46 protein-coding genes and 4 pseudogenes (1 of these 50 running past the window's edge) are annotated in these 56623 nt (G+C 74.8%); 22 read left to right on the top strand and 28 right to left on the bottom strand.

The window, feature by feature from the left end; translation table 11 throughout:
* Together EAO77_RS19135 and EAO77_RS19130 are read left to right on the top strand one after the other, a co-directional pair.
* Positions 1 to 597 (top strand): annotated as a pseudogene (locus tag EAO77_RS19135) (SpoIIE family protein phosphatase); its annotated part reaches 381 nt to the left of the window's first position; the annotation flags it as partial.
* Positions 598 to 715: 118 nt separating this feature from the next.
* A complete protein-coding gene (locus tag EAO77_RS19130) occupies positions 716 to 3196 on the top strand; it encodes a SpoIIE family protein phosphatase (RefSeq protein WP_147989503.1) in 2481 nt (826 codons plus the stop codon).
* Positions 3197 to 3244: 48 nt separating this feature from the next.
* On the opposite strand, the gene EAO77_RS19125 is transcribed toward EAO77_RS19130, so the two are convergent.
* On the bottom strand, positions 3245 to 4567 hold the full coding sequence (locus EAO77_RS19125; RefSeq protein WP_187283305.1) for a serine/threonine-protein kinase: 1323 nt from the start codon (positions 4565 to 4567) through the stop codon (positions 3245 to 3247).
* A gap of 426 nt (positions 4568 to 4993) precedes the next feature.
* Here EAO77_RS19125 and EAO77_RS19120 point away from each other — a divergent pair, with 426 nt between their 5' ends.
* Complete coding sequence (locus EAO77_RS19120; protein ID WP_147989502.1) at positions 4994 to 5227, top strand: hypothetical protein; 234 nt, start codon at positions 4994 to 4996, stop codon at positions 5225 to 5227.
* 121 nt (positions 5228 to 5348) lie between these two features.
* Here EAO77_RS19120 and EAO77_RS19115 read toward each other — a convergent pair whose 3' ends face one another.
* Together EAO77_RS19115 and EAO77_RS19110 are read right to left on the bottom strand one after the other, a co-directional pair.
* The gene (locus tag EAO77_RS19115) at positions 5349 to 5912 is read right to left on the bottom strand and encodes a hemerythrin domain-containing protein (RefSeq protein ID WP_147989501.1); all 564 of its coding nucleotides are present in this window, start codon (positions 5910 to 5912) and stop codon (positions 5349 to 5351) included.
* 195 nt (positions 5913 to 6107) lie between these two features.
* Complete coding sequence (locus EAO77_RS19110) at positions 6108 to 6902, bottom strand: VOC family protein (protein WP_147989500.1); 795 nt, start codon at positions 6900 to 6902, stop codon at positions 6108 to 6110.
* Between the two features lie 226 nt (positions 6903 to 7128).
* On the opposite strand from EAO77_RS19110, the gene EAO77_RS19105 reads away from it, so the two are divergent.
* Positions 7129 to 7719, top strand: coding sequence for an RBBP9/YdeN family alpha/beta hydrolase (locus tag EAO77_RS19105; RefSeq protein ID WP_147989499.1), 591 nt, complete (start codon positions 7129 to 7131; stop codon positions 7717 to 7719).
* A gap of 144 nt (positions 7720 to 7863) precedes the next feature.
* On the opposite strand, the gene EAO77_RS19100 is transcribed toward EAO77_RS19105, so the two are convergent.
* The 3 genes from EAO77_RS19100 to EAO77_RS19090 form a co-directional block, all read right to left on the bottom strand.
* The gene (locus tag EAO77_RS19100) at positions 7864 to 8631 is read right to left on the bottom strand and encodes an SDR family NAD(P)-dependent oxidoreductase (RefSeq protein ID WP_147989498.1); all 768 of its coding nucleotides are present in this window, start codon (positions 8629 to 8631) and stop codon (positions 7864 to 7866) included.
* 179 nt (positions 8632 to 8810) lie between these two features.
* Positions 8811 to 10322, bottom strand: coding sequence for an MFS transporter (locus EAO77_RS19095; RefSeq protein WP_261994022.1), 1512 nt, complete (start codon positions 10320 to 10322; stop codon positions 8811 to 8813).
* A gap of 167 nt (positions 10323 to 10489) precedes the next feature.
* On the bottom strand, positions 10490 to 11416 hold the full coding sequence (locus tag EAO77_RS19090) for a PfkB family carbohydrate kinase (RefSeq protein WP_147989497.1): 927 nt from the start codon (positions 11414 to 11416) through the stop codon (positions 10490 to 10492).
* 279 nt (positions 11417 to 11695) lie between these two features.
* Here EAO77_RS19090 and EAO77_RS19085 point away from each other — a divergent pair, with 279 nt between their 5' ends.
* The 4 genes from EAO77_RS19085 to EAO77_RS19070 all read left to right on the top strand — a co-directional run bounded on the left by EAO77_RS19085 (position 11696) and on the right by EAO77_RS19070 (position 18122).
* Positions 11696 to 12544 carry a class I SAM-dependent methyltransferase gene (locus EAO77_RS19085; protein ID WP_147989496.1) on the top strand — a complete coding sequence of 283 codons (849 nt, stop codon included), beginning with the start codon at positions 11696 to 11698 and terminating at the stop codon, positions 12542 to 12544.
* 279 nt (positions 12545 to 12823) lie between these two features.
* The gene (locus EAO77_RS19080; protein ID WP_147989495.1) at positions 12824 to 16198 is read left to right on the top strand and encodes a pyruvate carboxylase; all 3375 of its coding nucleotides are present in this window, start codon (positions 12824 to 12826) and stop codon (positions 16196 to 16198) included.
* A 169-nt stretch (positions 16199 to 16367) separates the two neighbouring features.
* Entirely contained in the window at positions 16368 to 16733 is a 366-nt protein-coding gene (locus EAO77_RS19075) for a transglycosylase family protein (RefSeq protein ID WP_147989494.1), read from the top strand.
* A gap of 390 nt (positions 16734 to 17123) precedes the next feature.
* Positions 17124 to 18122 (top strand): NAD-dependent epimerase/dehydratase family protein, encoded by a 999-nt coding sequence (locus EAO77_RS19070; protein ID WP_147989493.1) that lies wholly within the window; start codon positions 17124 to 17126, stop codon positions 18120 to 18122.
* 61 nt (positions 18123 to 18183) lie between these two features.
* Here the strand turns inward: EAO77_RS19070 and EAO77_RS19065 are convergent, their stop codons facing one another.
* Complete coding sequence (locus tag EAO77_RS19065) at positions 18184 to 18441, bottom strand: hypothetical protein (RefSeq protein ID WP_147989492.1); 258 nt, start codon at positions 18439 to 18441, stop codon at positions 18184 to 18186.
* Between the two features lie 211 nt (positions 18442 to 18652).
* The gene (locus EAO77_RS19060; protein ID WP_147989491.1) at positions 18653 to 19216 is read right to left on the bottom strand and encodes a PadR family transcriptional regulator; all 564 of its coding nucleotides are present in this window, start codon (positions 19214 to 19216) and stop codon (positions 18653 to 18655) included.
* Positions 19217 to 19373: 157 nt separating this feature from the next.
* Between EAO77_RS19060 and EAO77_RS19055 the strand changes: the two genes are divergently transcribed.
* The 3 genes from EAO77_RS19055 (at position 19374) to EAO77_RS19045 (ending at position 21733) form a co-directional block, all read left to right on the top strand.
* Entirely contained in the window at positions 19374 to 19802 is a 429-nt protein-coding gene (locus tag EAO77_RS19055; protein ID WP_147989490.1) for a nuclear transport factor 2 family protein, read from the top strand.
* 55 nt (positions 19803 to 19857) lie between these two features.
* Complete coding sequence (locus EAO77_RS19050; protein ID WP_147989489.1) at positions 19858 to 20865, top strand: NAD(P)/FAD-dependent oxidoreductase; 1008 nt, start codon at positions 19858 to 19860, stop codon at positions 20863 to 20865.
* A 196-nt stretch (positions 20866 to 21061) separates the two neighbouring features.
* Positions 21062 to 21733, top strand: a complete 672-nt coding sequence (locus tag EAO77_RS19045) for an enoyl-CoA hydratase-related protein (protein WP_147989488.1) — start codon at positions 21062 to 21064, stop codon at positions 21731 to 21733.
* Between the two features lie 60 nt (positions 21734 to 21793).
* Here the strand turns inward: EAO77_RS19045 and EAO77_RS19040 are convergent, their stop codons facing one another.
* Positions 21794 to 22309, bottom strand: coding sequence for a hypothetical protein (locus EAO77_RS19040; RefSeq protein ID WP_147989487.1), 516 nt, complete (start codon positions 22307 to 22309; stop codon positions 21794 to 21796).
* Positions 22310 to 22796: 487 nt separating this feature from the next.
* Here EAO77_RS19040 and ctaD point away from each other — a divergent pair, with 487 nt between their 5' ends.
* Positions 22797 to 24638: a cytochrome c oxidase subunit I gene (gene ctaD / locus EAO77_RS19035; protein WP_410088598.1), complete on the top strand. Its 1842-nt coding sequence runs from the start codon at positions 22797 to 22799 to the stop codon at positions 24636 to 24638.
* A gap of 10 nt (positions 24639 to 24648) precedes the next feature.
* On the top strand, positions 24649 to 25002 hold the full coding sequence (locus EAO77_RS19030; RefSeq protein ID WP_187283304.1) for a hypothetical protein: 354 nt from the start codon (positions 24649 to 24651) through the stop codon (positions 25000 to 25002).
* Positions 25003 to 25098: 96 nt separating this feature from the next.
* Here EAO77_RS19030 and EAO77_RS19025 read toward each other — a convergent pair whose 3' ends face one another.
* Complete coding sequence (locus tag EAO77_RS19025; protein ID WP_147989486.1) at positions 25099 to 25509, bottom strand: DUF5997 family protein; 411 nt, start codon at positions 25507 to 25509, stop codon at positions 25099 to 25101.
* A gap of 61 nt (positions 25510 to 25570) precedes the next feature.
* Between EAO77_RS19025 and EAO77_RS19020 the strand changes: the two genes are divergently transcribed.
* Complete coding sequence (locus EAO77_RS19020) at positions 25571 to 26425, top strand: LysR family substrate-binding domain-containing protein (RefSeq protein WP_147989485.1); 855 nt, start codon at positions 25571 to 25573, stop codon at positions 26423 to 26425.
* 28 nt (positions 26426 to 26453) lie between these two features.
* Here the strand turns inward: EAO77_RS19020 and EAO77_RS19015 are convergent, their stop codons facing one another.
* On the bottom strand, positions 26454 to 27353 hold the full coding sequence (locus tag EAO77_RS19015; RefSeq protein ID WP_147989484.1) for an oxygenase MpaB family protein: 900 nt from the start codon (positions 27351 to 27353) through the stop codon (positions 26454 to 26456).
* Here EAO77_RS19015 and EAO77_RS40115 point away from each other — a divergent pair.
* Positions 27250 to 28464: pseudogene (locus EAO77_RS40115) on the top strand (iron-containing alcohol dehydrogenase); the annotation flags it as partial. The gene EAO77_RS19015 and the pseudogene EAO77_RS40115 sit on opposite strands and share 104 nt — an antisense overlap.
* Positions 28465 to 28575: 111 nt before the next feature.
* Here EAO77_RS40115 and EAO77_RS40105 read toward each other — a convergent pair.
* Positions 28576 to 29571, bottom strand: a pseudogene (locus tag EAO77_RS40105) (AI-2E family transporter); the annotation flags it as partial.
* A gap of 179 nt (positions 29572 to 29750) precedes the next feature.
* Positions 29751 to 30497, bottom strand: a complete 747-nt coding sequence (locus EAO77_RS19005) for a MerR family transcriptional regulator (protein ID WP_147989482.1) — start codon at positions 30495 to 30497, stop codon at positions 29751 to 29753.
* A 231-nt stretch (positions 30498 to 30728) separates the two neighbouring features.
* On the opposite strand from EAO77_RS19005, the gene EAO77_RS19000 reads away from it, so the two are divergent.
* Positions 30729 to 31553, top strand: coding sequence for an endonuclease I family protein (locus EAO77_RS19000; RefSeq protein WP_147989481.1), 825 nt, complete (start codon positions 30729 to 30731; stop codon positions 31551 to 31553).
* Positions 31554 to 31613: 60 nt separating this feature from the next.
* Here the strand turns inward: EAO77_RS19000 and EAO77_RS18995 are convergent, their stop codons facing one another.
* Positions 31614 to 32324 (bottom strand): hypothetical protein, encoded by a 711-nt coding sequence (locus tag EAO77_RS18995; protein WP_147989480.1) that lies wholly within the window; start codon positions 32322 to 32324, stop codon positions 31614 to 31616.
* A 218-nt stretch (positions 32325 to 32542) separates the two neighbouring features.
* Between EAO77_RS18995 and EAO77_RS18990 the strand changes: the two genes are divergently transcribed.
* Positions 32543 to 34717: an FUSC family protein gene (locus tag EAO77_RS18990; RefSeq protein ID WP_147989479.1), complete on the top strand. Its 2175-nt coding sequence runs from the start codon at positions 32543 to 32545 to the stop codon at positions 34715 to 34717.
* Between the two features lie 58 nt (positions 34718 to 34775).
* On the opposite strand, the pseudogene EAO77_RS18985 reads toward EAO77_RS18990, so the two are convergent.
* The 6 genes and pseudogenes from EAO77_RS18985 to EAO77_RS18960 form a co-directional block, all read right to left on the bottom strand.
* A pseudogene (locus tag EAO77_RS18985) lies at positions 34776 to 35117 on the bottom strand (hypothetical protein); the annotation flags it as partial.
* Between the two features lie 10 nt (positions 35118 to 35127).
* Entirely contained in the window at positions 35128 to 36003 is an 876-nt protein-coding gene (locus tag EAO77_RS18980) for an STM4011 family radical SAM protein (protein WP_147989525.1), read from the bottom strand.
* Between the two features lie 11 nt (positions 36004 to 36014).
* Complete coding sequence (locus EAO77_RS18975; RefSeq protein WP_410088593.1) at positions 36015 to 37403, bottom strand: STM4012 family radical SAM protein; 1389 nt, start codon at positions 37401 to 37403, stop codon at positions 36015 to 36017.
* The gene (locus tag EAO77_RS18970; RefSeq protein WP_187283309.1) at positions 37400 to 38242 is read right to left on the bottom strand and encodes an STM4013/SEN3800 family hydrolase; all 843 of its coding nucleotides are present in this window, start codon (positions 38240 to 38242) and stop codon (positions 37400 to 37402) included. The genes EAO77_RS18975 and EAO77_RS18970 overlap by 4 nt, the downstream gene beginning before the upstream one ends.
* An 86-nt stretch (positions 38243 to 38328) precedes the next feature.
* Complete coding sequence (locus tag EAO77_RS18965; RefSeq protein ID WP_147989477.1) at positions 38329 to 39462, bottom strand: STM4014 family protein; 1134 nt, start codon at positions 39460 to 39462, stop codon at positions 38329 to 38331.
* Positions 39459 to 40409 carry an STM4015 family protein gene (locus EAO77_RS18960; protein WP_147989476.1) on the bottom strand — a complete coding sequence of 317 codons (951 nt, stop codon included), beginning with the start codon at positions 40407 to 40409 and terminating at the stop codon, positions 39459 to 39461. Before EAO77_RS18960 ends, EAO77_RS18965 begins: the two co-directional genes overlap by 4 nt.
* A 187-nt stretch (positions 40410 to 40596) precedes the next feature.
* Here EAO77_RS18960 and EAO77_RS18955 point away from each other — a divergent pair, with 187 nt between their 5' ends.
* Both EAO77_RS18955 and EAO77_RS18950 read left to right on the top strand, forming a co-directional pair.
* Positions 40597 to 40923 (top strand): hypothetical protein, encoded by a 327-nt coding sequence (locus tag EAO77_RS18955; protein WP_147989475.1) that lies wholly within the window; start codon positions 40597 to 40599, stop codon positions 40921 to 40923.
* Between the two features lie 286 nt (positions 40924 to 41209).
* Positions 41210 to 42241, top strand: a complete 1032-nt coding sequence (locus tag EAO77_RS18950; protein ID WP_147989474.1) for a DUF6745 domain-containing protein — start codon at positions 41210 to 41212, stop codon at positions 42239 to 42241.
* Positions 42242 to 42291: 50 nt separating this feature from the next.
* On the opposite strand, the gene EAO77_RS18945 is transcribed toward EAO77_RS18950, so the two are convergent.
* Entirely contained in the window at positions 42292 to 42711 is a 420-nt protein-coding gene (locus tag EAO77_RS18945; protein ID WP_147989473.1) for a Fur family transcriptional regulator, read from the bottom strand.
* A gap of 240 nt (positions 42712 to 42951) precedes the next feature.
* Between EAO77_RS18945 and katG the strand changes: the two genes are divergently transcribed.
* The gene (katG, locus tag EAO77_RS18940; protein WP_147989472.1) at positions 42952 to 45180 is read left to right on the top strand and encodes a catalase/peroxidase HPI; all 2229 of its coding nucleotides are present in this window, start codon (positions 42952 to 42954) and stop codon (positions 45178 to 45180) included.
* Positions 45181 to 45304: 124 nt separating this feature from the next.
* Here katG and EAO77_RS18935 read toward each other — a convergent pair whose 3' ends face one another.
* The 4 genes from EAO77_RS18935 to EAO77_RS18915 form a co-directional block, all read right to left on the bottom strand.
* Positions 45305 to 45493 (bottom strand): ferredoxin, encoded by a 189-nt coding sequence (locus EAO77_RS18935; protein WP_147989523.1) that lies wholly within the window; start codon positions 45491 to 45493, stop codon positions 45305 to 45307.
* Between the two features lie 34 nt (positions 45494 to 45527).
* Positions 45528 to 46721 carry a cytochrome P450 gene (locus EAO77_RS18930; RefSeq protein WP_147989471.1) on the bottom strand — a complete coding sequence of 398 codons (1194 nt, stop codon included), beginning with the start codon at positions 46719 to 46721 and terminating at the stop codon, positions 45528 to 45530.
* 391 nt (positions 46722 to 47112) lie between these two features.
* Positions 47113 to 48405 (bottom strand): hypothetical protein, encoded by a 1293-nt coding sequence (locus tag EAO77_RS18920; protein ID WP_147989469.1) that lies wholly within the window; start codon positions 48403 to 48405, stop codon positions 47113 to 47115.
* Between the two features lie 42 nt (positions 48406 to 48447).
* Positions 48448 to 49548, bottom strand: coding sequence for a hypothetical protein (locus tag EAO77_RS18915; RefSeq protein ID WP_147989522.1), 1101 nt, complete (start codon positions 49546 to 49548; stop codon positions 48448 to 48450).
* Positions 49549 to 49969: 421 nt separating this feature from the next.
* Here EAO77_RS18915 and EAO77_RS18910 point away from each other — a divergent pair, with 421 nt between their 5' ends.
* Both EAO77_RS18910 and EAO77_RS18905 read left to right on the top strand, forming a co-directional pair.
* A complete protein-coding gene (locus EAO77_RS18910; protein WP_147989468.1) occupies positions 49970 to 50770 on the top strand; it encodes a peptidoglycan DD-metalloendopeptidase family protein in 801 nt (266 codons plus the stop codon).
* A 184-nt stretch (positions 50771 to 50954) separates the two neighbouring features.
* Positions 50955 to 51944, top strand: a complete 990-nt coding sequence (locus EAO77_RS18905; protein ID WP_261994020.1) for an ArsR/SmtB family transcription factor — start codon at positions 50955 to 50957, stop codon at positions 51942 to 51944.
* A gap of 82 nt (positions 51945 to 52026) precedes the next feature.
* Here EAO77_RS18905 and EAO77_RS18900 read toward each other — a convergent pair whose 3' ends face one another.
* From EAO77_RS18900 to EAO77_RS18890, 3 genes are all read right to left on the bottom strand, one after another.
* Positions 52027 to 52737, bottom strand: coding sequence for a hypothetical protein (locus EAO77_RS18900; protein WP_147989466.1), 711 nt, complete (start codon positions 52735 to 52737; stop codon positions 52027 to 52029).
* Between the two features lie 83 nt (positions 52738 to 52820).
* Positions 52821 to 54812 (bottom strand): SpoIIE family protein phosphatase, encoded by a 1992-nt coding sequence (locus EAO77_RS18895; protein WP_147989521.1) that lies wholly within the window; start codon positions 54810 to 54812, stop codon positions 52821 to 52823.
* Positions 54813 to 55110: 298 nt separating this feature from the next.
* Complete coding sequence (locus EAO77_RS18890) at positions 55111 to 56331, bottom strand: MFS transporter (RefSeq protein ID WP_147989465.1); 1221 nt, start codon at positions 56329 to 56331, stop codon at positions 55111 to 55113.
* Between the last annotated feature and the right edge of the window lie 292 nt (positions 56332 to 56623).

Genomic DNA, 56623 nt, shown 5'->3' with positions numbered 1-56623 from the left:
TTCGAGGTGCCGGAGCGCAGCATCCTGGCCCTCTACACGGACGGCCTGATCGAGACCCCGGGCCGGGACATCGACGCGGCCCTCGCCGTGCTGCGGGAGACCCTCGCCCGTCCGTCCGGTTCGCTGGAGGACACCTGCGACGCCGTGATGGCGGCCCTGCTCCCCGAGCGTCCGGACGACGACATCGCGCTGCTGCTCGCCCGCGCCGGACGCCTCGACTCGGTGCACCACGCGTCCTGGGAGCTGCCCGCCGACCCGTCCGTCGTCGCGCAGGCCCGCAAGCACGTCGCCGCGCAGCTGGTGCAGTGGGGACTGGACGACGCCGTGTTCACCACGGAGCTGGTGGTCAGCGAACTCGTCACCAACGCCATCCGCTACGGCGGCGCCCCCATCCGGCTGCGCCTCATCCGCGACTCCGCCCTGATCTGCGAGGTGTCCGACGGCAGCAGCACCGCCCCCCACCTGCGCCGCGCACGGATCTTCGACGAGGGCGGCCGCGGACTGCTCCTGGTCGCCAGTCTCACCGAGTGCTGGGGCACCCGGTACGGCCCCACGGGCAAGACGATCTGGGCGGAACAGGCCCTTCCGGGCACCTGACCGGCCCGCCCCCCGGCCCTCGCGACGAGCCCCGCGCACCCCCGCGACCTGCGGCAGGGGCCGGGTGCGCCACGGCCCGGCTTGTGCGGGGCGGCCCGGCGGGCGGATTCTTGAGGGGATGAACCGTGCCGTGCCGGCCGCCGTGAACCCGTGGGCGCCGGCGAAGACGAGGCGGACCGCGTGGACAGCGCCGGACGGCGCCGACCTGCGCGGCCCGTTCGACATCGCCGTGGCGGCCACGGCGGTCCTCGCCGCGCCCGATGTCGTGATCGGCTGGAGCCCGGCCGCGGAGGCGCTCCTCGGCCACCGGGCCGAGGACGTCACCGGGCGCCCCGCCGGCACCTTCCTGGAGGCTCCCGCGGACGCCGCCGACGCCGCGGGCGGCCCGGACGCCGGTGTCACCCGGTTCGCCCGCCATGCCGACGGCCGGCGGATCCCCGTCGTCGTCCTGGAGTGCCCCCTGACCGGCGGCGGCCGGGCGACCAGGATCCTGGTCATGGAGGAGGCGCAGCGCGCGCGGGAGGCCCGGTCGCGGCAGGCGATGCTGCACGGGCTGGCCACCCAGTCCCCGCTCGGGCTGGCGATCTACGACACCGACCTCCGGCTGACCTGGGCCAACGCCGCCCACGACCACGAGGTCGGACGCCCCCTCGCCGAGTACCGGGGCAGACCCGCCGAACAGCTGTACCCCGACGGTGTCTTCCGGACGGTGGGCGGGCCGCGCACCCTCAACGAGGTCATGCGCCGGGTCATCGACTCCGGGGAGGCCTTCCTCGACCTGCACTTCCTCGCCAAACTGCCCAGCGACCCCCGGCGCGACCACCTGTGGTCCTGCTCCTACTACCGCCTCCAGGACGACGACGGCACCGTCCTCGGCGTCTGCGAGGACGCCTTCGACATCACCGACCGGCACGAGGCGCAGAACAGGCTCGCCCTGCTCGCCGAGGCCGGCCGGCGGATCGGCGTCACCCTGGACGTCCCCGCCACCGCGCAGGCCATCGCGGACGTCGCCGTGCCGGACTTCGCCGACTCGGTCACGGTCGACGTGGTGCGCGCCGCCGTCGAGGGCGGCGAGCCCCTCCACGGCCCCTCGGCGGCCCAGGACCTGATCCGCGTCGCCGCCCGCTCCGAGAGGTCCGCGGAGCACCCCGGACCGGGGGCGGGGAAACGCGCCGGGCACGGGCAGGCCGTGGTGTACCCCGACGGCTCGCCGCAGCTGCGCAGCCTCTCCTCCGGCGGCCGGGTCCTCGACGACACCACCCTCGTGGTGCCCCTGCGCAGCGGTGGCACCACGATGGGCCTCGTCAGCTACCGCCGCGCCGCCGGCCCCCGGACCTTCGACGGCGACGAGGTCGCGCTCGCCGACGAACTGACCGCCCGCGCCGCCCTGGGCATCGACAACGCCCGCCGCTACACCGGGGAGCGCACCGCCGCGCTCACCCTCCAGCGGGAGCTGCTGCCCCAGTACCTCCCGCCCCAGTCGGCGGTCGACGTCGCCCACCGGTACCTTCCCGCGGACGACCTCACCGGAGTGGGCGGCGACTGGTTCGACGTCATCCCGCTCTCCGGTGCCCGGGTCGGGCTCGTCGTCGGCGACGTCGTCGGGCACGGACTCGCCGCGGCGGCCACCATGGGACGGCTGCGCACGACCGTGGAGGCCCTCGCGACGCTCGACATGGCGCCCGACGAGCTGCTGACCCGCCTCGACGACCTGGTCGGCCGCACCCCCGACACCCATCCGCAACCCGTGCCGCCCGGCGGGGCCGCCGCGGGGACGGGCGGGGCCGCCGGGCCCCACCCCGAGGTCACCACGGGCGCTACCTGCCTCTACGCCGTCTACGACCCGGTCTCGCGGCACTGCACCATGGCACGGGCCGGCCATCTGCCGCCCGCGATCGTGCACCCCGACGGCAGCCGCACCTTCCCGGAACTGCCCCCGGGGCCGCCGCTGGGGCTCGGGGGACTGCCGTTCGAGGCGATGGAGTTCGACCTCCCGGTCGGCAGTCTGCTGGCCCTGTTCACGGACGGGCTGGTCGAGTCCCGTTCCCGCGACATCGATCAGGGCCTCGACACCCTCGGCTGCGTGCTCGGCGGCCGGGCGACGGCGGACCTGGAGGAACTCTGCGACCGCGCGGTGGCCGAACTGCGGCCCCCGGGCACCACCCCGGACGACACCGCGCTGCTGCTGGTCCGCACGAAGGCGCTGGACGCGGAACGGGTCGCCGCATGGGACCTGCCCGCCGAACCGGCCTCCGCGGGCCGGGCCCGCGAACTCGTCACCGGCCGGCTCGACGCCTGGGGTCTGCCCGATCTCGCGTTCAGCTGCGAACTCGTCGTCAGCGAACTCGTCACCAATGCCGTGCGGTACGCGGAGGGCCCCCTCCAACTGCGCCTGATTCGCGACCGCACGCTGCTGTGCGAGGTCGCCGACGCGGGCCACACCTCGCCGCACCTTCGGCACAGCACCGTCGACGACGAGGGCGGACGCGGGCTGTTCATCGTCGCCCAGTTGGTGAACCGGTGGGGCACCCGCTACACGCCGTCCGGAAAAACCATCTGGACGGAGCAGGCGTTCCCCCCGGGGACGTCCGCGGCCTGAGGCCCCGGCCGGACGGCGCGCGAGGGCGGCGGTCGGCCCGACGGGACGTCAGTCGTCCTCGTCGTCGTCCTTGTTCCGTTCCTTGTGCCCGTCCTTGTGCGCGCCGCCGTCGTCCCGCGTCCCGCCGTCGTCCGTGACGCCCTGCGCGGGGGCGTCCGTGGCGCCCGTGCCGGGCGGCGCCGACTGCGCATCCTGCGGGGGAGTGGCCCCGGCCCCGCCTCCGGGCTCCTGCGCCGCCCCCGACGGGGCGGGATCGGTCAGCGGCGTGCCCGCGGCGGTCTCGTCGGGGGAGAAGAGCGCCATGCCGATGAGCACGGCCGCGGTGAACGCCACGGCCCCCGCCACGGCGGTCGCCACACGCGGGCGGCGCCGGAAGGCGGCGCGCACGTCCGGCCGCGAGCCGCCCGGCGAGCGGTGCCCGCGGCCGGGGGGCCGGGAGCCCGGCAGCATGTACGTGGTCGCCGGCCCCGCCCCGGCACCGGGCGGAACGGGCGCCGCCGGCGGAGCGGCGGGCGCCGCCGCCGCGGGCCGGGGGGCCGGCATCGGGCGGGAGCGGCCCTGCCAGGCGTCGGACGCGAAATAGGCGGCGACCTCGTCGGCGCCCGGCCGGTCCTCCGGCTGCTTCGCGAGCATGCCGAGCAGGAAGTTCTGGAACGCGGGGGAGAGCCCGGAGCCCCGCTCGGCCGGCGGCACGGGGACCGCGTCGATGTGCTGATAGAGGGTGGCGGTCGGGGTGTCCGCACGGAACGGCGGCTGCCCGGTCAGCAGTTGGTAGAGCACACAGCCGAGCGCGTACACGTCCGACGCGGGCTCCGCCGTCCGCCCGAGCGCGCGTTCCGGGGCGAGATACAGACTGGTGCCGACGATCTGACCGGTGGTGGTGAGCGCGGCCGACGGGTCGTTCACGAAACGGGCGATGCCGAAGTCGGCGATCTTCACGGTGCCTTCGGAGTCCGACAGCAGGTTCCCCGGCTTGATGTCCCGGTGGACGATGCCCTGCCGGTGCGCCGAGGCCAGGCCGGCCGCCGTGTGCGCCGCGACGGCGGCGACGCGCTCGGGGCCGAGCATGCGGCCCCCGGCGGCGTCGAGTTCCTCGGCCAGGCTCCGGCCGGGGATCAGCTCCATCACCAGGTAGAAGCGGCCGTCCCAGGTGCCGAAGTCGAACACCGCGACCACATGCGGGTGGTTGAGCCGGGCGGCGGTCTGCGCCTCCAGCCGGAACCGGGCCGCGGCCTGCGCGTCGGCATGCTCCCCGAGCAGCAGCTTGAGGGCGACGGGCCGGCCGAGCACCTCGTCCGCGGCCTGCCAGACCTCGCCCATGCCGCCCTGCCCGATGCGTCTGTCCAGTCGGTAACGACCGGCAACGAGCACCTGTTGCACCACACCTCACCCCGGTTCCACGCACGAGCCGCCCGCCGGTTGTGCGGACTCGGTGCGGGAGCCGCCGCCGGCCGTGCCGGGTGCGGGACACCGGCACGTGCGAGCCGGGCCGCCGCGCCGGACCGGCACAAGCGCGATCACCGCCAGTCGTGTGCCGGTGATCCACGCGAGTCTAACCGACCGTCACGACAGGTCAGGAGCCGGTCACAGCCCCTGCCGGGGCGCGTGGTGCGGGGCCCGCACGGTACCCGGGGAGCGGTCGCCGGGCCCGCTCGGGCGGCGCCGCCCCGCCCACCGGATCGGGCGGCCGGTCCTGCCGCACCGGCGTGCCACCGCGCGCCGCGCCGCCCGTCCGGAGATCATTCCCGCAGCGTCGAGGACCCGACTCGGCCGCACCGAGGACCACGAGGAGGCAACGTGTCCGGATTCCTGGACCGCGCGAAGGAACAGGCCCAGTCGGCACTGAACCAGGGCAAGCAGAAGGTGGACGAGGTCCAGCAGCAGCGGGCCGGCAACGACCTGCTGAAGAGGCTGGGGGCGGCCTACTACGCGGAACGCCGCGGCACCGGGACGCCCGAGGGGACCCAGGCGGCGCTGACCGCGCTGGAGAGCCACATCACGGCCCACGGCGACGGCTTCCTGCGCGGCTGAGCCCGCCGCCCCCACGACGCTCACGTCCCCCGCGGCGGCCCGCCGCGGGGGCTTCGGCGCGCCGGGGCGCGCAGCGGGGTACGTATCCGCGCCGCCCCGGGCGGCGAGGCGGGCCGGGCCGTCACCTGCGGGCGCCGCCGCGGCCGGCGAGCATGTCGCGGACGCGGTCGACCATGCCGGCTCCCGGGGCGAGCGGGCCGGACGCCTCGCCCGCCGGGGCCGACGGGTGCGGGTGCACCGGCGCCTTCGCCCTGGCCGCGCGGACGCGTTCGCCGAGCTCCTCCAGGATGCGCGCCGGGCACGACTCCACCACCAGCGGGAACAGCCGCTTCTCCTCGTCGGAGACGTGCGTGGTCACCGAGGTCCGCACCATGCCCATCAGCGTCTCGAAGCGGCTGTCCTCGGCGGGGCAGTCCTCCAGGTCCTTCAGCATCCGCTCGACCTCGGCATGGTCGGCCAGCTCCTTGTCCGCCATGTCGTCGCCGTCGTCCACGAAACGGCGGACAGCCGGGTAGAAGTGCTCCTCCTCGGCCACCGAGTGCCGGACCAGTTCCCTGGTGAGCTCGTCGGCGAGGCCGCGCAGCGCGGGATCGCCGGGGGCGAGGCCCGCGATCCGCTCGAAGAGATCCTCGACCGCGCGGTGATCGGCGGTCAGCTCGTCGATGACATTGCCACCCTGGCCCATGGAAGCTCCTTCTGTGTCTCACGACCTCACGGGCGCGGAAGCGCGCCCGGTGCATGACTCCCACCGCCGTGCCACCGGTTCACCTCGCGCGCCGGGTGCCACCCGAACAGGGCCGCCTTTCGGACGAAGCAGGGACGCAGCAGCGGCGAAGCAGGGAGGAACACCGGCGGCGCGCCGGCCGCCGCACGGCACCGCTCAGGCGAAGGAGGGCATCTCGCCCTCGGTCGTCGTGACGTCGATGACGGCGAACGCCGCGCCCTGCGGGTCGACGACCGCCGCGAACCGCCCGAACGGGCTGTTCATCGGCCCGAAGGCCAGCTGTCCGCCCATCTCCTGAGCCATGGCCACGGCACGGTCGCAGTCCGGCACGGCGAAGTACACCTGGATGTACGAAGGGACCTCGGGCGGGAAGTCCCCGGCCGCCATCGCCATACGCCCGAGGGCCGGCCGGTCCCCGTCGAAGCCGTAGACGGCGAAGTCCATCTGCTCGTCCGCCATCGTCTGCACCCCGTAGCCGAACACCGCGGGGAAGAAGGCGTCCGACGCGGCCGGCTCGCGGGTGAAGACCTCGGCCCAGCAGTAGGCGCCGGGCTCGTCCGTCGCCTCGAACCCCTTGTGGCGGCCGGCCTGCCACACGCCGAAGGTGACACCGCCGGGGTCCTGCGCCAGACACATCGTGCCGAAGTCACCGACCCGCATCGGCTCCATGAGCACGGTGCCGCCGTGCCGCCGGATGCGCTCGGCCGCCGCGGAGGCGTCGGGCGACGCCAGGTACAGGCACCACTGGGCCATGCCGTCCTGCCCCGGCATGGGCGGTACGACGGCGGCCACGGCCTTCCCGCCGGCGTACGCCTGGGTGTAGTGGCCGTACTCCGGGGCCGACTCGCCGAACGTCCAGCCGAGGACGCCCGCGTAGAACGTCTTCGCGGCCTCGACGTCCGCGAACATCGCGTCCGCCCAGACCGGCGTGCCCTCGCGCGCTTCCGCCATGGTGTGTCTCTCCTCCGTGCCGTCGGTACCGCGCCCGGGCCGCCCGCGCGGCGGGTGCGCGCCGGGACCGGGCGCCGGGAAGCGGTGGTCTCCCCATGGTTCGGCGGCGGGCGGCCGGCCCTTGAGGCGGGTCAGTCGCCTGGCCGATCCCCTCTTCCCGGAGGGCGCGTGTCCACGGGGCGGACACGTGTTCGCGCCGGTGACAGCGGTTTGTAGAGTGCGCCCCATGGGGATGCGCAGCTTTCTGATCCTCCACGGCGTGGAGAACCGGCGGCCCGCCGAGCACTGGCAGCACGATCTGGCGCAGCGTCTGCGCGGGCGCGGCGAGCACGTGCTCTACCCCCAGCTGCCCGACCCGGACCGCCCCTCGCTCGCGGCGTGGACCGCCGCCGTCGAGGAGGGGCTCGCGGCGATGCGCGGGGAGCGGATCGTGATCTGCCACAGCCTCGCCTGCGTCACCTGGCTCCATCTCGCGGCGCGTGCGCGGGGCGCGACACTCGCCGACCGGCTGCTGCTGGTCGCCCCGCCGGGGCCCGGTGCCTTCTCCTGGGACGTGATCGCCCCGTTCACACCGGCCCCCCTCGACCTGGACGCCCTCTCCCTCGCCGCCGGGACAGCCCGGCTGGTCTGCTCCGACGACGACCCGTACTGCCCCGAGGGCGCCGACAAGGCCTACGGCCTGCCCCTCGGCTGCGACACCGACGTGCTGCCCGGGACGGGGCATCTGGCGATCCCCGACGGCTACGGGCCCTGGCCGTCCGTCCTCGACTGGTGCCTCGACGGGGCGACCCGGCTCACCGCCCGCACCGCTGCCTGAGAAGCCGGCGTCCGCCGGAGGAGCCGTCCCGCCCGGAGCCGTCCCGCCCGGAGCCGTCCCGCCCGGAGGCGTCCCGCCCGGAGGCGGTCCGACCGAGCGTCCGTCCACCGCGGAGCCCCGGCCCGGAACACCTCGCCGGGCACATCAGGTGCGCAGGTGGGACGCGCCGTTCAGGTCGAGCACCGTCCCCGACGCCCATTCGGCCGCCGGGGACGCCAGCCACAGCACGGCGTCCGCGATCTCTCCGGCCGTGCCCACCCTGCCGAACGGGCTCTGGGCCGCGATGGCCTCGCCCTCGGCGCCCCGCAGCCGGTGGGCCACCCGTTCGGTGGCGAAGAAGCCGGGGGCGACGGACGCCACCCCGATCCCGTGGGGGGCGAGGGAGACGGCGAGCGACTGGCCCAGCGCGTGCAGCGCCGCCTTGGTCGCCCCGTACGCCGGATGGTCGGGCTCGCCGCGGAACGCCCCGCGCGAACCGATGTTGACGATCCGCCCGCCGGTGCCCGCCTCGATCATGCCCCGGGCCGCCAGATGACTGAGGCAGGCGGCGGCCAGCACGTTCACCGACAGGTGCCGCTGCCAGGTCTCGGCCCAGACGTCGTACGGGGTATGGGCGAGCGGGTGCCGCTCGTTGACCGCCGCGTTGTTCACGAGGACGTCGATGCCGCCCAGCCCCGCCGTCGCCAGCGCGGCCACCGCGGCGGCGCCCGCCGGGTCCGAGAGGTCCCCGCCGGCGAGGACGTGCCCGTCGCCCGGCAGCGACCGGAGGGTGGCGCGCGCCTCCTCCTCACGGCTCCCGAAGTGGACGGCGACCCGGTCGCCGTTCGCGGCGAACACGTGGGCCAGGGCCCTGCCGAGACCTCGTGCGGCACCGGTGACCAGGACGCGGCGACCAGTGGGAGGCAGGTTCATGACGCGGGGACCTTTCGCTGGGCGGCGGCCCGGGCGGCCGCCGGCGGGGCGGCACCGCACGTGTCCGCCGGCGGGAGGGTGCGGCGCCCGGCACCCCGCGAGGATGTCACGGCCCGCCCCGCACCCGCCGGGGAGGGCGGGGGCGCCGGATCCCCGCTCTCCCCGGCGCCGCCGGGGGATCAGGCGCGCCGGGAGGAGGTGCCCGGCCTCTCCGTCCGCCGGGAGGCGTCGCGGCCGGGCCGCCGGCCGCCGAGGACGTCCGTGAGGGCGATGACCAGCGCCGCGACGACGAAGGCCACCGAGACGATCAGCCCGGCGTCGTAGGCGTCGGCCCACCGGTCGGGCCCGAGGTGCGCGAAGAACACCGCGCCGACCGCGGCGATCCCGATCGCCGAGCCGACCCGCTGCGACGTCTGGAGCGTCCCGCCCGCACTGCCCGCCCGGCCCACGGGCACCTCCGCCAGGGTGAGCGTCTGGTTCGGCGAGATCACCAGCCCGCTGCCGAGACCGGCGACGAGCAGGGGCGCGGCCATGGCCCAGCCCACCGCCTTCCCGGGGACGAAGTGGACGGCGAGTGCCGTGCCCGCGAGACCGACGGCGACCAGGGCCAGCCCGGTGGCGATCATCGGCCGCCCGAAGCGGCCGACCAGCCGCCCGCCCACGGTCGACGACACACCCGACGCCACGGCGAACGGGGTGAGCGCCGCACCCGCGAGCAGGGCGCTGAAGCCGAGGCCGTTCTGGAGGTACAGCGTGCTGATGAAGAAGATGGACGTGAACCCGGCGAAGTAGAACGTGATCAGCAGGCATCCCAGCCAGTAGCCGCGCACCCGGAACAGCGTCAGGTCGATCACCGGCTCCTCGCCCCGGTGCGCCCAGCGGCGCTCCCAGCGGGCGAAGGCCCCGAGCAGGACTCCCGCCACGAGCAGCAGCAGCCACTTGCGGGATCCTGGCCACTGCTGGGCCTGGACGAACGGCAGCAGCAGGGCCAGCAGGCCGGCTCCGAGGAGGACCACCCCCACCGGGTCGAGGCGGCGCAGGGTCAGCCGCCCCGCCGACGGGGTGTCCGGCAGCAGCCGTGCGGCGAGCACCAGACAGACCGCCCCGAGCGGGAGGTTGACGTAGAAGACCCAGCGCCAGCCGTGCTCGGCCCCGGCGAACTGGATGAGGAGTCCGCCGAGCAGCGGCCCGACGGCCGTGGAGACGGCCACCACGGTGCCGAACATGCCGAAGGCGCGCCCGCGTTCGGCCCCGGTGAACATCTGCTGGATCAGCGCCGAGATCTGCGGTGTCACCAGACCGCCGGCGAACCCCTGGGCCACCCGGGCGACGACCAGCCAGGTCCCGGACTGTGCCGCTCCGCAGGCCGCCGAGGCGAGCGTGAACAGCACCAGCCCCACCATGAACACCGCCCGGCGGCCCCGCGCGTCGCCCAGCCGCCCGGCGGGCACGAGGACCAGGCCGAAGGCCAGCGCGTAGCCGGACAGCACCCACTGGAGCACCGACTCCGAGGCGTCGAGACCCTCGCGGATGGACGGCAGCGCGACATTGACGATCGACACGTCCAGCAGGGTCATGAAACCGGCGATCAGGCACACCGCGAGTGCCTTCCAGCGCTGGTCGCGCCCCGGGGTGCCGTCCCCCGCCGTCGTTCCTGCCCCGTTCGCCGAGGGCCCGCTGGGGGACGTCACGCCTGCCACCTTTCGCCGATCGGCCGCCGCCACCGGTCCGAACCCGTCCGTACCGGCCGGAACCGCGCATGCGCCACTGTGGCAGCTTCCCGCTCCGGGGCCGGGCAACCGGTCGTCCCGTCCTGCGGCGCGTCGTCCCGGGCCGGCGGGCGCCGGATCCGGTCCGGTCAGCCGGCCGGCCGGACGGCGGGGACCCGCGCCGCGCCGCGCAGCAGGTCGTCCCGGCCGATGCACTGCGCGCGCGTCGCCGGAACCGTGCAGGCGTACGCCCCGGCGACGGCGCCGTAGCGCGCGCACAGGGACAGCGGCTCGCCCGCCAGCAGGCCGAAGAGGAAGGCGGCGGCGAAGGCGTCCCCGGCACCGTTGGAGTCGACCACGGGCGCGTGCGGTGCGACGGCGGGGACGTGGGTCAGCACCCCGCCGGCGAGCAGACGGGCGCCCTGTGCCCCCGCCGTCGCGACGACGGCACGTGCCCTGCCGTGCTCCGCGATCCGGCGCATCGTCGCCTCGGGGTCGCTCAGCGCCGTCGTGGACAGGAAGACGACGTCGGCGTCGAAGGCGAACGCCTCGTGATAGGCGTCGGTGCCGTCCCAGTCGTGCAGGTCGGTGGAGACCATGGCCCCGGACTCCCGCAGCAGGGGGAGGGCGGACGCCCACGGCTGGGTGATGGAGACGTGGACGTGCCGGCTCGCCCCGGCGAGCGTCCGGACCGTCGCCTCCGGCACCCGGCCGTCCGCGTCCGCGCGGGTGCCGTCGTACAGCGACAGCCGGCGGCCGTCGGGCCCGACCAGGTTCACCGCGCGCTTGGTGCCCGCCGCGACGGGGACCTCGGTCAGGGCGATGCCGTGCTCCCGGTGGAACGCCCGGACCAGTTCGCCCGGCCCGTCGTCGCCGACCATGTCCAGGTGGTGGGTCCGCAGCCCCAGCGAGCTCAGGCCGAGGGCGACGAAGTCGCCGGTCTGGCCGGCGCGGGTCTCGATTCCGGAGCCGATCATGTAGCTGTCCGCGTAGGGGAGCGGCAGCTGCGGGACGTAGACGATCGTGTCGACCCCCGCGCCGCCCAGGACGAGGACGTCGTGCTCTTCGCTGCTCACCGCTGTTCCTCCCCGACGGCTTCGCGGGGGCGGCGTCCGGCCGCCCCGCGTGACGGTGAGTCAAGCAGGGCCCCACCCCGCTGGCAAGATCGTGCAGATTCTTTCCGCAAGACTTTGCGCGATCCGCGGTGTCCTGCCCGTGTCGCCGGCGGGTGCGGGCGCGTTGGCCCCTGGGGAGTGACGTCGGCGTGCCGTGGCCGGTGGGGCGTCCGGCGGCTCTCTAGGGTCGTTTTCTGGAGAAATGTTCCAGAAGGACAGTCCAGTGAAGCAGGGTGAGCCGTGGGTACCGTCGTCAACCGTCAGCAGGCCGAGGCATGGAACGACTGGGAGGGCGTGCACTGGGCCGAGCATCCGGAGCGCTACGACGGGATGATGGGCTCGTTCAACGCCCCCCTGTTCGAGGCGGCGGGCATCCGCCCCGCCGACCGGGTCCTCGACATCGGCTGCGGCACCGGCCAGACCACCCGGCTCGCGGCACGGCACGCCCCGCGCGGGCACGTCGTCGGCATCGACATCTCCGCCCCGATGCTGGAACGCGCCCGCCGCGACGCCGCGTCCGAGGGGCTCGGCAACGTCACCTTCGAACAGGGCGACGCCCAGGTGCACCCCTTCCCCGGGGACGGCTACGACGTCCTCATCAGCCGGGGCGGGGTGATGTTCTTCGGGGACCTCGTGGCGGCCTTCACCCACCTGGGCGGCGCCCTCGTGCCCGGTGGCCGCCTCGCCTTCCTCGGTCCCCAGCCCGGCGGCCCGGACAGTGCCTGGAGCAGGGCGACCGCCGCCCTCGGCCCCTTCATGCGCGAGGCGTCACCCGCCGCCCGGGGCATGGGCTCGCTGCTGGAGCCCGTGCGCATCCGCGAGATCCTGACGCAGGCCGGGTTCGCGGACATCGGGATCGCGCCGTGCTCCGGCCCCATGACCCTCGGCGCCGACGCCGACGACGCCGCCGCCTTCGTCTTCGCGATGGGGCCGACGCGCCACAACCTGCGCGACGTGGACGCGGACACCGTCGCCCGGGTGCGCGCGGAGGTGCGCGAGGCGCTCCGGGAGTTCGAGACCCCGGACGGCGTCCACGTCCCCGGTGCCGTCTGGATCGTCACGGCGACCCGCCCCCGGCGGGACGCCTGACCCTCCGCCGCGACCGCGCACGGGCGTCAGCCGCCCGGGGCCCCGCCTCACCCGTCCCGGGCCCTTCACACCTGCCCGTCGGCGTGCTCATGGTCACATACAGGCCGCGGCGGGGAACCTCTACTCTGCCAGCACCGGAACCGGGGCCGCTCCGCGGACCGGGACGGCGCCGGCGACATCGGTGGTCACGGACCGGCCGCCGTGCCCGGGCGGCGTGCCGTCGCCGCAGCGCGCCGCCCCCGCGGCGCGGTCGCAGAGGGCAGACAGAAGGGATCGCGCATGTTCCGCAAGGTACTCGTCGCCAACCGCGGGGAGATCGCCATCCGCGCGTTCCGCGCCGGCTTTGAGCTGGGCGCGCGGACGGTCGCCGTGTTCCCGCACGAGGACCGCAACTCCCTGCACCGGCTGAAGGCCGACGAGGCCTACGAGATCGGCGAACCCGGCCACCCGGTCCGGGCCTACCTCTCGGTGGAGCAGATCGTGGACGCCGCCCGCCGGGCGGGCGCGGACGCGGTCTACCCGGGCTACGGCTTCCTGTCCGAGAACCCGGACCTGGCCCGCGCCTGCGAGCGCGCGGGCATCACCTTCGTCGGCCCGGACGCCGAGACGCTCGAACTCACCGGCAACAAGGCGCGCGCCGTGGCAGCCGCCCGGGCCGCGGGCGTGCCCGTGCTCGGCTCGTCCCAGCCCTCGACCGACGTCGACGAGCTCGTCCGGGCCGCCGACGACCTCGGCTTCCCGGTCTTCGTCAAGGCCGTCGCCGGCGGCGGCGGACGCGGCATGCGGCGCGTGGAGGACGCGTCGGCGCTCCGCGAGTCGATCGAGGCGGCCGCGCGCGAGGCCGAGTCCGCGTTCGGCGACCCCACCGTCTTCCTGGAGAAGGCCGTGGTCGAACCCCGCCACATCGAGGTGCAGATCCTCGCCGACGGCGAGGGCAACGTCATCCACCTCTTCGAGCGCGACTGCTCGCTGCAGCGCCGTCACCAGAAGGTGATCGAACTCGCCCCCGCCCCCAACCTCGACCCGGAGCTGCGGGAGCGGATCTGCGCCGACGCGGTCAACTTCGCCCGCGAGATCGGCTACCGCAACGCCGGCACCGTGGAGTTCCTGCTCGACCGGTCGGGCCGGCACGTGTTCATCGAGATGAACCCCCGCATCCAGGTGGAGCACACGGTCACCGAGGAGGTCACCGACGTCGACCTCGTCCAGGCCCAGATGCGCATCGCGGCCGGGGAGACCCTTGCCGACCTCGGACTGACCCAGGACTCGATCCAGCTGCGCGGCGCCGCTCTCCAGTGCCGGATCACCACCGAGGACCCGGCCAACGGCTTCCGCCCGGACACCGGCATGATCAGCGCCTACCGCTCGCCCGGCGGCTCCGGCATCCGGCTCGACGGCGGAACCGCCCACGCCGGCACCGAGATCAGCGCGCACTTCGACTCGATGCTGGTCAAGCTGACCTGCCGGGGCCGGGACTTCACGTCCGCGGTGGGCCGCGCCCGGCGGGCGGTCGCCGAGTTCCGCATCCGCGGCGTGTCCACCAACATCCCCTTCCTGCAGGCGGTGCTCGACGACCCCGACTTCCAGGCCGGCGACATCACCACCTCCTTCATCGAGCAGCGCCCCCACCTGCTGACCTCGCGGCACTCCGCCGACCGCGGCTCGAAGCTGCTCACCTACCTCGCCGACGTCACCGTCAACAAGCCGCACGGGGAGCGCCCCCGGCTCATCGACGCGACGACGAAGCTGCCGGCCCTGCCGGCGGGCGAGCCTCCCGCCGGCTCCCGCCAGAAGCTCACCGAGCTCGGTCCCGAGGGCTTCGCCGGGTGGCTGCGCGCGTCGCCCACGATCGGCGTCACCGACACCACCTTCCGCGATGCCCACCAGTCGCTGCTGGCCACCCGGGTGCGCACCCGGGACCTCCTCGCCGTGGCGCCGGTGGTGGCCCGCACCACCCCCCAGCTGCTGTCCCTGGAATGCTGGGGCGGCGCCACCTACGACGTCGCCCTGCGCTTCCTCGCCGAGGACCCCTGGGAGCGCCTCGCCCGGCTGCGCGAGGCGGTGCCCAACATCTGCCTCCAGATGCTGCTGCGCGGCCGCAACACCGTGGGCTACACGCCCTACCCGACCGAGGTGACGTCCGCCTTCGTCGAGGAGGCCACCGCCACCGGCATCGACATCTTCCGCATCTTCGACGCCCTCAACGACGTGGGCCAGATGCGCCCCGCCATCGACGCGGTGCGCGAGACCGGGTCGGCCGTCGCCGAAGTGGCGCTCTGCTACACGTCCGACCTCTCCGATCCCGCGGAGACGCTGTACACCCTCGACTACTACCTGCGCCTCGCCGAGGAGATCGTCGCCGCCGGCGCCCATGTGCTGGCCGTCAAGGACATGGCGGGACTGCTGCGCGCGCCCGCCGCCGCGAAGCTGGTCTCCGCGCTGCGCAGGGAGTTCGACCTGCCGGTGCACATCCACACCCACGACACCGCAGGCGGCCAGCTGGCCACCTACCTCGCCGCGATCCAGGCGGGCGCGGACGCCGTCGACGGCGCGGTGGCGTCCATGGCCGGCACCACCTCGCAGCCGTCGCTCTCGGCGATCGTCGCCGCCACCGACCACTCCGACCGGCCGACCGGGCTCGACCTCCAGGCCGTCGGCGACCTGGAGCCGTACTGGGAGGCCGTGCGCCGCGTCTACGCGCCCTTCGAGGCGGGCCTCGCGTCCCCGACCGGACGGGTCTACCACCACGAGATCCCGGGCGGCCAGCTCTCCAACCTGCGCACCCAGGCCGTCGCCCTCGGGCTCGGCGACCGCTTCGAGGACATCGAGGCGATGTACGCGGCCGCCGACCGGATCCTCGGCCGGCTGGTGAAGGTGACCCCCTCGTCGAAGGTGGTCGGCGACCTCGCGCTGCACCTGGTGGGCGCGGGCGTGTCGCCGAAGGACTTCGAGGCGGATCCCGGCACCTTCGACCTGCCCGACTCGGTCATCGGCTTCCTGCACGGCGAGCTCGGCAGCCCGCCCGGCGGCTGGCCCGAGCCGTTCCGCACCAGGGCCCTCAAGGGCCGGCCGGGCCCCAAGCCCGTCCAGGAGCTGTCCGCCGCCGACCGCGGAGGGCTGGAGAAGGACCGGCGCGCGACGCTGAACCGGCTGCTGTTCCCCGGCCCGGCCAAGGAGTTCGGCACGCACCGTCAGGCGTTCGGCGACACCAGCGTGCTCGACAGCAGGGACTTCTTCTACGGTCTGCGCCCGGGCAAGGAGTACACCGTCGACCTGGAACCGGGCGTGCGGCTGCTCATCGAGCTGGAGGCCATCGGCGAGGCGGACGAGCGGGGCATGCGCACCGTGATGTCCACGCTCAACGGCCAGCTGCGCCCCATCCAGGTGCGGGACAGGGCGGCCGCGTCCGACGTCCCGGCGACCGAGAAGGCCGACCGGGGCAACCCCGGCCACGTCGCGGCCCCGTTCGCGGGGGTGGTGACCCTCGCGGTCGCGGAGGGCGACACCGTCGAGGCCGGCGCCACGGTGGCCACCATCGAGGCGATGAAGATGGAGGCCTCGATCACCGCCCCCGGCGGCGGCACGGTGCGCCGCCTCGCCATCAACCCGATCCAGCAGGTGGAGGGCGGCGACCTCCTGGTCGAACTCGGCTGACCTGCCGGGGCGCCGTCCGGCGGGCGGCGCCCCCGGCCGCATGCAGGACGCGGCGGGGGGAGGGGCCTCCCCGATGGGCGCAACAGCACGTGCCGTGGCGGGAACCCGACCCTAGGGTCGGGGGCACCGCCCGGTCCCGGGCGGGAACCGTTGCAGGGAAAGGCATCTGATGTTCCGTCAGCAGTCCCTCGTCCGGCCCTCCGTCCGCCGGGCCCGCCTCCTCGGTCCCCTCGCCGCCGTCGCACTCGCCCTGGCCGGGGCCGCCGGTGGCGCCCCCGCGCACGCCGCGGCCCCCCGCGCCGCCGCCACGGACTGGGACGCCATCGCCGCGTGCGAGTCCGGCGGCGACTGGCGCGCCAACACCGGCAACGGGCATTACGGCGGGCTCCAGTTCACCCAGTCGAGCTGGGTCGCCGCCGGCGGGCGCCGGTACGCGCCCCGGGCGGACCTCGCCACCCGGTCGGAGCAGATCGCGACGGCCAGGAGACTCGCGGCCATCCAGGGCATGGGCGCCTGGTCCTGCGCCCGTCGCTGACCCCGCAGGTGCCCGGCCGTCCCCGTCGGGGCGTGTCCGCAGGGGCCCGGGCGGGTCTGTCCGGGTGGGCCCCTGCACGGGCGGCTCCGGCCCGGCCGTGTCCGGCGGCGAGGCGCCCGGTCCTTTCCCGTCCGCCCGGCGCCCCGGACGGCCGTCTCCGCGCCGCCCGGTCGTCCGTCCCGGCCGGACGGCTCCGGCCCGGCCGTGTCCGGGGGCGTGGGGCCCGGGCGGGTCCGTCCGGGTGGGCCCCCTGCGGACGGCTCCGCCCCGGACGTCTCCGGCGGTGCGGAGCCCGGTCGTTCCGTCCGCGTCCCGCCCCCGGGTGACCCGCTCCTCCGCTCTCGGTGAACCCGCTTGGAGACGCGCTCGGGCGGGTGCTTGAGTGCGGACATGGAGATTCTCGTACTGGGCGGCACGGCATGGGTGGGCCGCGAGGTGTCACGACTGGCCCTGGAGCGGGGGCACCGGGTGACCTGCCTCGCGCGGGGCGAGAGCGGCGCCGTGGCGGACGGCGCGGAGCTCGTCGCCGCCGACCGGCGTGAACCCGGCGCGTACGCGCCGCTGCTGGACCGGACGTGGGACGCCGTCGTCGAGGTGTCCTGGCAGCCCGCGTTCGTGCGCGACGCCCTCGCCCAGCTCGGTCCGCGCGCCCGTCACTGGAGCTATGTGTCCTCCGGCAACGTCTACGCCTCGCACGCCGAGACCGGCACGGACGAGTCCGCGCCGCTGCTGCCGCCGACCGACCGGCCCGAGGTGGGGCGCGAGGAGTACGGCGAGGCGAAGTCCGCGTGCGAGCAGGCGTCGGTCGCCGCCGTGGGGGACCGGCTGCTCATCGCGCGCGCCGGTCTCATCGGCGGCCCGGGCGACCACTCGTGCCGCACCGGCTACTGGGCGGCCCGCGCCGCGCGCGCCCCGCGGGACCCCCTGCTGGTGCCGGACACCCCCAGCCTGCCCACCCAGGTGATCGACGTCAGGGACCTGGCCGCCTGGCTGCTCGACTCGGCCGCCCGCGGCACCACCGGTGCCTACAACGCGGTCGGCCCGGTCATGCCCTTCGAGGAGTGGATCGCCCTGTCCCGGGCGGCCGGCGGGCACACCGGCCCGGTCGTGCCGGCGGACTCGACGTGGCTCCACGACCAGGGCGTCGCCGAGTTCATGGGGGAGGAGTCGCTGCCCCTGTGGATCGTCGCACCGGGCTGGGAGGGCTTCTGCGCCCGTGACGGCTCCGCGGCGGTCGCGGCGGGGCTGACCCACCGCCCCCGCTCCGAACTGGTGGCGGACACCCTGCGCTGGGAGCGCGAGGAGGGGCTCGACCGGCCCCGCCGCGCCGGCCTCAGCGCCGGCCGTGAGCGCGAACTCCTCGCCGCGCTCGGATCCCCGGTGGCCTGACCGGCCGGCGCCCGGGCACGGGCGCCGGCCGGCCGCGTACCGGACGGTCCGGCCACCGGCGTCAGGCCTCCGGTGCGGCGGGCTTGCGGCGCAGATGGGCGAACAGGCCCGCGAAGCCGGCGAGGAAGCCGCTCACGAGCCCGGAGACGGCGTGGTTGACGGCGTTGACCGTCTCGCTGTCCGGCATGCCGATGACCAGGAGGTTGACGAGGGCGCTCATCACGGCCCCGATCCCGCCGCCGACGGCTCCGCTGATCAGCGAGGCGCGGACGGCGGGCGGGAGTCCGGGTCTGCGAGCCGGTGTGCTGGGTGCGGTCATGGCGGGCCTCCAGGCGTGGGACGGCGGGAGCGCCCGGGCGCCGGGCGCGGTCTGCACGGCGACACTGTGGCAGACGACGCGACGCGCCCGACGGCCGCCCCACGCCTCGGCGCACCGTGCGGCGTCCGCGAAGTGCGGTGCGACGCACCGCAGTTGACGGACCATCGGCTGCGTCGCCCCCTGACGTGTCCCGGCCCGGGCGCCGTACGCGTCACTCGGGCCGGGGCGGCCGCTCGCGCAGGACCGCGACGGTGCGCTCGCACCAGTCGAGATTGCCCCGCTCGAAGGCCAGCCCCCGCAGGCACGTCAGATAGGGCCCCACGCGGGTGCCCGTGCGCAGGAACTCGGCCTCGGAACGGTCACCGCGCATGGCGTGCAGCAGCCGGTCGAACAGGTCGATCTTGGCCCGCGCGAAGACGGCGCGTTCGGTGAGCTGGCGGATGAGCTCGTCCGGGTCGACATGGTCGGCGGCCTGGACCATCACCACGAGGTCGTCGCGGATGAAGGAGGGCTTGGGGGCGGTGGCCGTGAAGCGCTCCAGCTCGGCGAGGCCCGCGTCCGTGACCCGGAAGAGCCGCTTGTTGGGCCGGTTGTCCTGCACCACCTCACGGCCCGTGATCAGTCCCTCCTTCTCCAGCCGGGCCAGCTCGACGTACAGCTGCTGCGGCTGGGCGTGCCAGAAGTTCGCCACGCCGAGGTCGAACGCCTTCGCCAGCTGATAGCCGCTCAGCTCCTCGTCGAGCAGTGCCGCCAGGACGGCATGTCGCAACGCCACCGGTCCGCTTCCTCTCCGTCCCGGGGCTGTCCCGGGCCACGGCCCCCATGGTACTCATATCCATGAGTACTCTGAATGATGAGTAGCGACGCGCGGGATTCCCGTGCCGATGCCCGGCGGCCGCCCGCCGGTGCCCGCCCGCTGGTGAGGAGACGCCATGACCACCACCGCCCACCGCTTCCGCGCGGCCGTCGAGAGCCGCGATCTCGCGGCGCTGGAGGACCTGTTCACCGAGGACATCCGCCTCTTCAGCCCGGTGAAGTTCACCCCGTTCGAGGGTCGGCCCATGGTGCTGGGCCTCTTCGGTGTGCTGCTGCGCACGTTCGAGGACTTCCGGTACGTGGGGGAGTTCACCGGCGCGGCGGAGACGGGGACCGACGGGGCGGCCGCCCCCGCCGAGGTCCTGGTGTTCCGGGCCGCCGTCGGCGGCAGGGAGATCCACGGCATCGACCTCCTGCACTTCGCCGACGACGGGCGGATCAAGGAGTTCACCGTGATGGTCCGCCCGCAGTCCGCCGTGCACGCCCTCGGTGAGGCCGTGCTCACCGGGCTGGTGGCGGACGGACTGGTCCCGGCCGCGCCGTAGACCCCGGGTTTGCCGGAACCGCAACTCTGTTTGCCGGACGGCGGCCGTTGTCCGCATGCTCGTCGCGGAGGTGGTCACAGTGACCGATCGGCTGACGAACAGCTATGACGTGATGGTGCTCGGTGGCGGCGCGGCCGGGCTGAGCGGAGCCCTGATGCTGGCACGGGCCAGGCGGTCGGTGGCGGTCGTCGACTCGGGCGCCCCGCGCAACGCGCCCGCCGGCGGCGTGCACGGTCTGCTGGCCCGGGAGGGCGTCACGCCGGCCGAGCTGCTGGCGCGGGGGCGGGACGAGGTCCGCGGCTACGGCGGGCACGTGGTGGACGGCGAGGTCGCCTCGGTGCAGCGGGACGGCGAGGGCTTCGCCGTCCGGCTCGCCGACGGCCGGGCCGCGCGGGCGCGGCGCCTGCTGGTGGCCAGCGGCCTGGTCGACCGGCTGCCGGACGTACCCGGCGTGCGCGAGCGCTGGGGCCGCGATGTGCTCCACTGCCCGTACTGCCACGGCTGGGAGGTGCGGGACCGGGCCATCGGCGTGCTGGCGTCCGGGCCGATGTCGGTGCACCAGGCGCTGCTCTTCCGGCAGTGGAGCGACGACGTCACGTACTTCGCGCACACCGTGGAACCGCCGACGGCCGAGGAGGCGGAGCAGCTCGCGGCGCGGGGGATCCGGGTGGTCGAGGGCGAGGTCGCCGCACTGGAGGCGGCCGGTGACCGGCTCACGGGTGTGCGGCTCGCCGACGGGACGACGGTGGCCGCCGGGGCGGTGGTGGTCGCGCCGCGGATGATGGCGCGCGCCGGATTCCTCGCCGAGCTCGGCCTCCGGGCGGTGGAGCACCCCTCGGGTGCGGGCGAGCACGTCCCCGCCGACGCGACCGGACGCACGGAGGTCCCGGGTGTCTGGGCCGCGGGCAACGTCACGGATCCGGTCGCGCAGGTGGGGGGCGCCGCGGCGGCGGGCGCGGCGGCGGCGGCCCGGATCAACGCCGACCTGATCGCCGAGGAGACCGCCGACGCGGTGACCGCCCACCGTCGGCGCCTCGCCGCCGAGGCCCTGGCGCGAGGCTGACCGCGGGTGCCCGTGCCGGGGCCCGGTCGCGGCCGGGGGTCGGTCCGGGACCGCCGGGGCTCTTGCGCGGGGTGGGGCGGGCGGCATAAGTTACCGACTGGTAGGTTCGTCGTCCGCGCCGTCCCGGAGGGGGCCGCAGGCGGTCCCCGGGCCTGCCGGCACACCGATCGCCGCCGCCCAGCCCGAGGGAGCCGCCATGCCCGTGCTCGACCGCCAGGACACCGTCTACCTGCTCGACCTGGGGGACGGCGAGAACCGCTTCCACCCCGACTGGATCGCCGCGGTCGATGCCGCGCTCGACGAGGTGGAGAAGGCCGAGGGGCCCCGGGCCCTCGTCACCACCGCCACCGGCAAGTTCTGGTCCAACGGGCTCGACCTGGAGTGGCTCTTCGCCCACGCCGACCAGCACCAGGACTACGTCGTCTCCGTCCACGAGCTCCTCGCCAGGATGCTCTCCCTGCCGGTGATCACGGTGGCCGCCCTCCAGGGCCACACCTTCGCCGCCGGGGCCATGCTCTCCCTGGCGCACGACTTCCGCGTGATGCGCGCGGACCGGGGCTACTGGTGCCTGCCCGAGGCGGACATCGACATCCCGTTCACCCCCGGCATGTCCGCGCTCATCCAGGCCAGGCTCACGCCGCAGACCGCGCACGAGGCCATGACGACCGCGCGCCGCTTCGGAGGCCACGACGCCCTCGCCGCGGCCGTCGTGGACCGGGCGGTGGAGGAGGCGGCCGTCCGCGACACCGCGGTGGAGCTCGCCTCGGCACTGGTCGCCAAGGCAGGGGCCACCCTCGGCACCATCAAGTCCCGGATGTACGCCCCCGCGCTCATGGCCCTGCGCGACCGCGTCGCCCCGCTCGGCTGACACGGCCCGGCGCGCCGCCGCCCTCCGCCGCCGGTCCCGGCGGGCGGCGGGGGAGAGGCGTCAGCAGGCCAGGGCGGGGCCCCGGCCCAGCCGGCCGTCGAGGCCACCGCGGTGCAAAGCGGCCACCGGCCCGACGAGGTCGGGGTGGCGCAGCAGCGCCGCCGCGGCCAGATCGCGCGCCGCAGGTGCCGTCAGACGCCGGAATCCGGCCCGCGCGTCGTCGCCGAGGGCGTCGACCGCGGCTCCGGCCAGGGCGGGCGAGCTCAGCAGGCAGGCCGCCCAGCTGGCGACCACCTCGTCCACCCAGCTGCGCCAGGCCTGGACCCCGACGGCAGCGGCCCCGTGCGCCCCCGCGACCGTGTCGAGCCGGGCGGAGCCGCCGGGCCCTGCCATGGCGACCAGGGCGGCGTCGACGGACGTCGGGTAGCGCAGGCGAGCCGCGACGGTCACCGCCTGGCGGGCCTGGACCTCGCACAGCGCCCGCGACGCGGCGCCGCCCGGCGAGGGGTAGGCGCCGGTGAGCCACCGTGTGGTCGCCGCTATCAGCGGGGAGAGGTCTGTGTGCACCGCAGGCATCCGAGGTCGCTTCCGTACGTGTCCCGGCACGCGACGCTACGGCGACGGCCGCCCCGGGACCATGACGTGCGACACGTCCGCGGAGTGGCGTCCGCCACGGCGGCGGACCCCGCCGGACGGGCCCGGCGCGGCCACACCGGATGCGCGGTCGGCTGCGCGTCCCGGTGCGCGTCGCCACGTCCGGCGAGGCGGACCGGCGCCGGTTCCGGGCCGACGGGGGCACCGGCGCCGCGCCGCTCGGCTTCCGCGCCACGTCAGCGGCAGCCGTCGCCGCCATGACCGCGAGGGCCGCCCGCGACGGCGGGGTCCCCGGCCGGGGCGGCCGTCGGCCCACCCCGCTGTCCACAGGGGCCGGGGCGCGGTGATCTCATCGGAAATGCGACAGCGATACGTTTCTCCCGAGGAAATGCGGACGGTTTCCCGTCGATACACGTCCCTGGATGTCACCCGAATGCGTGGTACTGGTTTTTCGTCCCTCCGACGGCCGATGTTGGGAGCCTGTTCGCGGGGCGCGGCCGATAGATTGCCGCTGTATCTGTGCGAAGCCAGACGGCCCACTCTTGTGCGGGGAGTTCACGTGGTATCCGAGTCGCCTTCACCGATCAACACAGTCGCGGACGAGGATGCGTACGAGAACGAGCTGCCCGTCAAACGGCGGGAGCCGGGCAATGTGGTGATCCGGTGGCTGACGACCACCGACCACAAGACCATCGGCACGCTGTACATGTCGACCTCCTTCCTGATGTTCCTGCTGGGCGGCGCGATGGCGCTGGTGATGCGCGCCGAACTGGCCCGCCCCGGCACGCAGATCATGTCGAACGAGCAGTACAACCAGGCGTTCACGATGCACGGCACCGTCATGCTGCTGATGTTCGCGACGCCGCTGTTCGCCGGATTCGCGAACTGGATCATGCCGCTGCAGATCGGCGCTCCCGACGTGGCGTTCCCGCGGCTGAACATGTTCGCCTACTGGCTCTACCTCTTCGGCTCCCTGATCGCCCTCGCCGGCTTCCTCACGCCACAGGGTGCGGCCGACTTCGGCTGGTTCGCCTATTCCCCGCTCAACGACCAGGAGCACACCCCGGGCGTCGGCGCCGACATGTGGATCATGGGGCTGGCCTTCTCCGGCTTCGGCACGATCCTCGGCGCGGTCAACTTCATCACCACGATCATCTGCATGCGGGCACCCGGTATGACGATGTTCCGGATGCCGATGTTCACCTGGACCGTCCTGCTGACCGGTGTGCTGGTCCTGCTGGCCTTCCCGGTGCTGGCCGCCGCGCTCTTCACCCTGGAGGTCGACCGGAAATTCGGCGCCCATGTCTTCGACGCGGGCAACGGCGGCGCGCTGCTGTGGCAGCACCTCTTCTGGTTCTTCGGCCATCCGGAGGTGTACATCATCGCGCTGCCGTTCTTCGGCATCATCTCCGAGGTCATCCCGGTCTTCTCCCGCAAGCCCCTGTTCGGCTACATCGGCCTGATCGGCGCGACCATCGCGATCGCCGGCCTCTCGGTGACGGTGTGGGCGCACCACATGTATGTGACGGGCGGCGTACTCCTGCCGTTCTTCTCCTTCATGACCTTCCTCATCGCGGTGCCGACCGGTGTGAAGTTCTTCAACTGGATCGGCACGATGTGGAAGGGGTCGCTGTCCTTCGAGACACCGATGCTGTGGGCCATCGGCTTTCTCGTGACCTTCCTTTTCGGCGGTCTGACGGGTGTCATCCTGGCGTCGCCGCCGCTGGACTTCCACGTCTCCGACTCGTACTTCGTCGTCGCGCATTTCCACTACGTCGTCTTCGGCACCGTGGTGTTCGCGATGTTCTCCGGATTCCACTTCTGGTGGCCGAAGTTCACCGGCAAGATGCTGGACGAGCGGCTCGGCAAGATGACCTTCTGGACGCTGTTCCTCGGTTTCCAGGGCACGTTCCTCGTCCAGCACTGGCTGGGCGCCGAGGGGATGCCGCGCCGGTACGCGGACTACCTGGCCGCCGACGGTTTCACCGCGCTGAACACCTTCTCGACGATCAGCTCGTTCCTGCTGGGCCTGTCGATGCTGCCGTTCCTGTACAACGTCTGGAAGACGGCCAAGTACGGCAAGCCGGTCCAGGTCGACGACCCGTGGGGCTTCGGCCGCTCCCTGGAATGGGCGACGTCCTGCCCGCCGCCGCGGCACAACTTCGTCACCCTGCCCCGCATCCGCAGCGAATCCCCGGCGTTCGACCTGCACCACCCGGAGATGGCCTCGCTGGACCACGCCTCGGACTCCGGCCGGCGCGACGTGGTGGAACCGGGCCAGGGGGTCGCCCCGCCGCTCGGCGACAAGTGAGGGGGCGCCGGTGCCCCGCTCCGTGAAGGGCCCCGCGCCGGACGTGGCCGCCGGCATCGCCCGGCTGGAGGGCTACCTGCTCGCCCAGGGCCGGCTGAGCGAGGCCCGGCGGGAGGCGGAGGAATTCGCCGACCGCATGCCGTGGCTGACCACCGCCCAGCGCGAGGACGTCGTGAGCCACTACGTCCAGGACCGCATCGCGCTGACCCGGCGGGTCCTCGCCGCCCTGGTCGCCCGGGCCGGCGAGCTCCGCCAGGAGTACACCGAGCGCTACGAGGAGCTCAGGCGCCGCCTGGTCTGCGGCAGCGTCGCCGCCCTCCTCTGCTCGGCGGCGCTGTGCGCCGCCGCCCTGCTCGCCCGATGACACCGAAAGCCCGGTGCCCCGCCCCCATCGCAGGGGGCGGGGCACCGGGCGTGTCCGGTTCTCCGGGGTGGGCCGTCGGGCCTGTCCGGGGGAGGGTCAGCCGCGCGGCCCGTCCTGCGCGCGCTGCTCCGCCTGCTCGGCCTGCTTCGCCTTGATCCGCACCGACTCCTTGCGCACCTCGGCCTGCGTGGCGCGCTCCTTGAGCAGCCACTCGGGCTGCTCCTGCTTGAGCTCCTCGATCTGCTCCGTGGTGAGCGCCTCGGTGACACCGCCGCGCGCCAGGCCCGCGATGGAGACGCCGAGCTTCGCCGCGACGACCGGACGGGGGTGCGGGCCGTTGCGCCGCAGCTCCTTCAGCCACTCGGGCGGGTCGGACTGGAGGGTGTTCAGCTCGGCGCGTGAGACGACACCGTCCCGGAACTCGGCGGGGGTGGCCTCTAGGTACACTCCCAGCTTCTTCGCCGCGGTCGCGGGCTTCATCGTCTGGGAGTTCTGGTGCGACGTCATGGTGTCAAGGGTATCGAGCGCTCGTGCCGGTTCCGACCACGGCGGCGGGTAGCCTGGGCGGGTGACGGATTCGCAAGCTGCTCTCTCCTTCCGGCTCGCTTACGTACCAGGAGCGACACCCGCGAAATGGGTGCGGATCTGGAACGAGCGGATGCCCGGTGTCCCCCTGACCCTCGTCCCGGTTCCCGCCGCCGACGCGGTCGCCGCCCTGCGGGACGGTGACGTGGACGCGGGCCTGGTGAGGCTGCCCGTCGACCGGACGGTGCTGAGCGCCATTCCGCTCTACACCGAGACGACGGTCGTCGTGGTGCCCAAGGACCATGCGGTCGCCGCCGCCGACGAGGTCGGCATCGAGGACCTCGCCGACGACATCGTGCTCCATCCCCTCGACGACACCCTCGACACCCTCGGCTGGGAGACCCCGCCGGGCACGCCCGCCCTCGAGCGCCCGGCCACCACGGCGGACGCCGTCGAACTGGTGGCGGCCGGGATCGGTGTGCTGCTGGTGCCCCAGTCGCTCGCCCGCCTGCACCACCGAAGGGACCTCACCTACCGCCCGGTGACCGACGCGCCGCAGTCCGGTGTCGTGCTCTCCTGGCCCGAGGACGCGACGACCGACCTGGTGGAGCAGTTCATCGGGATCGTGCGCGGCCGCACCGTCAACAGTTCCCGGGGACGCCCGCCGGCCACGGCCCAGCAGGGCCGCGGTGCCGCGGAGGGTCGCGGCGCGGCGGCAGGCGCGGGCGGTGGCAAGGGGGGCGGCAAGCAGGGCGGCCGGCGGTCGGGCGGCCCGTCCTCGTCGAAGCCGTCCACCGGGTCCGGGGCCAGGGCGGGCGCCCGCGGCTCACGGGGCGGATCGGGTGGCTCCGGCGGTGCCAAGGGCGCCGGGCGCGGCAAGCGGGGACGCCGCTCCTAGGAGCTGCCCGAGTCGGGGCGGGCCGTGCTCAGGAGGACTCGCGCGGATCGGGCCGGCCGGGTGCGCCCGGGGGCGGCGACAGCGCCCAGCGGATGCTGCGGGTGAGCGCGTGGCCGGTGGCCCGGACGGCGGTGCCCGCCGGTCCGGGGAAGCCCGGCAGGCCCAGGGCGCGGCACGCCCAGGGCGGCAGGGAGGCGACCGCGTTCGCCGCGAGGAGCGCGTAGGGACCGCGGGCGACGAGCGGCAGGGGCGGGTGGAGGAGGACGAACCGCGCCGCCTGCCGGGCCTCGGCGGTGCCGCGCAGCTCGGGCCGGTAGGCGTCGATGCGTTCCGACAGGCCGCGCAGGTCGCGCGGGGGATCGGGGACGCCGAGCGCCGTCGCCACCCGGGCCATGTCGGCGACGTACGCGTCGCAGCCCGCCCGGTCGAGCGGGACCGCCCCGAACCGCTGGTGCGCCCGGAGGAAACTGTCGACCTCGGCGGCGTGGACCCAGCCGAGCAGCCAGGGGTCCGACGCCCGGTAGGGCAGCCCTTCGGCGGTCGTGCCCGTGACGCGTCCGTGCACCGATCTGACGAGGTCCACCGCGGCCTGCGCGTCGTCCGCGGTGCCGAAGGTCGTCACGGCGAGGAAGGTACTGGTGCGCTGGAGCCGCCCCCACGGATCGCCCCGGTAGCCGGAGTGCGCCGCCACGGCCGCCATCGCCAGCGGGTGGAGGGACTGGAGCAGCAGGGCGCGCAGACCGCCGACGAACATCGAGGCGTCGCCGTGCACCCGCCGGATCGGCCGGTCGGGGGCGAACCACCGCGGTCCGGGGGTGAGATGGATGCGGTCCCGGTTGGCAGGGCCCGACGGACCGGCGACGCGGCGGAAGATCCCGGCTGCCACCCGTGCGCGCAGCTCGGTGAGGGCGGGCGCGGTCCCGTTCATGGGGCCAGTATCCGCCCGGCCGGGCGGGGTGTCACGGGTGCGGGCCCGTCGCTCCGCGGGAGCCGTGCGCCCTGCCGTACGGTGGTTCCCGGCCGGGCGGGCCCGGCGGCCTGACCTGCGGGCCCGCATCCCGCGGCCCGGGTGGCCCGACTGCCCGGCCCCGAACCGACGGAGGCGCAGGCAGATGCCCGAGACCAGCACCGCCCGGGTGGGCGTCCACGAGACCTTCCCGTCCCGTGTCCTGGCCGGGCCGGGTGCGCGCCACCGGATCCCGGCGGAGGCCGAGCGGCTCGGTGCGCGCCGGATCGTGCTCGTCGCCGCGCCCTCCGCTGCCGGGGCCGCGGACGACCTGGCGCGGGCGCTCGGCGCGCGCCTCGCGGCGCGCTTCGGCCGGCCCGCCGTGCACACCCCGGTCACCGTGACGAACGAGGCCATGGCGATCGTCGGGCGGGTCCGCGCCGACTGCGTGGTGGCCCTCGGCGGCGGTTCCGCCATCGGTCTCGCCAAGGCGCTGTCGGCCCGCACCGGGATGCCGCAGATCGCCGTCCCGACCACCTACGCCGGGTCCGAGGCCACGCCGGTGCTCGGGGAGACGGAGCACGGGGTGAAGACGACCCGGCGCGATCCGGCGATCGCTCCCGGCACGGTGGTGTACGACCCGGAACTGACGCTGACGATGCCCCGCGAGCTCACCCTGACCAGTGCGCTGAACGCCCTGGCCCACGCGGTCGAGGCACTCTGGGCCCCGGACGCCTCCGCGGTGAGCGACGCGCTCGCGACCGAGGCCGCTACCGGGCTGCTCACCGCCCTGCCGGAGGTGCTCGGCGACCTCGGGAACCTCGCGGGCCGCGAACGGCTCCAGGAGTCCGCCTGGCTCGCGGGTCTGTGTCTGGCGGGGACCGCCATGGGGCTGCACCACCAGCTGGCCCACGCGCTCGGCGGCACCTTCGACCTGCCCCACGCCCGGCTGCACGCGCTGCTGCTGCCGCACGTGATGGCGTTCACCCTGCCGTCCGCGCCGGGGGCCGCCGCCCGGCTGGGCCGGATCACGGGCGGCGACCCGGTGGCGGCCGTGCGACGGCTCGCCGGCCAGGGCGGCGGGCCGGCCGGGCTCGGCGCGCTGGGCGTTCCCCGCGACGGGCTGGCCGCCGTCGCCGAACGGGTSGCCGCCCGTGATCCGGCCCAGCCGGGCGGCGGCCCCCGGCGCGGACGGCAGGGTGAACGCCATCACGTGCGGCAGCAGCAGCGCGTGCAGCCGGGCGTGGGGCAGGTCGAAGGTGCCGCCGAGCGCGTGGGCCAGCTGGTGGTGCAGCCCCATGGCGGTCCCCGCCAGACACAGACCCTGCTGCACCACGACGATGACGGCCAGCACGATCAGCGCGTCCGTCACCCCGTTCGACACCAGCGCGATCAGCACGGCGACGAATCCGGCGAACAGGGCGCCGATGATGGGCACGAAGGCGCAGAGGAAGGTGAGTACGGCCAGCGGGAACACCAGCGGGACGTCCAGGACCCAGAGCCCGATGCCGATGAGGACGGCGTCCAGCAGACCGACCGCCGCCTGCGAGCGGACGAAGGCGCCCAGGGTGTCCCAGCCGCGTTCCGCCACGGTGGGCACGTCGACCGCGAGACGGCCGGGGAGCTGCCGGGCGAGCCACGGCAGGAAGCGGGGGCCGTCCTTGAGGAAGAAGAACATCAGGAAGAGCGCGAGGACGGCGGTCACCACACCGTCGACCACCGTGCCCACGCCGGTGGCGAGGGTGGTGAAGATGCTGCCGACGCTGCCCTGGAGGCGTTCGGTCGCGGAGTCGAGCGCGGTGGTGATCTGGTCGTCGCCGATGTTCAGCGGCGGCCCGGCGGCCCATTCGCGCACCCGCTGGATGCCCTCGACCACTCCGTCGGCCAGTTCGCCGGACTGCGAGGCGACGGGGACGGCGATGAGTGCCACGGCGCCCGCGGTGACGCCGAGGAACAGCACGGTGACCACCGAGGCCGCGAGGGCGGGCGGCCAGCCGTGCCGACGGAGGAATCGCGCGAAGGGCCAGGTCAGCGTGGTGAGGAGGAGGCCGACGACGAGGGGCCAGACGATCGACCACATACGGCCGAGAAGCCAGAGCACCACCGCCGTCCCCACGAGGACCAGCAGCATCTCCGTCGATATGCGTGCCGACGCACGGAGTGCGGCACGGGTTCTCGCAGGGCTCAATGAGGCAGACATGCGGATCACCCTATGCGGCCCCGGACGCACGCCTCTGCCACGGTCCGCGCCGGGCGGGGTGCGCCCGGCGCCTTCGACCGGCCCCTTGCCGGGGGGAGTTGCCGTGCGTCCGGGCTCCGGTGCGCCGCGGGGGCCTGGGGCCCGGACCGCCGGTGGCCGCGGCGGCCGGTTCCGCCGCGTCAGTCGGTGAGGTGCCGCTGCGCGTAGAGGGTGAGCGCGTCGCGCACGAACGCCGCGGCGCCTTCGGCGTGACGGTCGTAGTGGGCGCCGAAACGGGGGTCGCCGACGTAGAGTTCGCCGAGCCCGATCACGTACGAGCGGGTGACCCGGACGGGCCCGGAGAGCCAGTCGCAGTGGCGCCGGGCGATGTCCTGCACCTCGTCGTCGCCGGCCGCCCGGCCGGCGGCGAAGGCCGCGGCGAAGTCGGTCGCGATGGCCTCCTGCCGTTCCTTGACGTCGCGCTTCTCCTCGTCCGTGAGCGACCGCCACCACCGGTCGCCGCGCGCATAGGCGTCGCGGCCCCAGCGTTCGGTCACCTCCTGCTCGTACCGCGTGTGGTCGAATCCGTCGAGTACTTCCTCGGGCATGAGCCGCTCTCCTCGTGTCGTCTTCTCGAGAGTGGTCCGCACGGCGGCGATCTGCCGTCCGATGCGTTCGCGTTCCTGTTCCAGCAGGTCCAGGTGGGTCCGCAGGGCCTCGGCGGTCTCCTGTTCGCCCGCGAGGACGTCGGCGATCGCCGGCAGCGACAGACCGAGACGCCGCAGCAGCAGGATGCGCTGGAGCCGTACCAGCTCGTCCTGCCCGTAGTACCGGTAGCCGTTGCCGCCGATACGGCTCGGGGTGAGCAGCCCGAGCTCTCCGTAGTGGCGCAGCGTCCTGCTCGTGGTGCCTGCGCGTCGCGCGATGTCCTGGATCGACCACTCCATGACCGCAACGGTAGAAGTTGACGTCGCGTAAAGGTCAACCCGGACCGCCGGGCGGCGGGCGGCCCGCCGCCGCCTGCCTGATTCACCGTCCCGGCACGACATGGGCGCAAGGTGTCCACCCGAAGGTGTCATGCGCGTGACATTCTCCCGAGTTCGACCACCCAGCCGCCCGTCCGCGCCCGCGTTCCGCCGCCGGCCGGGCGGCTCCGACCCGGAGAGGACGCCCCCCACATGTCCGCTCACCGCCTGACCACCCGCCGACGCCACCGGCGCGCGGCGGCCGTACTCGTCGCCGTCGCCGCCGTCGCCGTGCCGTCGGCCGCCGTGGCGACCCAGCACGCCCCCTCCCCCACGACCACCACCGCGCCGGCCCTCGACGACACCTACTACCAGGACGCGCTCGGCAGGTCGGGAGCCGACCTGAAGGCCGCCCTGCACACCATCGTCGGCCGGCAGACGAAGCTCTCCTACGACCAGGTGTGGGACGCGCTGAAGACCACGGACGAGGACCCGGCCGACCCCTCGAAGGTGATCCTCCTCTACACCGGCCGCTCCCAGGCGAAGTCCGACAACGGCAGCGGCGAGGACCAGTGGAACCGCGAGCACGTGTGGGCCAAGTCCCACGGCGACTTCGGCACCGCCACCGGCCCCGGCACCGACATCCACCACCTGCGGCCGACGGACGTGTCCGTCAACGCCACCCGCGGCAGCAAGGACTTCGACAACGGCGGGGACGAGGTCGGCGAGGCGCCCGGCAACCGCACCGACGCCGACTCCTTCGAACCGCGTGACGCCGTCAAGGGCGACGTCGCCCGCATGATCCTCTACATGGCCGTCCGCTACGACGGGGACGACGGTTTCGCCGACCTCGAGCCCAACGACCAGGTGGACAACGGGTCGGCTCCCGCGATCGGCCGTCTCTCGGTGCTCAAGCAGTGGCACACCCAGGACCCGCCCGACTCGCTGGAGCAGAACCGCAACGAGGCGATATTCGGCATCCAGAAGAACCGGAACCCGTTCATCGACCATCCGGAGTGGGTCGACTCCATCTGGTAGGGGCGCAGCAGCGGGCCGTCCGCCGCACGGCCGCGACGGCCGTGCGGCGGAGGGCCGCGGTCACGGCGTGTACGGGGCGTCGCTATGGTGCAGTTCGGCCATGGCGGGCCCCGCCACCCGGTACACCGCGGTCCGCCTGATCGTCACCACGGCAGCCGGGTCGGTGTCCCCGCGGGTGAGGTAGACGACGGTCGCCTGCCTCGCCGGCTCCGCACTCACCTCGACGGACTCCACCGGCGTCCGGTCGCCGAGCGGCACGGCGGCCGCCGGCACGGGGGTCCCCGCGTCGTTGCGCCAGGTCACGAGCGTGTAGAACCTGCCCGTGCCGCCCGTGGTGACCTTGACGGCCGCGACCGCGTCCGCCGCCGGGTCACCGGTCATGTCGCCGACGCCGCACTGCGGCTGCAGCTCGACGACCACTCCGTCGCCGCTCTCCCAGCGGCCGTCCGTGAAGGCGATGGTGCCCTCCGGCGCGTCGGGCAGCCGCAGTTCCGCGTTCTGGAGCTCTGCGTTCCGCAGCTGTGCGCAGGTCAGCGCTCCCGCCGGTTCGCCGCCCGGGGTCTTCGAGGCGTCCGGGGCCGGGGTGGCCGATTCCTTGCCCCCTCCCTTGCCCGCGTCGCCGTCGGGTGTCTTCGATGAGGCGACCGGTCCGGGCGTGACAGCCGCTCCGCCGCCGTCGCCGGTGTCCCGGCACCCCACCGTCACCGACGCCACGGCGAGTGTGGCGCACAGCCACACCGCCCGTCTCCGCCAGACCCTCGTCCCCTGCATGGCACGTCCCCCTTTGTCCGCTTCGCCGGACCGCGCCCGCGGCCGACAGCGTCGAAGACGCGCCATTTCGCAGCGCGGTTGCGGGATGCCGGAGGCGTGCCCCGGCGTCCACCGGACGAAGCGGTCGGCGCGGGTCGCGGTGACAGGCGCGCGCAGGTGCCGACAATGGACAGTACGGCGGCGGGGCGTCCCGGGGCGGGGCCGCGGAGAGGAGCGCCATGCCCGGGCGGCCGTCGTCCCCCGACCGTGTGCGGGCCGTGCGCCGTGCGGTGCGCGTCAGCGTCGCCGCGAGCGCCGGGTTCTATCCGGCCGTGTACGCGCTGGACGAGCCCGCCATGGCGCTGTACGCCCTCTTCGCGCCGGTGGCGCTCGGCATCCTGTCGCAGATCCCCGGCTCCGGCCGGGACCGCGCCCTGGTGGTGCTGCGGGTGCTGCCGGTCGCCGCCGCGCTCACCGCGCTCGGCACCGCGCTGGCCGTCGCGACCCTGCCCGCGGTCGCGGGGATGCTGCTCGTCGGCTTCGCGCTCTCCTTCGCGGCGGCGTGCGGCCCGGCACCCGCCGGGGTGGCCCCCGGGCTGCTGCTCTTCTACATCCTGGCGTGCTTCCCGCCGTACGCGCCGGACACCCTGCCGCAGCGGCTCGCGGGGCTGCTGGTGGGATGCGTCCTGCTGGCGCTCTGCGAGTGGCTGCTGCTGCCCGCGCCCGCCGACGTGTCCTACCGGGAGCGGGTCGCCGGCGCGCTGGAGGCGGCGGCGCGCGCGGCCCGGGCGGCGCTGCCCGGCGGCCCGGCGGATCCGGCACTGGCCGGGGAGCTGCGCGCCGCCGGCCAGGCCCTGCGCCTGTCACGGCTGCCACCCGGGGTGCGCCCGACCGGCGCGGGCCGGACCGAGCGGGCGCTGGCGCACACGGGATCGGCGACCCGGCGGCTGCTGGACCAGCTGGCGCGCTCCGCCGAGCGTGCCTCGCCCCCGCCCGCCCGCGACCCGGTGTCGGCGACGCTGGTCGGCGGGATCGCGGCGGAGTGCGCCCTGATGGCCCGGAACCTGCGCGGCGAACGGCCCGTGGCGGGACCCGGGCTGCTGGAGGAGATGGTCGAGGACTTCCTCCGCGCCCGCGTACGGTCGGCGGACGCCGGCGAACCCGTTCCCGCGGACGTGCTGCGACGGCAGTCGGCCGTCCTCGCCCAGGCCGCCTCGGCCGTCACGGCGCGGGCCGCCCTGTCCATCGGGATCGGCGGGCGGCGCCGTGTCCCCGGCCTGCCGGCCCAGCAGCTCTGGTACGCCGCGCCGTCGTCCGCGAGCCTGTGGCTGCGGCGGCTGAAAGGCAACGCGACCCTGCGCTCGGTCGTCTTCCAGAACGCGGTGCGCACGGCGCTCGGGCTGGGGGCGGCGCGGCTGGTGGCCGGTTCACTGGACCTGTCCCACGGCTTCTGGGTGCTGCTCGCCGTCCTCACCCTCGGGCGGACGACCGCGGGGGCCACCTGGTCGGCCGTCCGTTCGGCCGCGGTCGGCACACTCCTCGGGGCGCTGGCGGCCGGTGCCCTGGTCCTCTGGGCGGGCGGGGCCACCGACGCGTACGCGGCGCTGCTGGCGCCCACCATGGTGCTGGCCTTCACGGTGGGGCCGCTGGCGGGAGTGGCCTGGGCCCAGGGGCTCTTCACCCTGGTCGTGTCGACGGCGTTCGCCCAGCTCGCCCCGATCACCTGGCGCATCGGCGAGGCCCGGGTGGTGGACGTGCTGACCGGCTGCGGCATCGGGCTGCTCTGCGGGGTGCTGGCCTGGCCGGCGGGGGCGGCCACCGAGGTCCGGCGGGGCATGGCCCGCATGCTGCGGGAGGCCGCCTCACTGGTGCCCGCCACGGTGGCGGCCTCGCTCGCGCCGGCCCCGGCCGGTGGGCCCGAGTCCCCCGGGACGGGCGGCGCGGCCGGGCGGAGCACGCTGCACCGGCTGCGCCTCGCGGAGGCCGCCTACGCGCAGTACCGCAGCGAGCCCGGTGGCGGTCGCCGGGACGGCGGTCCGGACTGGCCCGCCGCGATCAACTGCGGCGTGCACATCCTCGTGGGCGCGTACTGGCTGCCGAGGAACGCGGCCCGCCACACGCCGGACGGCGGGATCGGCCCCGCCGTGACCTCGTGGGCGCGCGAGGCGGCGGACTCGACCGCGGCCGCGGTCGTCGACGCGGCGCGCTTCCCGCCGGGCGGCGCACGGACCGGCCCGGTGCGTCTCCCGGCGGGCCTGGAGAGCGCGGCGCCGGGCAGGTCTCTCCCGCTGCTGCTCGACGTGGAGCACTGGCTGGGCACGCTGGCGGCGGAGCTCGCATCGCTCGGCGACGACCGGGCCCCCGCGGTCACTCCCCGGCGCGGGCGGCCTCCGGGGCGTCGGCCCCGCGCATGAGCTCCCCGGCGCGCGCGGTCTCCGGGGCGTCGGCCCGCGTCGTCGGCTCCCCGGCCCGCGCGGCCTCCAGGGCGTCGGCCCGGCTCGTGAGCTCCTCGGCGATCGCGTCCCAGTCCGGGCCGTGCAGCCACAGGCTCTGGGCCGCCTCCCGCATCAGGTCCGGCTCGTCCGGCCGCTGGAGGAGGACCAGGCGGTAGGCGAGGTTGCGCACCCAGACCGGCAGGTATCCGTCGACGAGCTGCGGGGAGAGCTCCCGCAGCATGGCGAGCACCTCGTCCGCGCCGGCGAAGGTCAGCTCCTCCACGAAGTAGTGCAGGCTGTGCTCCGCGCCGCACTCCGGCGTGGGTCTGTGCTCGTCGCCGTAGAGGCAGCGGGCGTGTTCGGTCAGTGTGGTGTGCACGGCGCGGAGCCTACGGCAGCGGCGCGGCCGGGACGGCCGGGGGCCGGCTCGCGGGGACGCGTTCCAGGACACCGCCGGCGAAGACGTCGTACAGGGGCAGCGACTCCAGGTGGACGTAGCCGATGTGGCAGTCGCAGACCGCCAGCGGGCATGTCCGGGGTCGCAGGGCCGCGCGGTAGCTCCCGTCGTAGAGATTGCCCAGTTCGGCCTGGACGAAGTGGCAGCGCCGCACCGTGCCCTCGCCGTCGACGGACACCACCGACTCACCGGTGCGGCACGGCAGTCCGGCGGAGCGGTGCGGGTGGCGGCTGTAGGGGAACAGCGGGTCGATCTCCGTCCAGCGGGCGGCCTGTGCGTCCGTGTAGCCGTGGCCCTCGGCGGCGTTGATCCAGAGGTAGACCTCCGGGGGCAGGTCGCGTCGCAGGCGGCGGGCTTCGTCCAGATGGCCGGGGAGGCCGACCATCCCGACGCTGTGGCGCACGCCCCCCGCCGTCAGCTCGCGGCACTTGGCGAGGAAGCGGTCGTAGGACGTCTGCCCCGGGTGGTAGGTGCACCACAGCGCGAGGGTGTCGCGGTCGGCGTCGGCCGTCCACCCCGTCCGGCAGGACAGATTGGTCTGGATGGCGACCCGGCGCACGTGCGGGAGGTGCGAGAGGTCCACGAGCGCCCTGCGGTACCAGGAGCGGACCAGCCCTTCGCCCCACGGCGTGATCAGCACCGACAGCCGGTCCGTCGTGTTCGCCGCCGCCCATGCGGTGAAGCGCTCCAGGGCGGCCCGGTCGGCGGTGAGGGCGTCCCGGGTGTCGCGGCGCTTCGCGAACGGGCAGTACGGACAGTCGTAGTCGCAGGAGGCAAGCGGCCCGCGGTAGAGCAGCGTCAGGTCCATGGCGAGGCCCGTCACTTGCGTGCGTACGCGGTCATCGCCGCGCGGACGGAGGGGGAGAAGAGGGCCGGTCCGACGGCGTCGGAGTGGGCGAGCCCCTCGGGGGTGAGGCACAGTGTGCCGGGTGATGCACCGTCGTCGGCGAGCCAGCCCCGCGCGGCGAACTCGGCCAGCTCCACGGGGAAGTCGTCCCACGGCCCCGTGCCGAACCGTGCCTCGTACTCGGCGACCGGCATGCCCTCCGCCTGGAGCAGCGACTGGAGGAGATGGCGGCGGCGGGCCTCGGCGCCGTCGATCCAGCGGCCGTGGTCGGCCCGTGTGAAGTCGTCCTGCGCCCGCCCGACGTAGTCGTCGACGATGGCGCGGATCCGGCGCATGTCGACGGCGTAGTCGAAGGAGTAGTGCAGGTCCGCGGTGTAGGAGCGGGCGCCGCAGCCGAGACCGACCATGCCGTCGGTCTGGCAGGCGTGGTCGCCCGGAGCCGACGCGGGGGCGCCGGACCGGCGGAACATCCGCATCGAGACCTGTGTGTACCCGGCGGCGAGCAGCAGGTCCCGGCCGTACCGGTACAGGCCGAGGCGCTGCGTGTCCCACGCCTCGTCGGAGAGGGGGCCGTGCAGGCGGCCGAGACCGGTGAGCGGGCGAACGTACAGCGGGTAGAGATACAGCTCCTCGGGCAGCCAGGCGAGCGCCGCCTCCAGGGACCGGCGCCAGGTGTCCTCGGTCTGGCCGTCGATGCCGTAGATGAGGTCGATGTTGAGCACGGGTATCGCCGCGTCCCGGATGCGGCCCAGGGCGGCCTCGACCTCGGCCCGCTTCTGCGGCCGGACGGCGGAGCGGGCCTCGGTGTCGACGAAGCTCTGCACACCGAGGCTCAGCCGGGTGGTGCCGCGTTCGGCGAGGACGGACAGCCGGTCGGCGGTCGCGGTGGACGGCGACGCCTCGACGGACAGGGGCACGGCCCGCAGGTCGGCGCCCATGGTGTGCTCGGCGATGTCGCAGAGGCGGGACAGCTCGGGGGCGGTGAGGAAGGTCGGGGTGCCGCCGCCGAACGCCGCGGCGGCGAAGCGGACGGTCCGGCGGTCCGCTTCGAGCGCCTCGCGCACCGCGCGGGCCTGCCGCGTGAGGGCGTCGAGGTAGGCGCCGGCCAGTCCGTCCGGCGCGCCGATCCGGGTGAACAGGTTGCAGAAGCCGCAGCGGACCTCGCAGAAGGGGATGTGCGCGTAGAGCGCGAGGGCGTCCTTGGGGCGGTCCGTCCACAGGTCGCGCAGCGCCGGCCGGTCAGCGAGCGGCCGGTAGGCGGTCTTGTGGGGGTAGGCGTAGACATAGCTCTCGTAGGGCCTGCGCGGGCCCGTCGCGGCGGCGATGTCCGGGGCCGCGTCCATGCGGGCGGGCGTGGTCATCGCGGGGCTCCTTCGGGGGCGGGGGACGGGGCGGGGRCGGCCGGCTCCAGGAAGAAGTGCGCGTACGGCACCGTCCAGACCGCGTCGTGCGCGAGCCGGTGGCCCGTCCAGCCGCCGTCCCCGTAGGTGGTGCCGTGGTCGGAGCAGACGACGGCGAAGCAGCGGCGGCGGCTGCGCATGGCGTCGAAGAGGCGCCCGATATGGCGGTCGACGTACTCCAGGGCCGCCGCGTGGGTCTCCGGGCTGTCGCCGTCCGCCGCGGTCGCGCCGGGCAGGTGGAACCAGTTGGGCTGGTGCATCGCGGACACGTTCACGAAGAGGAACAGCTTCCGGGCGGAGGGCAGTCGGGCCACCACACGCTCGGCGCAGGCGACCTGCTCCTCGAAGGACGTCGGCGAAGCGACACCGTACGAGGGCTCCCAGTGGGCCTCCTGGAACATGCCGGGCAGCACCGATCCGAGGGCGTCCCTGCGGTTGAAGAAGCCGACGCCGCCCACGCAGACGGTGCGGTAGCCGGCGTCCGCGAGGCCGGAGACGAGGTCGGGGGTGTCGAACACCCAGGTGCGCGCGGCCGTCGACTCGCTGCCGGCGAAGCGTGCCGCGAACAGCCGCGGGTGCGGTCCGGGAAAGGCGGGCGTCGGCAGGAACCCGGCGAACATCGCGTGGTGCGAGGCGTAGGTGAAGCTGCCCGGCGCGTGGCGGCGTTCCCATCCGCCTACGGGGAGGTGCGCCGCCAGGTGCGGGATGCGGCCCTCGGCGGCCAGGCGCTCGGCGACGTCGTACCGGAGGGTGTCCAGGGTGACGAGGAGGATGTCGTCACGGCCGACGACCTCGTGCATGTCGGGTGCCTCGCCGGCTGGTCCGCCGGCCGGTGGGTTGTCCATGGGGGTTCCTGTCGTACGGGCGGCGGCGGGGGCCGCCGGCGTCATGGGTGCCCCGGGGCGGGGACGGCCCGGGGCAGGGTGCCGAGAGCCGCGACCTGGGCGGCGTAGGTGTCGGCGCCCGCCGCGGGGCCCTCGGGCAGTCCGGCGAGACCGGGCAGCAGGTCGCCGAAGGCGTTGACCTCGCCGACGGTGAACCGCCGCCAGCCGATGGCCGGGAGCACGTCGACGCCCACGCAGGGAGTGCCGGGGAACACCGCGGCGGTGGCCTCGCACATCCGCAGCAGGCCGTCGAAGCGGACGCCGGCCGCGGCGCGCACGGCGTCGAGGTCGCCGCGGGTGCCACCGAGGTGGAGGTTGGTCAGCGGACCTGCGGCCGTGCGGACCACGGCGTGGGTGGCCCGGCCCGCGACGGCCACCACCCGCAGGTCGGCCGACCGGTCGTGCTGGGACGCCTTGGGCAGCCAGCGTTCGACGTGGAGTCCGTCGGGGGCGAGGGCGTCGGTGATGGCGCCGATCGTCCTCTCGTCCTCGTAGCGCCGGACCCGCAGCGAGTTGTGCAGTGCGCCGGAGGGGGTGCGCTCGACCGATGTGGTGGCGCGGATCCGGCCGCCGGCGCCGGTCTCGACGGCGAGCACCCCGGAGGCGGAGGAGCCGTGAGCCGGTTTCACGAACACGCGGCGCAGACCGGGGCGGGCCAGCAGTGCGCGCAGGTCGGGCCAGCCGCGCACCGGCGCCGCCGCTCCCGACGTCGGGGACTGCGGGACGGGCACGCCCGCGCGGCGGAGCGCGGCGTGGCACAGCCGCTTGTCGAACAGGACGGCCAGCTCGGCCGGTTCGCCCAGAAGGGTGCCTCCGGCGGCCCGCACGTCGTCGGCGATGCGCTCGACGGCGGCGAGGAAGCCGCGGTACCAGCGGGCGCCGCCCTCGACCCGGGTGGGGTCGGTGACGCCGCGGAGCAGCTGGTCGACGCGCCCGTCCTCGCCGGGCGACTCGATGCGCACCGTCTCGCCGGGCAGGAACCGGGCGGTGCCGGCGAGCACCTCCGTCCAGGGGACGACGCGCGCCGGCCGGTGGCCTGCGGAGCGCAGCGCCGCCTGGAAGAGCGTGACCCGGCGGTGGCCGGGGTGCCCCACGATCGCCGTGCCCGGCCGTGCGGCGACGGGGGCGGGGATCATTCGGCCACCGCGGTGTAGCGGTCCTCGCGGCCGCCACGGCCGCTGATGCCGTCCGAGAGGTCCACCTCGACGCCGTAGGGGACGAGCGCCTGGGTCAGGCGCTCGGCGACGGGGTCGCTGATGAAGTGGTGGTGAAGGTCGAGCCGGCGCAGGTGGGTGAGCGGCTGGCCCTCCAGGAGGGCGGCCGCTCCCTCGTCGCCGAGGGTGCCCATGGAGAGGTCGAGTTCGGTGAGCCGGGCGACGACGGGGGCGCCCGCGAGGGCGGTGGCGATCTCGTTCTGGATCTCGCTGTTGCGCAGGGCGAGCCGGCGCAGGGCGGGCAGCCTGCTGCCGGTCAGGAACGGTTCCAGGTCCGCCACCTGCGCGTCCGCGCCGTACCAGGAGGTGCCGAGCCAGAGGTCGAGGTCCTCCAGCGCGGGGAAGTCGCTGTCGGCGACGCCGCGGACGACCTCCTTGCGCAGACCGCCGGTCTCGATGCGGAGCAGCCGCAGGGCGGGGTGGGCGACGGGCGGGAGGACGAGGCCCTCACCGCCGCGCACGCCGAAGGCCTCGAGCCGCGGGAAGGCCGTCAGGAGCGGGGTGACGTCGGACTGGTGGATCCAGGAGATCTCGCACTCCTCGTACGTGATGTCCCCGACGAACAGGGCCCGCAGGGCGGGCAGCCGGTCCGCCGCCCCGGCGAGCACCTTGACCACGGCCTCGTTGGACGAGTCGTAGGCCTCCGTCCAGCCGCCGACGACGAGTGCCCGGACCTCCGAGAGGTCCACCGTCTCGGCGAACCGGGCGAAGGCGGCGGGCCATTCCTCCTCGCTGTCGTACACGTCCGCCGAGACGCGCCACGCGACGGAGCCGGCGGCGGGCAGCGTCCGGTCCGGCTCCTCGCCGGGCCGGGGAAAGTCGAAGGCGGGCAGCCCGCCCCACTCGCTCATGTGGTGGCCGATGGTCATGCGCGCCGCTCCTGGAATCGGTGGTCGGACTTGGCGACGACAGTTCTACCAAGCCCCGCCGACAACACCTCCGCCCGGTGAGGGGAATCGGGACTTCGCACCGCCGTCCGGCTCCGTTGTCGGACCCCCGCCGTAGCGTGGAACACGAGATCGGCCGGCCCGGGCGGGCCGGCGGGAGGGGAGAGTCGTGTACCGGCAGGGGGACATCCTGATCGTGCCCGTCGCGGACGAGGCGGTTCCGGCGCGGGTGGCCGGCGAGGCGGGCGAGGCACGGGACGGGCACGGGCGGCTGGTGCTCGCGCTCGGCGAGGTGACGGGGCACGCGCACGCCGTGCCGGGGCCCGGCCGGCTGGTGCGGGAGGGCGGGGAGTTCGGCCCGATGCTGCTCCATCTGCCGCAGGGCGGGCGGGTGGTGCACGAGGAGCACGCCGTGATTCCGCTGCCGAAGGGCTGGTTCCGGGTGATACGCCAGCGTGAGTACGTCCCCGGAGCGGTGCGCGTCGTCGCGGACTGACCGCGATCCGGCGCCGGGGCGCACGCTGCGTGCCAGCGTGAGTACGTCCCCGGAGCGGTGCGCGTCGTCGCGGACTGACCGCGATCCGGCGCCGGGGCGCACGCTGCGTCCCCGGGGCTCCGCACCGGCTCCGGGGACTGGGCGGCGCCGTCCGGGCCACCCACTCCCCCGGGGCCGCGCGGTGTGCGCGGCGGGGCGCCCGTCCCCGTGCACCCGGACGCATCCGGCCCCCTCGTGCGCTCCGCGCGCACACCCCGTCCACGTGAACCGGACTGTGAGGACACCCATGACCATCCTTCCGACGAACCCCACCGCTGGCACAGGCGCCGCGCCCGTGGCCGCCGACTGGCGTGCGGTGGCCGCGGCCACCGGCCCGGCCGAACGCACTGCCGCCGAGGCCGGCGTCCGCCTGGCCTACCGCTCCGCGGGCCTCCCCGAGCCGGACCGGGTGCTGTGGGCGGATTCGCCGCGCGCTGCGGTGGCCCTCCTGCTCGGGGGCGAGGTCACCGGGCGCAGCGTGCGCGAGCGGGTCCGCACCCGCCCCTGGGAGGCGGAACGGGCGCGCGTCCACGCCGAGTCGGGACCCGGCGGCTACGCGGAGATGTGGGCGGCCACCGGCGCCCGCCTGTGGGAACAGGCCCGCGCCCTGGCCGACCGGATCCGGGCGGGGGTGGTGCAGGAGCTCGGTGACACGCCCGAGGTCCGTCTGCTGCTGCTCGACGCGGTCCTCGGCCAGCACGACGCCGCCTGGCTCGCCGCCCTCTCGGACCGCGGCGACGCTCTGGACGGGCTCGCGGCGGTGGCGCGGCACGCCGGATGGTGGTGGCCCTACGAGGACGCCGCGGTGATCTGCGAGCGTCCGGTCGAGCTCCATCGGGACGAGGCGGGCCGGCTGGACCGCGGTGACGGGCCGGCGCTCTCCTTCCCCGACGGTTTCGCGCTGCATGCCTGGCGGGGCATGCCGGTGCCCGCGGAGTTCCTCGCCGGCCTCGCGGATCTCACGCCCGAGGACATACGCGCCGAGGAGAACGCCGAACTGCGGCGGGTGATGCTGGAGTTCTACGGTTACGACCGCTACCTCGCCGAGTCAGGGGCCGAGCCGGTGCACCGGGACGAGACGGGCGTGCTGTGGCGGATCGCGCTGGACGGCGACGAGGACGTGGTCATGGTCGAGGTCGTCAACTCCACGGCGGAGCCGGACGGCACCTTCCGGACGTACTGGCTTCGTGTCCCGCCCGCCACCCGCACCGCCCGCGAGGGGGTCGCCTGGACCTTCGGGCTCGCCGGGGACGCGTATGCGCCGCTGCTCCAGAGCTGACGGAAGCCTCGCGCCGGGGACGGAAGAACGGAAAAGGGGACGGAGAAGGGTCACGCGCAGGACGGACAGAGTCCGCGGTAGGTGATCAGCACCTCGTCCACGGTGAAGCCGAAGCGCTCGGCCGCCGGGAGGCCGGCCAGCCCCGCCAGGGCGTCGCCGTCCGGGTGCACGTCGCGGATGATGCCGCAGCCGGAGCAGACCAGGTGCTGGTGCGGGCGGTGGGCGTTGGGGTCGTACCGCTTGGCGCGGCCGTCGGTGGAGACCTCCACGACCTCCCCGAGCGAGACCAGTTCGCCCAGCGTGTTGTAGACCGTCGCGCGGGAGATCTCGGGCAGTCGCTGTGCCGCGCGGGCGTGCACCTCGTCGGCCGTGAGGTGCACGTGCTCACCGTCGAGGACTTCCGCGACGACGCGCCGCTGCGAGGTCACGCGCCAGCCGCGAGCCCGCAGCCGCTCCAGCAGGTCACTCATATCGGTTCGCCCTTTCTGGTGTCGCCGGGCACCCGGCGTTCACCGGGGAATGTCCGGAACCCGATGGGATACGAAACGCGCGAGCTTCTTGACCTGGACTGAGTCCATCGTAGGATCGGTTCCGGCAATAGCCAAGGGAGCCGGAGCACTCGGCGCGGCAGGAGGCGGCAGGAGTCCGTTCCCGGAGCGTCGGCGACGTACCCCGCGCACCACGATCCCGCCCGTCCGAAAGGATCCACCATGGTCGAGAACCCCGACGCGATCGTCACCGACGCCAAGACGGAAGAGAGCGGTGGCTGCCCCGTCGCGCACGGGCGCGCGCCCCACCCGACCCAGGGCGGCGGTAACCGCCAGTGGTGGTCCGAGCGGCTCAACGTGAAGATCCTCGCCAAGAACCCCGCCGTGGCGAACCCGCTCGGCGAGGACTTCGACTACGCGGCGGCGTTCACCTCCCTCGACCTGCCCGCCGTGAAGCGGGACATCGCGGAGGTGCTGACCACCTCCCAGGACTGGTGGCCCGCCGACTTCGGCCACTACGGCCCGTTCATCGTCCGGATGGCCTGGCACAGTGCCGGCACCTACCGGATCAGCGACGGCCGCGGCGGTGCGGGAGCCGGCCAGCAGCGCTTCGCCCCGCTCAACAGCTGGCCGGACAACGGAAACCTCGACAAGGCCCGCCGCCTGCTGTGGCCGGTGAAGAAGAAGTACGGCCAGGCGCTGTCCTGGGCCGACCTCATGATCCTCGCCGGCAACGTCGCCCTGGAGTCGATGGGCTTCGAGACGTTCGGCTTCGCCGGCGGCCGGGAGGACGTCTGGGAGCCGGAGGAGGACGTCTACTGGGGCCCCGAGAGCACCTGGCTCGGCGACGAGCGCTACACCGGCGACCGCCAGCTGGAGAGCCCCCTCGGCGCGGTGCAGATGGGCCTGATCTACGTCAACCCCGAGGGCCCCAACGGCACTCCGGACCCGATCGCCGCGGCCCGCGACATCCGTGAGACGTTCCGCCGGATGGCGATGAACGACGAGGAGACGGTCGCGCTGATCGCCGGCGGCCACACCTTCGGCAAGACCCACGGCGCCGGCCCCGCGGACGCCGTCGGCCCCGACCCGGAGGCCGCCCCGATCGAGGAGCAGGGCTTCGGCTGGCGCAACAGCCACGGCACCGGCAAGGGCGCCGACACGATCACCAGCGGCCTCGAGGGCATCTGGACCGACACGCCCACCGCCTGGGACAACAGCTTCTTCGACATCCTCTTCGGCTATGAGTGGGAGCTGTTCAAGAGCCCCGCCGGTGCGCACCAGTGGCGGCCGAAGGACGGCGCCGGCGCCGGCACGGTGCCCGACGCGCACGACCCGTCGAAGACCCACGCGCCGACGATGCTCACCACGGACCTGTCGCTCCGCTTCGACCCGGCCTACGAGCAGATCTCCCGCCGCTTCCACGAGAACCCGGCGGAGTTCGCCGACGCCTTCGCGCGGGCGTGGTTCAAGCTGACGCACCGTGACATGGGCCCGGTCGCCCGCTACCTCGGCCCCGAGGTCCCGAGCGAGACGCTGCTGTGGCAGGACCCGCTGCCCGAGGTGACCCACGAGCTCGTCGACGACGCGGACATCGCCGCCCTCAAGGCACAGGTCCTCGCCTCGGAGCTGACGGTCTCGCAGCTGGTGTCCACCGCGTGGGCCTCGGCCTCCTCCTTCCGTGGCAGCGACAAGCGCGGCGGCGCCAACGGCGCGCGCATCCGCCTCCAGCCGCAGAGCGGCTGGGAGGTCAACGAGCCCGACCGGCTGGCCGCCGTGCTGCGCACCCTCGAGGGCATCAAGGAGTCCTTCGACTCCGCGCAGACCGGTGGCAAGCGGGTGTCCCTCGCCGACCTGATCGTGCTCGCCGGTGCCGCCGCCGTCGAGCAGGCCACGAAGGACGCGGGCTTCGAGATCACGGTCCCGTTCACCCCGGGCCGCGTGGACGCCTCGCAGGAGCAGACGGACGTGGAGTCGTTCGCCGCCCTGGAGCCGGCCGCCGACGGGTTCCGCAACTACCTGGGCAAGGGCAACCGGCTCCCCGCGGAGTACCTGCTGATCGACCGGGCGAACCTGCTGACCCTGAGCGCCCCCGAGATGACGGTCCTCGTGGGCGGTCTGCGCGTCCTCGGCGCGAACGTGGACGGCTCGCAGACCGGTGTGCTCACCGCGTCGCCCCAGACCCTGACGAACGACTTCTTCGTCAACCTCCTCGACCTGGGCACCACCTGGACGGGGACCTCCGACGCGAACGTCTTCGAGGCCCGCGACGCCGTCACGGGCGAGGTGAAGTGGACGGGCAGCCGGGCCGACCTCGTCTTCGGGTCGAACTCCGAGCTGCGGGCCCTCGCCGAGGTCTACGCGAGCGACGACGCGAAGGAGAAGTTCGCCGCGGACTTCGTCGCGGCGTGGGACAAGGTCATGAACCTCGACCGGTTCGACCTGGTCTGATCCCGCCCGCACGGGCCGGCCGGCCATGCCGCCCGGCCCGTGCGGCGTTCGCGGCGGGGCGCCGGCGGCAGCCGGCGCGTCCGGCCCCCGGCCCGTCCCCTCTCCCGGGGCCGGGCCGCACGCGTCAGGGGCGGGGGCCGATCAGACGTGTGCCGTCACGCACCAGGATCGCCGCCGCCGGACAGGAGTCCGCCGCGTCGAGGGCCCGCTCGTCCGGGGGGATCCGGCCGTCCACGGGCTCCGCGCGGTCCTCGTCCCCGAGCCGGTAGAGATCGGGCGCGATTCCGGCGCACATGCCCGATCCCATGCACATCGCGCGGTCCACCTCCGTGGTCCACGACACCGGTTCACCACCCCACCGGCATGATCCGGGGCCCGCGCACGAGCATCCGGTTCTTCCAGGCGACGTCCCCCGCGAGGTGCAGTCCGGGCAGGCGCACGAGCAGCGCCTCCAGCGCCTCCTGGAGTTCCAGCCGCGCGAGCGGCGCACCGAGGCAGTGGTGGACGCCGTGGCCGAAGCCCAGGTGCTGGACCCCGGTGCGGGTCACGTCGAGCCGTCCGGGCGCGTCGAACCTGAGGGCGTCGCGGTTGGCGGCGCCCACCGCGACGAGGACGGGCTCACCGGCGCGGACGAGCGTTCCGCCGACCTCGACGTCCTCGGTGGCGTACCGGGGGAAGCCCGCTCCGCTGCCCAGCGGCACGAACCGCATCAGTTCCTCGACCGCTCCGCGGATCAGCTCGGGGCGCTCGCGCAGCAGTCTCGCCTGGTCCGGATGGTCGAGCAGGGCGTGGACGAAGTTCGGGATCTGGGTGGCCGTCGTCTCGTGCCCGGCGACGAGGATGCCGACGCACAGGTCGACCAGTTCCTGTTCGTCCAGCCGGTCACCGGTGTCGCGGGCCTCGATGAGGCCCGTCATCAGGTCGGGGCGGGGACGGCGCCGGTGGTCCTCGATCAGCAGCCGCATGTAGGCGCGCAACTCGTCGCGGCTGCGCAGGAACTCCTCGGCGGTCAGGGAGCTGGTGGACAGCGCCGCGTCGCTCCAGACGCGGAACCGGGGACGGTCCTCCTCCGGCACGCCGAGCATCCGGCAGATGACCGCCACCGGGATCGGCAGGGAGAAGTCCTCCACCAGGTCGGCCGGCGGCCCCTGCGCCTCCAGGCGGTCGAGCAGGTCATGCGTCAGGGCGCGCACCGCGGGCCGTAACTTCTCCACCTGGTGCACGGTGAATGCCTTCGCCACCAGGGTGCGCAGCCGGGTGTGGCCGGGCGGGTCCATGCTGAGGATGCCGCTGTCCTGGCGTCCTTCGGACTGGCGGGGTTCGTCGTGGCGGAGTGCTTCGGCACGGCTGAAGCGGCGGTCGCCGAGGACGAGCCGGGCGTCCGCGTACCGGGTGGCCAGCCAGGCCGGCTCGCCGTACGCAAGCTGCACCCGGATCAGGCCGGGGCGTTCCAGCGCCTGGCGGTAGGCGTCCGCCAGCCCCAGGCCGTCCGGTTCGTTGAACGGGTACGGGACGGGCGTCTGTTCGGCGGTGGCCGTCATCGTGGGACCTCCCTGGGTCGCCGGGGCAGTCCCCGGGTGCGGAGTCCGGGGCCCGGTGTCCCGAGAATCGGCCGCGGCGGCGAAGGGGGTCAACAGCGCCTTGTCGGCCATGGTCGCGCCGCTCCCGTGCGGGCGCGGCGGCGTGTTCACCGGCCGTCGCACGGTGTGCCGATCTCCACCACCCGTGCCCACGTGGGCGGCGGGTCGGGAACGGCGTCGGGATCGTCCCCGTCCCATCCGGAGACCGCGTCCGGCCGCGGGAACAGCCCCACCACCGTCCGGCACGGGGGCCGCCGGTCAGGCCAGGGCGTCCCGGGGATTTCCGGCGGCGGCACCGCGGGCGGCGCGGGCCCTCGGTGCCGTCGCCGTCCGTACGGCCGGGCGCGGGGATTCAGCAGGTCGGGACGCCGGGGAGCCAGCCTTCGGGGACGTCGATGTAGATGTTGGAGACGTAGCCGCCGTAGTCCGGCAGATAGGACCAGGCGTCGTTGCTCCAGCCGTCGATCTGCACGAGCTGGCCGCGGACCTGGCACTGGACGCGGACGGTGGTGGGGCCGGCGAGCTGGGCGACCCGGGTGGAGGCGGTGGTGGCCTGCTTGCGGATGTTGACGCCCATGCCCCAGGTCGGGAAGGAGCGGGTCGCCGCGCCGTCGCCGGTCCACAGATAGGTGACGGTGACCCAGCCGTTGTCGTCGAGGCCGACGTTGTAGAAGGTGCCGTCGGCCAGGTCGATGCCCGCCGGGTTGAGCACCCGGCGTCCGAATTCGTCGCGACCGCCGTTGTACCCGTTCTCGTAGGCCGCCTGCGCCTCCGGCTTGCCCTGCGGCAGGTCCTTGAAGGTCTCGCGGACGGAGGAGGGGTTCCAGTGGTCGTCGTGGGTGTTCCAGGGGCCGACGTCCCAGACCGGTGCCGTCTCGCACCGGGCCGGGCCGCAGACGCGCACGGAGTACTCGGCGCTGCCCTTGGGGGACAGCCCGCGCCGCGACGGCAGGGCGACGAAGTGGTCGTCGGGCACGATCACATGGCCGTTGGCGGTGGTCCCGCCGACCAGTCCCTCGCGGGTGGCGAAGACCCGGGCGGAGAACGGTGCGGCGGCGGATGCGGCCGAGGCCCCGGCCCCGGCGGCGGGGGCGCCGAGTTCGGCGCTCAGGCCGAGGCCGCGGATCTCCGGGGTGGTGCCCGCCGGTGCGCCGACGAGTGTGAGGCGGGCCTGGACCTCGGTGACGGCCCGGGGCAGTACGGCGGGTTCACCGGCGCGCGCCTCGCGCCATTCGGTCCAGCGGCCGAGGCCGTCGCGCCCGCGCACGTCGACGGCCGTCCTGGTGCCGGCCGGTGTGGTGGCGTCGAGGTCGACGGCGATCCGGTTCACGGCCCGGTCGAGCACGCGGGCGGGCAGCACGGCCGTGCCCTGGCCCTGGCGGGCCCGGACGGAGGCGGGCCGCAGGCGGCCGTCCCGCAGTCGCAGGGAGCCGTCGGCGCGGGTGATGTTGGCTTCGTCGCCGGTGCCGGCCGCGAGGTCCGCCCGCCAGGTCACCGGCCCGGGAGCGCGGTTCGCCACCGGGTCCTGCGCGGCGGCCGGGCCGGAGCCGAGGACGAGGGCGGACAGGGCGGTCAGCGACGCGGCGCACACGGGCAGGCGGCGTCCGGGGCGCCGGGCGGTGCGGGGTCTGTCGGTGCGGCGCATGGTGCGCCTCCTTCTGGTCGTGGGGGGTGTGGGGGGAAAGGGTCAGGGGCAGTCCGGGACGCCCGGCAGCGTGCTGTCGGGCGAGCTGATGTAGATCTGGGTGATCCAGCCGCCGTACTGCGGCAGATACGCCCACCAGTCGTTGTCGTACGGGGGAACGGTGACCCGTTCGCCCCGGCCCTGGCAGCCCACCAGGACCTCGACGCCGGCCGGGAGGGTGGTGAGGTGGGCGGAGGCGGTACTCGCCGCGGCCCGGACCCGCACACCGCTCCCCCAGGTGCCGAACCGGGTGCCCGCGGGGCGGACGGCACCGGGCACGTCGAGTGAGTCGGTGAGCCGGGTGACCCTGCCGTACGCGGTGCCGTAGGGCGTGCCGTCGGGGTGGAGGGTGAGGACGGCGACCACGGTCCGGTCGCCGGGACCGACGGTGCCGGTGGTGTGGAGCGCCTCGGACACCAGGTCCAGGGAGGCGGCGGGGGCGGCGGTGCCGGTGGTGTGGAGCGCGCCGGCCCTGGGCACGGTGGCAGGCGCGGCGGCGGTGCCGGTGGTGTGGAGCGCGCCGGCCCTGGGCACGGTGGCAGGCGCGGCGGCGGTGCAGCCTCCGGAGGTGAAGCCGGACCAGCCCTGCTTGACCGCCCGGGGCCCGTCGAAGGCGGAGGGGATGCCGAAGTACTGGTCGAATCCGTCGTTCCCGCAGCGGGTGGCCGAGTGCAGCGCGTCCATCACGAAGGTGCGCACGGCAGCCGGTGCGGTCTCCAGGATGTGGCGGTAGACCCGGACGGTGTCGGACGCCGTCGTCGCCGTGTAACCCCAGTGGCCCGGGTGGGTGGCGGGCGGCGGGACGGTGCCGGTGAGCCCCAGGCGGGACGCCGTGCGGGTGACGACGGCACTGCCGCCGCGGGCGGCCCAGTAGTGGCTCGCCGCGGCGTCGTCGCTGCTGCGCAGCATGGCGGTGAGGCGCACCCGGTCGGCCTCGGGCAGGGCGGCGGGTCCGCCGTCGCCGAGCACGTCGAGGGCGAGCAGCAGTTTCACCAGCGATGCGGACCGGAACCGCCGGTCCGCGTCGTGGAGTTCGGTGAACCGTCCGGTGTCGCGGTCGTACACGGCGACCCCCGCCGTCGTGCCGGCGGGGATGTCGGGCATGGTGCGGGCCTCCGTTCTCTCGGCGGCCGGGCCCGGCGCCGCGGCCGGGGCGGCGGCGGGCCACCGGTGGGGCGTCCGGGGTACGGCGGCGGCCGGTCCGGTGAGCAGGGCGGTGAGCACGACGAGCAGCGCGGTGACGGCGGCCACCGTCGCGTGCCGGGGCGGAGCTCCGGGCCGATGATGCCGGGGCATGGGTCACGGACTCCTCGGGGGTGTGGGGGGACGGCTGACGGGCCGTCGGGTGTCCGGTGCGCGGACGCCAGCGTGAGGAGCACCGGCGTCCGGCGCAAGGGATTCGTTCCTGGTCGAAGAAGCCCGTCGCGCGCTTGTCAGGGCATCGTCCCCCCGTTACGTTCCCGACGTCTCACAGGCCCCCGGCCCGGCGCGTCGCCGCCCGGCCCTCCCCCACCCAGGAGCAATCGTGAGGTTCCTCAGACGACTTCCGGCCCTGGCCGCCGCCGCGCTGCTGGCGCTGGCCGGTCTCTCGGCGTCCCCGGCGCAGGCCGGGGAGTCCGCGGTGACCGCCGCGCCCGCCTTCAAGGCGCCGTACCCCTGCGGGCAGCGGTGGACCTACAGCCACCACTCGGCGGAGGTCCGCCGCGCCCTCGACTTCGTCCGCGCCGACGGCGGTGCGACCGCGGGCACTCCGGTGCTCGCGTCGGCGGCGGGCACGGCCACCCGGCACTCCCAGCCCAGCGGCGCCGGCAACTACGTCGTGGTGGACCACGGCGGCGGCTGGAAGACGTACTACTTCCACCTGGCCGCCTACTCGGTGGCGAACGGCGCCTGGGTGGGCCAGGGCCAGCAGATCGGGACCACCGGGAGCACCGGCAACTCCTCCGGCGCGCACATCCACTACGAGCAGCTCTACAACGGTGTGGGCCAGAACATCGTGATCAACGGCGCCGGGCTGTCCTACCCGGGCGGCTACCACCAGGCGTACCTGACGAGCGACAACGGCTGCGGTGGCAGCGGCGTCGCGTTCACCACCTGGGGCAGCGGCGTCAACGTCCGTGCCGACGCCCGCCTCTCCGCGGCCGTCGTGACCACGCTCGCCGGCCCGACGGCCGTGCGGGTGCTCTGCCAGAAGCAGGGCGACACCGTCAACGCGGAGGGCTACTCCAACAACTGGTGGAGCAAGCTCCGCGACCAGAACGGTTTCATCAGCAACATCTACATCGACCATCCCAGCGCCCAGCTGCCCGGCGTCCCCCTCTGCTGACGCGTCAGCCCGCCGGTACGCGGCGGCGCACGGGGCGGGGCCGTCCGGGCCGGATCCGGACGGCCCCGTCGGCGCCCGCGGCCGGTTGTATGACATGGCTGCGCCAACCGCGCAACGCGCATAGACTGCCGCTGGACCGGCGCCGTCAGGCGCCCCTGACCACCGGGGGTGCACAGTGCTGCGGGTGGATTTCACCAGCCAGGAGCTGGTCCGGCTGCGCGTCGCCGCCGGTGTGGACCCGCTCTGGGAGACCGCGCTCAGCCTCCATCTGCTCCAGAACCGGGCGGCTCCGCTCACCTACGGATCCTGGCGCCGCGAGGTGGGCGCCGCGCTGCAGCGCTCCGGGCTGCTGCCGGCCGTGCGCGAGCTGATGCGGCTCTGCCCCGACGGCGCGTACTTCCCCGACTTCCTGACGCCCGGGCGCGGCGACACCGATCTCGACACCGGCCTCGACCGTCTGCTCGCCACCCCCCGGCACCGGCTGCTGGCCGAACTGACGCGGCTCCACGCCCACACCCGGGGCCCGGTCCCGCCCGGTGTGCGGCTGCTCGCCGAGGGCTCCCCGCAGGCGCTGCGCCGGCTCGGCGCCTCACTGCGCGCGTACTACCGCGTCGCCGTCGAGCCCTACCTTCCGGTGATGCGGGCCGAGGCGGCGTCCGACCGCGCGCGACGGGCCGAGGCGGCCCTCGCCCACGGCGCCGAGGGCATGCTGACGGGCTACGACGACCTGCCCGGCTGGGAGTACCGGCAGGGCCGGCTGTGCGCCCCCTACCCCGTGGACCGCGCGCTGCTGCTGCGCGGCAGGGCGCTGACGCTGGTGCCGGCCTTCTTCTGCGTGCGCGCGCCGCTCGTCCTCGTGAACGAGTCGCTGCCGCCGGTCCTCGTCCATCCGCTCGCGCCCGCGCCGGGCTGGCTGGAACGCCGCCGCGACGCGACGGCCGCGCCGGCGGCGCAGCTCATCGGAGCCTCGCGCGCCGAACTGCTGCGGATGCTGAACCACCCGATGACCACCACCGACATCGCCAACGCGCTTCGACTGGCCCCCTCCACGGCGAGTCGGCACGCCTCGGTCCTCCGCGAGGCGGGACTGCTCCTGTCGCAGCGGCAGGGCCTGCGGGTGCTCCACCGCAGGACCCGGCTGGGCGAGGCGCTCCTCGACGGCGCGCTCGGCTGATCCCGCGGGGACGGGTCCCGGTCCGAGGACGGTCCCGTCGGCTCCCGGCCCTCCGCACCCGCCTCACTCCGGCCGAACGGTGTCAGAAGAGGAAGTCGTCGGTCAGGACGCACCCGTCGACGAGGGCGGGCGCGGTCCTGACGTCGCCCCGGGCCTCGAAGGCGGGATTGCAGTTGAGGACGAGCAGGTGCGACGCGGAGAGACGGCGCAGCACGCCGGGGTCGACCGCGATGACGGCGAAATCCCGGCCGACGGCGAACCCGCCGTCGATCCCCGCATCGGGGTCGGCGCCGAGGCGGTCGGCGATGTCGGCGTGGTAGGCCTTCTGGAACGCCTTCATGCCCTCGCCGGTGCCGGTGAAGAAGACGCGCAGGCGGCTGCCGCCCCCTTCGTCGCAGACGCCGCGGAAGCGGACGCCCCAGCTCTCGTCGAACTTCTCGTCCATGGCGTAGTAGCGCGTGTCGGAGGGGTCGATGCTGTACTGCTCGCAGGTCGTGAAGCGCTGGACGTACTCCCCCGCCGCCATGACCGACCCGGCCTCCGGCAGGTTGTCGAGCATGAACCGCTCGCGGGTGGTGAGACCGTCGGGGCCCTCGGCGCCGCCGGTGCCGCCTCCGTTGCGCCCGGCGGACTCCCCGTCGGCGCCGTCCTCCGCCGCGCCGGCCCCCTGCGCACCCGGGGACTCCACGGCGGGGAGGCCGACCGGAGCCCGCCCGGCGCCCGAGGCCGCGTCGCCGTCCTCGCAGGCCGTCAGCGACAGCACCGCCGCCAGCGAGACCAGAGCGGCCGTCATCTTCCTTGCGCCGTACATGTGTTACCCCCGTGGACCGCACCCGTTCGTGCCACCGGGACCCTAGGGCATGGACATGGCGAAGATCAAAAACGTCCCTGCGGGCGGACCATCAGGACCGCCACGTCGTCCTGCGCCGGGCCGGGCAGCAGTTCGCCGAGCACGGCGTCGCACAGCGCGTCCAGCGGCCGGTCGTGGTGCCGCAGCGCCGACGCGAGCCGCGCCAGGCCGTGGTCGAGGTCCCTGCCACGGGTCTCGATGAGCCCGTCCGTGTAGAGGGCCAGCACGCTGCCCGGGGGGAGATCGACGTGCTCGGCCCGGAAGTCCTGCCCGCCGGTGCCGAGCGGCGTGCCGGACGGGCCGTCGAGGAAGGCGACCGATCCGCCCAACGCGACGACGGGCGGCGGGTGACCCGCCCGGGCCACCAGGCATCCGCCGGACGCGGGGTCGTGCACGGCGTAGACGCAGGTCGCCATCTCGTCCTCGCCCATGTCGGCCACGACGGCGTCGAGCGACCGGAGCATTCCGGCGGGGTCGACGTCGTGCCGGGCCAGCGTGCGCACCGCCGTGCGCAGCTGCCCCATGACGGCGGCGGCGCGCACCCCGTGGCCGACGACGTCCCCGATGACCAGTCCGGTCCGGCCGCCCGGGAGGGTGATGGCGTCGAACCAGTCGCCGCCGACGTCGTGTTCGCCGGCCGGCAGATAGCGTCCGGTGAGTTCCAGTCCGGCGACGGTGGGCAGCGGGCTGTTGGTCAGGCTGCGCTGCAGGGTGCGGGCCGCCGCGCGCTGACGGGTGTACATCAGCGCGTTGTCGATGTTGAGGGCCGCCCGCGCCACCACCTCGTCGATCAGCACCGCGTCCTGCCCGCCGAACGGCTCGCGGCCGGCGAGCCGCGTCACGATGACGGCGCCGAGCACCTTGCCGCGCGCCACCAGCGGGATCAGCCGCGCCGAGCCGAGGGTCATCAGGTACTCGCGCAGCCGGTCGGCGCGGGGGTCGGTGATGAGCGCCGGGACGTCGGCGCGGCCGAGGTCCATGGGACGCCCGTCGGCGATGACCCGCTCGTAGAACGAGCCGCTCGGGATGCGGGACGTCGTGCCCGCCACCAGTCTCGCCGTCGGCGCGGACGGATCCGGGAACCGGGCGGCCATGCGGCGCACCACACCACGGGTGGACGCCGCCGAGTCGTCGGGGGCGATCAGCTCCTCCAGGAGCTGGACGTCGGCCGAGTCGGCGAGCCGGGGCACCAGGACCTGGACGACCTCCTCGGCGGTCTGCCCCAGGTCCAGGGTGGTGCCGATGCGGGTGCCGGCCTCCGCGAGCAGGGCGAAGCGGCGCCGCGCGCGCTCCGCCGCAGCCGCCGCCCGCTGGGCCTGGGTGATGTCGATCAGCGAGGCGATGACGCCGAGCGTGCGGCCGCTCCCGTCCACCAGTGGCGCGTACGAGCAGGACCAGGTGCGGTCGCGGTCCGGGTCCGCCGGGGTCCGCCCCGTGCGGCGGACGTCGACCACGGCCCTGCCGCTCTCCATGACCTCGCGCATCATGGCCTCCAGCGCGACGGCGTTCACCCCCGGCACGACGTCCGTCAGCCTGCGGCCCAGGTGCTCCGCGGCCGAGACCCCGTTCATCCGGGCGAGCGCCTCGTTGACCCGCAGGAAACGCAGATCGGTGCCGAGGGTGGCCAGGCCGATGGGCGACTGGGTGAAGAGGCTCTCCAGGGCGGCCAGGGAGTCGCGCATGCGCAGGACCTGCGAGGTCTCGACGGCGATCAGCAGCGCTCCCGCGCGTCCCTGCGCGTCGGCGGCGGGCACGATCCACATCTCCATCGTGACGGGGCGCCCGTCCTCGTGGCGCACCGACAGCGTGCCGACCACGGTCTCTCCCGCGTGGACGCGCCGGGTGAGCTGGTCCGCGAGCTCCCGGTTGCCCTCGGGGACGAGCAGCTCCGCCGCGGGCCGTCCGAGCACGTCCGCGCCCCGGTGCCCGAGCAGGTCCTGGGCGGCGAGCGACCACTCGACGATGTGCCCGTCCGCGTCCTCGCGCCACAGGGCGATGGGGAGCAGTTCGCGGAGCACACCGGCGTACCCGACAGCATCCAGGGGCTGCTCCGGCGTCCGGTCCGTCCGCGAGTCCGCGTCCAAGGTACGACCTCACCACAGGGAACGTCTGGTACGAAATCACCCTAGCCGAGACCGTGGGAACGGACCGTGACCGTGAGCGGTCGCGCGCAGGGCATCGCGGGGCGCCCGGGGCGCGGTGCGGCGCGGGCGCGGGCGGGGCGCGGTGCGGCGCGGGCGCGGGCGGGGCGCCTCCGTACCTGGCCGCCCGGCAGCCGGGCGGTCAGGCGGTGTCGCGCCCGGGGGCGCCGGGCGGTCAGGCGGTGTCGCGCCCGGGGGCGGTCCGCGCGAGCCACGCCCCGGTGAACGCGGCCAGCGCGGTCACGCAGGCGGTGAAGGTCAGGCCGGCGTCCCGCAGGCCGAGCCACACGGTCAGCGCTCCCACCCCGATGACGGGCAGCGAGATGCCCGCGTACGCCACCACGAAGAACGAGGAGACCGTCGCGGCGCGGTGCGCCGCGGGGGCGGCGTCGCCGACCGCCGTCAGCCCCGACCGGAAGGCGAGGCCCTGGCCGATGCCGCCGCACACCCCGCCGAGCACCAGCAGGGGCAGGGACTTCACCCAGAGCGAGGAGCCGACGAGCAGCAGTCCGGCGACCAGCACCAGGCAGCCGAGCGGGAGGGCCGTGCGGGCCGCGAACCGGCCGGTCAGCGCCTGACCGCCGGTCGAGGCGAGGAAGACGGTGAAGACGACCACTCCGCAGACCGCGAGGTTCTTCTCGCCGAGGGTCTCGGCGAGGAAGCTCGGCGCCACGGCGGTGAACAGCCCGAGGAGGCTGAAACCGGCGAAGGCGGCCATGGCGGCGGGGGCGAAGACGCCCCGCACCTGGGGCGGCGCGTACAGGCCCTGTGGCTGGGGCCGGGCGCCGGGGCGGGCGTTCCCGACCGTCTCGGGCAGCGCCAGCACGACGGTCGCCGCGACGGCCAGCAGGGCCAGATGTGTGAGGAAGGGCAGTGTCAGGGGCCACGGCGCGTACTCGGCGAGGAAGCCGGCGAGCAGCGGTCCGCAGCCGAGGCCGCCCATGTTCGCCGCCGTCGCGGCGAAGCCCGCGCGCGACCGTCGCCCGGGGGGCGCGAGTTCCATGACCGTGACGGTGCCGGCCCCGCTGAGCAGCCCGGCCGAGAATCCGGAGAGCAGCCGGCCCGCGTAGAGGAGCGGCAGTCCGTCCTCCAGGAGGAAGCAGACGGCGCTGGCCGCGGCGAACGCCAGCGCGCACAGCAGGACGGGGCGGCGGCCGGCTGTGTCGGAGTGGTTGCCGGCCAGCAGGAGGGTGAGGATGACGCCGGCCGCGTACGTGGCGAAGACCAGCGTCACCGTCAGCTCCGAGAAGCCGAGTTCATCGCGGTAGAGGCCGTAGAGCGGGGTGGGGAGGGTGGTGCCGGCCATCCCCGCGGCGAAGACCGCGGCCGCCGCGAGGTATCCGGGGCGTCGGCGGGAGGTGCCGGTGGTGCCGGCACGCGGAGCGCTTCTGCTCATGCGGATCACCCTAAGGTCCGCCCGCAGCCGGGGCGCGCGGCGTCCGGTGCGTGCCGTCGCACGGCGCGGGACCCTCCTCGCACCGGACGTGCCCGGGTGCCTGACGACGCGGCATGAGTGCGTACCGGACGCCGCGCGCCCCGGCTGCGGGCGGACCTTAGGGTGATCCGCATGAGCAGAAGCGCTCCGCGTGCCGGCACCACCGGCACCTCCCGCCGACGCCCCGGATACCTCGCGGCGGCCGCGGTCTTCGCCGCGGGGATGGCCGGCACCACCCTCCCCACCCCGCTCT

This window comes from Streptomyces sp. T39 (assembly GCF_008042045.1).
Lineage (GTDB): Bacteria > Actinomycetota > Actinomycetes > Streptomycetales > Streptomycetaceae > Streptomyces.
Note: the sequence above shows the minus strand (reverse complement) of the source record. Positions and strands in the feature narration are given on the sequence as shown.

Bases quoted from the DNA above. Each gene is read 5' to 3' on its own strand.
- EAO77_RS19130 (WP_147989503.1), top strand. From the start codon at position 716: ATGAACCGTGCCGTGCCGGCCGCCGTGAACCCGTGGGCGCCGGCGAAG.
- EAO77_RS19105 (WP_147989499.1), top strand. From the start codon at position 7,129: ATGGGGATGCGCAGCTTTCTGATCCTCCACGGCGTGGAGAACCGGCGG.
- EAO77_RS19080 (WP_147989495.1), top strand. From the start codon at position 12,824: ATGTTCCGCAAGGTACTCGTCGCCAACCGCGGGGAGATCGCCATCCGC.
- EAO77_RS19100 (WP_147989498.1), bottom strand. From the start codon at position 8,631: ATGAACCTGCCTCCCACTGGTCGCCGCGTCCTGGTCACCGGTGCCGCA.
- EAO77_RS19040 (WP_147989487.1), bottom strand. From the start codon at position 22,309: ATGCCTGCGGTGCACACAGACCTCTCCCCGCTGATAGCGGCGACCACA.
- EAO77_RS19000 (WP_147989481.1), top strand. From the start codon at position 30,729: ATGTCCGCTCACCGCCTGACCACCCGCCGACGCCACCGGCGCGCGGCG.
- EAO77_RS18990 (WP_147989479.1), top strand. From the start codon at position 32,543: ATGCCCGGGCGGCCGTCGTCCCCCGACCGTGTGCGGGCCGTGCGCCGT.
- ctaD (WP_410088598.1), top strand. From the start codon at position 22,797: ATGTTGGGAGCCTGTTCGCGGGGCGCGGCCGATAGATTGCCGCTGTAT.
- EAO77_RS19115 (WP_147989501.1), bottom strand. From the start codon at position 5,912: ATGGGCCAGGGTGGCAATGTCATCGACGAGCTGACCGCCGATCACCGC.
- EAO77_RS19070 (WP_147989493.1), top strand. From the start codon at position 17,124: ATGGAGATTCTCGTACTGGGCGGCACGGCATGGGTGGGCCGCGAGGTG.
- EAO77_RS18900 (WP_147989466.1), bottom strand. From the start codon at position 52,737: ATGACGGCCGCTCTGGTCTCGCTGGCGGCGGTGCTGTCGCTGACGGCC.
- EAO77_RS18935 (WP_147989523.1), bottom strand. From the start codon at position 45,493: ATGTGCATGGGATCGGGCATGTGCGCCGGAATCGCGCCCGATCTCTAC.
- EAO77_RS19055 (WP_147989490.1), top strand. From the start codon at position 19,374: ATGACCACCACCGCCCACCGCTTCCGCGCGGCCGTCGAGAGCCGCGAT.
- EAO77_RS19110 (WP_147989500.1), bottom strand. From the start codon at position 6,902: ATGGCGGAAGCGCGCGAGGGCACGCCGGTCTGGGCGGACGCGATGTTC.
- EAO77_RS18945 (WP_147989473.1), bottom strand. From the start codon at position 42,711: ATGAGTGACCTGCTGGAGCGGCTGCGGGCTCGCGGCTGGCGCGTGACC.
- EAO77_RS18930 (WP_147989471.1), bottom strand. From the start codon at position 46,721: ATGACGGCCACCGCCGAACAGACGCCCGTCCCGTACCCGTTCAACGAA.
- katG (WP_147989472.1), top strand. From the start codon at position 42,952: ATGGTCGAGAACCCCGACGCGATCGTCACCGACGCCAAGACGGAAGAG.
- EAO77_RS18920 (WP_147989469.1), bottom strand. From the start codon at position 48,405: ATGCGCCGCACCGACAGACCCCGCACCGCCCGGCGCCCCGGACGCCGC.
- EAO77_RS18995 (WP_147989480.1), bottom strand. From the start codon at position 32,324: ATGCAGGGGACGAGGGTCTGGCGGAGACGGGCGGTGTGGCTGTGCGCC.
- EAO77_RS18975 (WP_410088593.1), bottom strand. From the start codon at position 37,403: ATGACCACGCCCGCCCGCATGGACGCGGCCCCGGACATCGCCGCCGCG.
- EAO77_RS19050 (WP_147989489.1), top strand. From the start codon at position 19,858: ATGCTCGTCGCGGAGGTGGTCACAGTGACCGATCGGCTGACGAACAGC.
- EAO77_RS19045 (WP_147989488.1), top strand. From the start codon at position 21,062: ATGCCCGTGCTCGACCGCCAGGACACCGTCTACCTGCTCGACCTGGGG.
- EAO77_RS19065 (WP_147989492.1), bottom strand. From the start codon at position 18,441: ATGACCGCACCCAGCACACCGGCTCGCAGACCCGGACTCCCGCCCGCC.
- EAO77_RS18960 (WP_147989476.1), bottom strand. From the start codon at position 40,409: ATGACCATCGGCCACCACATGAGCGAGTGGGGCGGGCTGCCCGCCTTC.
- EAO77_RS19025 (WP_147989486.1), bottom strand. From the start codon at position 25,509: ATGACGTCGCACCAGAACTCCCAGACGATGAAGCCCGCGACCGCGGCG.
- EAO77_RS18980 (WP_147989525.1), bottom strand. From the start codon at position 36,003: ATGGACCTGACGCTGCTCTACCGCGGGCCGCTTGCCTCCTGCGACTAC.
- EAO77_RS18890 (WP_147989465.1), bottom strand. From the start codon at position 56,331: ATGAGCAGAAGCGCTCCGCGTGCCGGCACCACCGGCACCTCCCGCCGA.
- EAO77_RS18965 (WP_147989477.1), bottom strand. From the start codon at position 39,462: ATGATCCCCGCCCCCGTCGCCGCACGGCCGGGCACGGCGATCGTGGGG.
- EAO77_RS18915 (WP_147989522.1), bottom strand. From the start codon at position 49,548: ATGCCCGACATCCCCGCCGGCACGACGGCGGGGGTCGCCGTGTACGAC.
- EAO77_RS19075 (WP_147989494.1), top strand. From the start codon at position 16,368: ATGTTCCGTCAGCAGTCCCTCGTCCGGCCCTCCGTCCGCCGGGCCCGC.
- EAO77_RS19015 (WP_147989484.1), bottom strand. From the start codon at position 27,353: ATGAACGGGACCGCGCCCGCCCTCACCGAGCTGCGCGCACGGGTGGCA.
- EAO77_RS19005 (WP_147989482.1), bottom strand. From the start codon at position 30,497: ATGGAGTGGTCGATCCAGGACATCGCGCGACGCGCAGGCACCACGAGC.
- EAO77_RS18950 (WP_147989474.1), top strand. From the start codon at position 41,210: ATGACCATCCTTCCGACGAACCCCACCGCTGGCACAGGCGCCGCGCCC.